The following is a 57253-nucleotide window of genomic DNA, read 5'->3' as shown; positions in this document are numbered from 1 at the left end:
TGTGCCGACCGCGGTGATCGAGGCGAGCGGGAGACCGGGGTCGGCGGCCGCGGTGAGCAGGCTGATCGTGCCACCGAAGGACCAGCCGATCACGTCGACCGGGGCGTGCGCGTGCTCCGCGCTGACCCGGTGCACCGCGGTGGGCACGATGTCGTCGACCCATTCCTCGAATCCCAGGTTCCGGTCGGCCCAGCCGATCTCGCCGTAGTCGATGACATAGACGTCGCGGCCCAGGTCCAGGAGATACTCGACCAGGCTCTGGCCGGGTCGCAGGTCGTAGCAGGAGATCGTCACCGCCAGCGGCGGCACCAGCAGGATCGGGTTGCCGGTGCCCGCGCCGGTGCGGCGGTAGCGTCGCAACAGCCGATGCGGCTGGTCGTAGACGACCTCGGACGGGGTCGGGACATACGGCTCGATTCCGGGGCCGAACAGCGCGCCCACATTACGCACCGCGTTGTCCCAGCTGACCATCACATACCTCCACGCCCGTGCCCACCGCACATTTTACCTGGACATCGTGTCCGACTTATCGCCGGCAGGCAAATCGCCGCCGACGGTCGGGCGCCGGGTTCCTCGCGCGGCCGCCCGCCTCCCGGTCTCCGTGTGGCCACCAGGTCAGCATGCGAAACTACTAGTTTCGTATGAAGCATCGGGCAATTCGGGGCGCGCCGGACAATGCCTCAATTCGGCGTGGCGATCAGGTGAAAGAACCTCGCCGTGTAGATGTAGGGCGCGCGGGAGGACATCGCGAGTTCCAGCTGTTCGAGTCGGGCGAAGAAGTGCGGGTCGGTCTTGCGCTCGTCGTCGACGATCAGGTCGCAGACGCTGCGAATTCCACGGTGCGCCAGCACCCGCAAACCGGCATCGGTGAGGCCCTGTGCGACGTCGTCCGCGTAGCAGGCGCGGGTGCTTTCGCTCGGCTCGGGTCGTTCCCGGCGCGCGGTACGCCGGTCCGTTCGACCCTAGCCGGGTCCGGGGTCGCCGCGGTTGTGGCTAGGGAGCCGGGGTGAGGAAATCGTGGAGGAGGGGTGATATCGGATTCGGCGGGAGGAGGTCGTCGAGATTCGTCAGGGCCGCCGCGGGCGGCAGGGTTCGATCCGGGGTGTGGGACGGGTTGTCGATGTCGGCGGCCGCGGCGGCGATGCCCTGGTCGATCGCGACGGACAGGTCCGCCGGGAGGGTGTCGGTTCTGCTGGGGTCGAGGGGTTGATCGACATGCAAGGGGGTGGGGGCCGCGTAATCGGTGCGGTCGTATCCGGTTTCGATCACTACGCGCAGGGCCGGTTCCAGGAGGGCGGCGACGGGTTCGGTGACGTCGGTCCGGTTCAGGTGGTGTCCGACCGCGCGCAGGGGATACAGCAGGGGCAGGGTGCCTTCGGGGCTGGGGATCGTCTTGTAGGTGGTGTCGCCGTGGACCTGGCAGTTCGCGGGATGGTCGTCGCAATTCTGCTGTGCGAGGTAGTCGGCCGGATCGGGGTAGCCGTAGATCGCCGCGCCCGGCTTGGGGTGGCTGCCCGCGCCGTCGCCTTTCGGCTGCAGATAGGAGGGGTGGATGAGCAGGGTGCCCAACAGGGCATTGGCGTCGGCGACGACATTGAGCGGATAGGCCGGGAAGTCGGAAATGCCGTCGTACTGCATGGCGATATCGGTTGTCGCGATGCCGGTGTCGGTCGGGGTGGGCGGTCCGAAACTGATGTCGGCGATCAGGATCTCCCCGAAACGTACCGGCCGCTCGATGATTCCGCCGTTGGGGCGATTCGGGTTCGCGATGAGGACGAAGGCCAGACGATCCTTGTCCGGGGGTGTCAGGCCGGCCAGGGCGGCCTTCTGCGCACTGGCGACCGTCGCGCCCTGCGAATAGCCGAAGACGACGATGCCGCCGTGCGCGGGAGCGTCGATCTGTCGGGCGGCGAGCGCGCCGAGAGTCGTCACACCGTCGGCCACCGAGGGATTCCACTTCGCCGAGGATGCCTCGGGACCCTTCGACGAGATGACCGGCCACAGGGACGCGTCGTACGGGACGGGAACGAAGGCGACACCGGGACAGGAGTTGTCCGTACAGCCATCCGCGCCGGGGGCGACGAAGTTCTGGTAGGCATTGCTTTCGAAGTTGTGGGCCACCGACGGGTCGCTGGTGTCGGTGCCGGGAACGACCAGCACCGTCGTCGCGGCGAGAGCGACCGCGCCGACACTCTGCACCTCGAGCCACACCACACCCAGTGCCGTCAGAATCGCGGCGGACACACTGCCGCGTGCGGCCGAACGCCGCCTCCGTTCTCCCGCCTTCATCGCCCGACCGATTCGTCGCGTCGTCGATGTCTGCGGCATGGACTGCCCCTTCAGCGGGAGGGAAGAGCGAGACCTCGGCAATTTCAGAGCAATTCTGCCAGCGGTTGTGCTGTGCGACAAGGACGCAACGCGGAGAGAATGGCAGCCCCTGCATCATTGCGCGCGCTGATCGAGGCAACGCCACCGTTGCGGCAGCGTTGCGCGGAGTCGGCGGAGAAGCGGAGATCGGTGGACGTGCGCGGACCGACGACGCGGATCGGGAGTGATCGAGACGTCATCAGGGAAAAGAAGGAGCGTGGTGGTCAGTGGGTGAGTTTGAGCCCGACCACGCCGGTCACGATCATGGTCAGGAAGACGAGCTCGGCCACCGTGACGGGTTCCTCGCCGGTGGCCATGGCGTAGGCGACGGTGAGGACCGCGCCGATACCGACCCAGACCGCGTACGCGGTGCCCACGGGAAGTTCGCGCATCGCGACGGCCAATCCCGCCATGCTCGCCAGGAGCGCGGCGAAGAACACCACCGAGGGCACGAGCCGGGTGAAGCCTTCCGATTTGCCCAGAGCCGTTGCCCAGACGGCCTCCAGAAATCCGGACACGACCAGCAGAATCCACGACATGAGAGCCCTCCTCGGGCCGTCTTGTCGCACTCCGGGTACGGCACCCCTCGTCCGGAAGCCCGAGGTCCGGGCTCACTTCCACCATGGCACGCCGGTTACCGGGCGGCAAGCGATGGTGGTTCGGCTCACCGCCCGACCTGTCGGTGAGTATCCGTAAACTCCTACCGGTGGGGAGGATTCGCGAATTCGCCGGTGGATTTCTGCTGACGCTGCCGAGCCTGACGCTCAATGGAGTGCTGGTGTATGTGGTCGGGGTCGGTATGGGTTACTGGGCGGCGATGATCGTGCTCGCGCTGTGGTTCGTGATCGGTTGCGGTGTGGCGAGTGCGTCGTGGTTCCACCCGAATCGGGCACAAGCGGCGGCGGCGTACGGATTTCGTCCACCGGTCGGCGCGGAGCCGGACCTGCTCGCGTCAGCCTGGTCCGAGGTCACCCGCGCGGCCGGCGTCGACGGTTGGCCCTATTCGCTGTGGGTGCAGCAATCGGCCGCCTTGAACGCCTTCGCCGCCCCCGCCCGGATGGTCGCGGTGACGAGCTGGGCGCTCGGGTCGCTGCGGCCACGGCAATTGGCCGCCGTGCTCGCCCATGAACTCGGCCATCACCTCCTGCTCGATCCGCGGCTGCGGCTGCTCGACGACTGGGCCTCGCTCCCGGCCCGCGTGGTCCGCGCGATCGGCAAGATCCCTGTCCGCGCGGCGCGGGGTCCCGGTGTCGTCCGCCTGCTGATCCGGTCGGCGATCTCGGCCGCGCTCCTGGTGGGTGCGGCGACGGTGCTGACGCCGCGCATCGGCGCACCGACCGTCGCGGTCCTGATCACCCTGCTCGTGCTGGAACCGCTCAGCGCGGCGGCGCGCTCGCGGCGAGGGGAGTTCGCCGCCGATCGGATGGCGGTCGACTTCGGGTACGGCCGCGATCTGCACGGCGCACTGCGCAGGTGGCTGCCGCACGAGTCGACTCCCGCATCGCCACTGCTCGCCGCGCGTGCCCGCTGGCTCGGCACCCATCCGCCGACAACCGAACGGCTGCGGGCGATTCGGCGAGCCGTCGCGGCCTGACCGCCCGCGCCGTGGGAAGGGGGCGCACCCGCCGGAGGAACAGTCGGCGGGTGCGCCGGATCAGGAGCGGTCGCGTCCACGGCGCGATCCGCACCGCGAGGGCAGCTCGGCGGTGCGGTTCCGCGGGGCGCGAGGAGCCGCCGCGGGTGTCGGGTGCGCTCGGTCGGCGAGACCGGACACGGCCGGAACCTGATCGCTGCCGATACTGCCGTCCGCAGCGTGAGGATTTCGTGAGCCGCCCACCCCCGCCAACCCTGCTCGTCGGAGGTGTCGGTGGGAATCGGTAGCGTCGTGTGCTGTGGAAACAGGGGAACGTATCCAAGAACTCGCCGATCGCATCGTGGCGCTGCGCGACGCCTACTATCAGGGCGAGCCGCTGGTCGCCGATGCCGAGTACGACACGATCGAAGACGAGTTGCGTGCGCTGATCGCGGCGCACCCCGAGCTCACGCCCGAGCCGAATCCGCTCGACCAGGTCGGCGCCCCCGCGGTGCTGCACGCGCCGGTGCGGCACTCGCGGCCGATGCTGTCGCTCGAGAAGGCCACCAAGCCAGAGCAGGTCGAAGCGTTCTTCCAGCGGTTTCCCGGCCAGCCGGTGGTGGTCATGCCGAAGCTCGACGGTTTGTCGCTGGCACTGGTCTTCGAGGACGGCCGGTTGGTGCGGGCCGTGACCCGGGGCGATGGCACGACCGGTGACGATGTGACCATGCTGGTCCGCGCGCTGGTCGATGGTGTACCCGACCGGATCGAGCTCCCCGGGCGGGTGGAGGTGCGCGGCGAGGCGGTGATGCTGCGCTCGACCTTCACCGCCTACAACGCGGCGCACCCGGACAAACCCCTGATCAATCCGCGCAATGCGGCGGCGGGCACACTGCGGGCCAAGGACCCGGCCACCGTCGCCGAGCGTCGCCTGCAGTTCTTCGGCTTCGACCTCGACACCTCCGATGACAACGCCGCGCACGACCTCGGCGCGGGCCTGCACGCGCTGGGCGTGGAAGGCGCGCGGATGCGGCTGTGCGCCGACGCGGCACAGGCGCAGGCCGCGATCACCGAAATCGAACAGGGCCGCAACGACCTGGACTACGACATCGATGGGGCCGTGCTGCGGCTGGCCGACCGGGATGCGTACGCGGCGGCCGGAACCCGCTCGAACTCGCCGCGCGGCGCGCTCGCGTTCAAGTTCGCCGCGGAGGAGAAGACCACGCTGCTGGCCGACGTCGTGTGGGACGTGGGCAAGACCGGCAAGATCGTGCCGGTCGCCTGGCTGGAGCCGGTGTTCGTCGGCGGTACCACCGTCACCAAGGCGACACTGGCCAACCAGGAGGTGATCCGCGCCCGCGACATCAAGATCGGGGACACCGTGCTGGTGCGCCGCGCGGGCGATGTGATCCCGTTCGTGGCGGGCGTGCTCGACGCGGCCGCGCGCACCGGCGAGGAGCGCGAGATCGTGCCGCCGACCGCGTGCCCGTCCTGCGGGCAGCCGGTCACCGAGCAGGGCAACAGCCGAGAGCTGTTCTGTACCAATGTGGCCTGTCCGGCCCAGACCGTGCGCCGGCTGATCCACTGGGCCTCGCGCGCGGCGGCCGACATCGACGCCATCGGGCAGGTGTGGATCGAACGCCTCGCCGAGGCGGGCATCCTGGAACGCCCGTCGGACTTCTACACCCTCACCCAGGAGCGCCTGCTCGAATTCGACCGCATCGGCGAGGTGTCGGCCGCGCGGATGATCGAGTCGATCGACGCGAGCCGCCAGGTCGGCCTGCGTCGCGCGCTGATCGGCCTGGCCATCCCGATGGCCTCCGACGGCACCGCCGCGCGACTGGCCCGCGCGGGTTTCGGCTCCCTGGAGGAGGTCGCCGACGCGGGCGAGGAACGCCTCGTCGCGGTGGAGGACATCGGCCCTAAGGTCGCCGCCTCCCTGGTCGCGCACCTGACCCGCCTACGTCCGGAGCTGGAGCGGTTGCGCGCGGCCGGTGTCAGCCTGGACGTGCGCGAGGAGGACCTCGCGCCGGTCGTCGCGGCGGGTGCGCCACTGGCGGGCAAGACGGTCGTCATCACCGGCGCCATCAGTGATCCGCGGTCGGGGGAGAAGGTTGCCCGACCGACCTTCCAGCGCCTGTGCGAGCAGGCGGGCGCGACGGCGGCCTCCTCGGTCTCGGCCAACACCGACCTGCTCATCACCGGCGCCGGCGTCGGTGACAGCAAGCTGGCCAAGGCGGAGAAGCTCGGTGTCGAGGTCGTCGATCAGGGCGCGATCTGGACCATGCTGATCAGCGCCAAGGTGGTCTAGACCGCCCGTTCCCGGCGGCCCGCCGCAGCGGGCCGTCGGGAAGGCCACGGCGTCGCCGTCATTCGTCCGGGGTCAGGATCTCCACGTAACCGTCGGCGCCGTTCACGCGGATGCGCTGCCCGTCCCGGATCAGCGAGGTGGCATGCTCCACCCCGACGACGGCGGGCAGTCCGTATTCGCGGGCGATCACCGCGCCATGGGTCATCAGGCCGCCGACTTCGGTCACCAGGCCCCTGATCGCGACGAACAGCGGAGTCCAGCTGGGGTCGGTGTAGGCGGTCACCAGGATGTCTCCCGGGTCGAGGTCGGCCTGCCCGATGTCGGACACGACGCGCGCGCGACCTTCGATGATCCCCGCGGAGACCGCCATGCCGGGCAGTGCGCCGGACGGTAGATCCTCGCGCCGGTACGCCCCGCTCAGCGCCTCGCCGTCGGAGGTGAGCACCCGAGGTGCGGACAGCGACTGATACGCGCGGAAGGCGTCCTTGCGCTCGTCGATGAGTTCGGCACTCACCCGGCGGGTGCGGACCACCTCGCCGAGTTCGTCGAACCGGAGGTAGAAGATGTCCTCCGGCGCGCGCAGGACGCCGTCGCGGACGAGCCGCCCGGCTTCGCCGAGCAGCGCCTGCTTGTAGACGAAATAGCGGCTCACCATGCCGTACTTCGGATACTCCCGATAGCCGGAGTAGGTGCGCAGGCGGTCGATCATCGCCGCGGTCTCCTCGGCCTTCGCGGCCCCGTCCGGCAGGGCGCGCACGCGGTCCAGGAGCTGATGCTCGGCCTGTTCGGCCGCACGCAGGCCCTCGTCGAAGCGCTGCGTGCCCGCACCGGGCCCGAAGTTCTCGATATTGCCCAGGATCGTGGGCACGAGCGTGGTGGGACTCTCGCTCCAGCGCGGGCGGGTGATGTCGATCTCGCCGACGCAGCGCATGCCGTAGCGGGCGAGAAAACCCTCGATCGCGGCGCGGGCCTCGGGACCCCCGGAACGGTCGGCCAGCTCGACCAGGAAGCCGTCCGGCCCCGGGCCCGTCTGCTCGACCTGCTCCAGGTAGGCGACGACATCCGGGTGCGGACGGATCGCGTCGGCGACGTCGAGCAGTGCCAGACCCATCTCCGAGGTCACATTGCCCGGAACCGACTGCAGGAGCACGTCGGCGGCGTTCTTCTCGCCGAGCCACTCCCACAGCCGGTCGTTGAGCCACTCGGTGGCCTCCATCGCCGACATGATCGCCTGCAGGCTGCGCGGCGCGAACACCGTCCGCTGCAATTCCTGGATATCGGCGCGGAGGAAATCGATCAGCGCCGGGCCCGTGTAGTTCGGGATCTCGCGCTGCAGCGTCGCGATGGAGGAGTCGATGTCGGCGACCAGCTCGGCGACGAGGTCGGGGTCGGCCTCGATCGGCGTGCGCGCCGCACCGGGCGTCGGGACACCGGCGGGTGCGCGGACCTCGGCGTCCTCGGTCGCCGGGCGGAGGAAGTCGCCGCGCTCGACCACCGACCGTAGCGCGTCCCCGATCAGCGGATCGGACTTGCCGAGCCCGTCGATCAGGCCGGTGCGGACCGCCGGCGCGGACAGCATCTCGGTGACGTCGACGAACAGGCGACCGCCCGCGTCCCGCATCGGCGCGCGACTCGTCAACTGCCACAGCGAGATTCCCAGTGGCTTCATCGCATCGGTCATCATCTGCTGGTGGCCCACCGACACGTAGACGCGGTTCTGCCCGTCGGCGGCCACCGGAATCGGGAACAGGGTGGTGATCGGTCTGCTCTGCACGATCCGCGGATCCGCGCCGTCCAGACACCACTCGATGTCCTGCGGACTGCCGAAATGCGCTTCGATCCGGCGGCCGAGCCGAGCCAGCCGCAGCACCTCCGCATCGGTGAGCACCGGGTCGTTGCGCTGCTCCTCGGTGATCTCGCGTACCCGTGTGCCGCCCGCGGGCGCCGGCTCGACGGCGAGTTTCTTGGTGGCGATCGTCCGGTCGACGACGGTGTCGTCGCGGACCCGGTAGATGTCGGCGTTCACGAGACCGGAGACGAGCGCCTCGCCGAGGCCGAAACCGGCATCGATGGAGACGATCCGCCGGTCGGAGGTGACCGGATCAGCGGTGACGAGAATGCCCGAGGCACGCGGGAACACCATCCGCTGCACGACCACCGCCATCCGAATCACTTTCTCGCCGAACCCGTTGCGCAGCCGGTAGGTGACGGCGCGCTCGGTGAACAGCGAAGCCCAGCACCGGCTGACGTGCTCGAGGATCGCCGGGGGTCCCACGATGTTGAGGAAGGTGTCCTGCTGGCCCGCGAACGACGCGGTCGGCAGGTCCTCGGCGGTGGCGCTGGACCGGACCGCGTAGGCGCCGTCCACGCCGAGCCGGGCGTGCGCGGCGAGGATCTCGGCCGCGACGTCCTCCGGGACGACCAGGTCCTCGATCGCGTGCCGCACCCGGGCGCTCACCGCGGCGATCGCCGCACGGTCCTCGGCCGCCAGGCGCGACAGTTCGTCGAGCAGGTCCTCGATCGCGGGTGCGCCCGCCAGCGCCCGGGCGAAGGCGTCGGTCGTCACACAGAAGCCGTCCGGCACGTCCACACCCTCGATGCGCGCCAGCTCACCGAGGTTCGCGCCCTTGCCGCCGACGATCGCGATCCGGGTGCGATCGATCTCCCCGAAATCCAGTACATAGGCCATCCCCGCTACTCCTCACCTGGTGGTTTCGGTATTTCGCGAGCGATTATGGACCACAATTCCGCGCCTCATGAGGGCCCGGATTCGTGTATACAGTAGAAGGGGGAGGCAAGCAGTCGGAACGTGCCGCGACCGGCAACGGCCCGTCGACGGCGAGGATTCAGCGACCACCCGGGCGATCGGTGCGTAACCGGGCATGCAGGTGCATGTCGTGGCAGCCGTCGCGGTGGCGCCCGGCGCCGCGCAGGGTGCCTTCCAGAACGAATCCGCACTTGGCCGCGACACGGCACGACGGCGCGTTGTGGACCGAGTGGGTGAGCTGGATGCGGTCGAAGCCGATGTCGTGGAACGCCCACCGGGTGAGGACCCGGGCGGCGCGGGGTGCGACAGCCTGGCCCCGCCGGGCGGGTAGCGTCCAGTAGGCGAGTTCGGTGTGGCCTTCGCCGAGGTCGGTGCGGCGCAAGCCGATTCGTCCGGCGACCTCGCCGTCCACGGTGACGGCCCACTGCCCGTTGCCGGTGGACCAGGTGCCACGCCAGCGCTCGATCCACTCGCGCACCTGGCCGACGGATTCGGCGCTGCGGACGTGCCAGCGGCTGATCGCCGGGTCCTGGAACGCCCGGTACACGACCGGTGCGTCGGCCGCGGTCCACGGGCGCAGGATCAGGCCGTCGATCCCGGGAAGCGTCGGTTGGGGTGTCGCGGTGAATCGGTCGGCATCCACCACGGGTGGCAGCAGTTCGGGCATGCCGATATTGTCCGCTCGCCCCGGTCCCGGTGGCGGACAGTCGGTCTCACTCGATCGGCGGTACCTGCTCGGCGGGCAGGGGCGGCGGCGGCGGGGTGCCGTCGCCGAACGGGCGCCCGCCCAGTTCCTCGCGGTGGTGCGGTGTCAGCCAGTTCGACAGGTCCGGGCCGGCCGGGATGATGCCGGTGGGGTTGATGTCGCGATGCACGACGTAGTAGTGCTCCTTGATCTGGCCGAAGTCGATGGTGTCACCGAAACCGGGGGTCTGGAACAGGTCGCGGGCGTAGGCCCACAGCACCGGCATCTCGGTGAGTTTGCTGCGGTTGCACTTGAAATGGCCGTGGTAGACGGGGTCGAAGCGGGCGAGGGTGGTGAACAGGCGCACGTCGGCTTCGGTGATGGTGTCGCCGACGAGGTAGCGCTGGGTGCGCAGCCGCTCGGTCAGCCGGTCCAAGGCGTCGAAGAGGCGGACGTAGGCGGCGTCGTAGGCGTCCTGAGCGCCCGCGAAACCGCAGCGGTAGACGCCGTTGTTGACGTTGCGGAAGACGTCGAGGTTGATCTCGTCGATCTGCTCACGCAGCGGTTCCGGATACAGCTGCGGTGCGCCGGGGCGGTGATAGGCGGTCCACTCGGTGGCGAAGTCGAGAGTGATCTGGGCGTAGTCGTTGGTGGCGACCTGACCGGTCGGGATGTCGACCACGGCGGGCACGGTGATGCCGCGCGGATAGTCCGGGAACCGGGCCAGGTACGCGTCGCGCAGATGATGGATGCCCAGCACGGGGTCGACCCCGCCAGGGTCCAGGTCGAAGGTCCAGCTGAGCTTGTCGTGGGTGGGGCCGCACAGGCCGAGCGAGAGCACCGGTTCCAGGCCGAGCAACCGGCGCACGATCAGCGTGCGGTTGGCCCACGGGCAGGCCCTGGCCGCGACGAGCCGGTAGCGGCCGGGCTCGACGGGGTAGCCGTCGCGGCCGTCGGCGGTGATCCGCGTCGTGATGTAGTTGGTGTCGCGACGGAATTCGCCCGGTTCGACATAGGTTCCCGCATCGGCATCGCTCACCGTCCCAGTCTCGCAGACTCCGCATCCGCCGGTTCCGGGACCGGATGCGGCGCGTCGGCGGCCGCGAGCGCCCGGCGCACGCCGACCGGACCCATCCCGCGCGACAACCCGAGAATCAGGGCGGCACAGCCGAGTCCGGACAGCACCAGGCTCGTCGCGAACAGGGCCGAATAGCCCGCCAGATCACCGACCACCCCGGCCGCCATGCCCGCCACACCCTGGACGACGACGACGGCGCAGGCGAGCAGCGTGTAGTCGCTGCCCGCGTGGTCGGTGTCGGCGGCGTCCATCATGAGCGCGAACACCGCGACCGTGGCGGCGCCACCGAAGACGTGCTCGGCCAGGCTCGCGGTGACGAGCAGCTCGAATCCGCCGATCCCGTGCGCGGCGAGCAGATACAGCACGATGCCGGCGGTCTGGGTGACACCGCCGATGAGCAGTGCGTGCCTGCGACCGAAGCGGTAGGCGAGCCAGCCGCCGAGGCCGGCTCCGGCGAGCGCGCCCGCCGAGGACAGCACTCCCTTGATCAGCGCGATCTGGCCGAGATCGAGCCCCGCGTCGGACAGGAACGGACCGGTCAGCGCGGACGCCATCGAGTCACCGAACTTGAACGCGCCGATGAGCGCGATGAAGGCGAGAATGCCCGGCCGACGCAGCCGGGTCCACCAGGTACCGAGCAGGCGCGCCGGATGCCGCGGCGGCGGGCGGTCGGCGACGGGTTCGCGTAGCAGCCATACCGGCACCGTGGTCAGCACGATCAGCACGGCCATGGCCAGGAACAGCATCCGCCACCCGGCCAGGGCGAACAGCCACAGCAGGGCGCCGCCGCCGACGATCATGCCGACGCGATACGCGCCGACCTGGATGCCGTTGCCCAGCCCGCGCTGGCGCGGACCCAGCAGACGCACGGCGAGCCCGTCGGTCGCCACGTCCTGCGTCGCCGAGAACAGATTCACCACCACGATGCCGACGAACAGCCACCGCAGCGACGACGACAGGTCCAGGCACGCGAGCAGCATGGCGACCGCCGCCGCGGACAGTTGCAGCACCAGCAGCCAGGTGCGCCGGGTGCCGTACCGGTCGACATAGGGCGCCCACAGGAACTTCAGCGCCCACGGCAGGAACAGCACGCCCGAGGCGCTGATCACCACCAGCGAATAGCCCGATTCGCGCAGCACTACCGGCAGCGCCTGGGTGAAGAAGCCGAACGGCAGACCCTGCGCGAAGTACAGCGCGGACAGCAGAACCAGCGTGCCGGTCGTGACAACACCCGGTCGGGTGGCGGTGCTCATGCCGACATCGTCGCAGAGACCCCGCCGGGCCACAGGCCCCCGGCTCGGCTTGATCGCAACACGCCGCCGCGGGCTTTGCGATCCCGCTGCGCGCAACCGGTGAGCATGCGGCCTTGCGGCGTCATGGTGGGGGAATGACTTCCACAGAGACGAAACGCGCGGCCGATTCCGAACTGGACGACGTCTTCCGTCCCCTCTTCGATCGCATCGCCGAGGGCGCTGTCGCCCGCGAAACCGACCGCGAACTGGCACACGCCGAGATCGCCGCCCTGCGCGCGGCCCGCTTCGGCGCGCTGCGGGTGCCGGTGGAGTTCGGCGGCTACGGCGCGAGCGTGCGCCAGCTGTTCCGGCTGCTCATCGACCTCGCCGCCGCCGAATCGAACCTGCCGCAGGCGTTGCGTGTGCACTTCTCCTTCGTCGAGGACCAGTTGCTGGCGGCCGCGGGGCCTGCACGCGAGCGGTGGCTGCGCGCGGTGACCGAGGGCACCCTGGTCGGCAACGCCATCACCGAGCCCGGGGTCGGCGCGGTCGACCGGTATCGGACCCGGCTCACTCGCGACGGCGAACACTGGCGGCTCGACGGCACCAAGTTCTACAGCACCGGCTCCCTCTACGCCGACCACATCCTCGTCGCCGCCGACCGGGACGGCGAACGGGTGGGTGTGCTGGTCGGCGCCCACGCCGACGGGGTGCGTCAGCACGACGACTGGGACGGTTTCGGGCAGCGGCTCACCGCCAGCGGCACCACGGAATTCACGGCGGTGCGGGTCACCGAGGAACAGATCCTCGGCCCCGGCTACGGCGTGCCCGGCCCCACCTACGCGACCTCCTACCTGCAGCTGGTCCAGCTCGCGGTGCTCGCAGGCATCGCCCAGCGCGCGGAAAGCGATGTGCGGGAATGGGTCTCGCGGCGAACGCGCGGCTACACCCATTCCGCCGCCGACCTGCCCCGCCACGATCCGCTGGTGCAGCAGGTGATCGGCCAGCTGTCGGCGGCCGCGTTCTCCGCGCGCGCGAACGTCCTCGCCGTGGCCGACCTGCTCGACGAGGTCCTCGCCGCGGGCGCGACCGATGAAAAGGCGCTCACCGCTGTCGAACTCGCCGCCGCGCAGGCCCAGCTCGCGGTGATCGACACCGTGCTGCCCGCGACCAGCCTGCTGTTCGAGGTGGGCGGCGCGTCCATCGTGTCCGAAGGGCTGCGCCTGGACCGGCACTGGCGCAACGCGCGCACCATCTCGGTGCACAACCCCGCCATCCAGAAGGCCAGAGCGGTAGGCGATCACCTGCTCAACGGCACCGACCTGCCGTTCGGCTGGAGTGCCGGGGAACGCGTCGCGGCCGACGGGCCCACCCGATGACCCGCCGGATCCGGTTCAACGCCTTCGACATGAACTGTGTGGCGCACCAGTCGCCCGGCCTGTGGCGCCACCCCGACGACCAGTCGCACCGCTACAAGGAACTGAGTTACTGGACCGAGCTCGCCCAGCTGCTCGAACGCGGCCGCTTCGACGGCATCTTCATCGCCGATGTCCTGGGCATCTACGACGTCTACGGCGGCAACGATCTCGCCGCCCTGCGGGAGGGCGCGCAGGTGCCGGTGGCCGATCCGCTGCTGCTGGTGACGGCGATGGCCGCCGTCACCGAGCACCTCGGCTTCGGCATCACCACGGGCACCGGCTTCGAGCACCCCTTCCCGTTCGCCCGGCGGCTGTCCACGCTGGATCATCTCACCGGCGGCCGGGTCGGCTGGAACGTCGTGACCGGCTACCTGCCCTCGGCGGCTCGCAATCTCGGCGCCGACGATCAGCTCGACCACGACGACCGCTACGACCAGGCCGATGAATACCTCGAGGTGCTCTACAAGCTCTGGGAGGGCTCCTGGGAAGACGACGCGGTGGTGCGCGATGTGGATCGTGGCATCTACGTCGACCCGGCGAAGGTGCACCACATCGGCCATCGGGGACGGCATTTCACCGTGCCGGGCATCCATCTGTCCGAGCCCTCGCCGCAGCGCACCCCGGTGATCTACCAGGCGGGCGCCTCCCCGCGCGGCGTGCGCTTCGCCGCGGAGAACGCCGAGGCCGTGTTCGTGGCAGCGCCGTCGAAACGCGTACTCACCCAGACGGTGTCGCGGGTCAGGGACGCGCTCGAGGCGGCGGGTCGTGACCGGTACGCGGCCCGGATCTACGCGCTGGCCACCATCGTCACCGATGCCACCGACGCGGCCGCCCACGCCAAGCACGAGGAGTACCTGTCCTACGCGAGCGTGGAGGGCGGGCTGGTGTTCATGTCCGGCTGGATGGGGATCGACCTGTCGCGCTACGACCTCGACGACCCCATCGGCGACGTGCAGAGCAATGCCATCCAGTCGGCGGTCGCCGCGTTCCAGGAGTTCGACGACGACGGCCGCGAATGGACCGTGCGCGACATCGGCCGCTGGGCCGGCATCGGCGGCATGGGCCCGGTGTTCGTCGGGTCGGGACAGACCGTCGCCGACCAGCTCCAGGACTGGGTCGCCGAGACCGATCTGGACGGGTTCAACCTGGCCTACGCGATCACCCCCGGCTCGTTCGAGGACATCGTGCGTTACGTGGTTCCGGTGCTGACCGCCCGCGGTGTCTATGCCGCCGAGTACGAGCCCGGCACCCTGCGGCACGCGCTGTTCGGCGCGGGCGACCGGCTCCCGGACGACCATCGCGGCGCGAGCTACCGGGTGGGCGGCCGGAATTCGACCGTCCTGCCGGACGCGGAGTCGAGGCCGGGCTCGATCGTCGCGGCCATCGATTCTCGCTGATCGCAACCCTGCTGCGGCGGAACGGAATCCAGCACCATAGCCGATATGACATCGCAGAATCCCGCTTCACGTTCCACGCGTTCGGCCGCGATCGTCGGCGCCGGACAGACCGGCGTCACCGCGGCGCTAGGTCTGCTCGACGCCGGCTTCGAGGTCACGCTCTACAGCGACCGAGACCAACAGGCCCTCCGCAACGACGTTCCCGCCACCGGCACCGCCCTGGAATTCGGGGTGACCCAACAGGCCGAGCTGGCCCTGGGTCTGGACACCTACACCGCCAGGGCGCCCCGCCACACCGGACTCAGCGTCCGCATCGCCGACCCCGACCGCAACGAGCTGATCGCCTTCGACGGCGAGTTCGACGGCTACGTCGGCGTCGCGGTCGACACCAGGCTCAAGGCCGACGAGCGACTCACCGCGTTCCGCGAGCGCGGTGGTCGGTTCGTCGTCGAGCAGGTCACCCCGGAATCCCTCGACGGGATCGCCGCCCAGCACGACCTGACCCTGGTCGCGACCGGTCGCGGTGGCCTGTCGGAGCTGTTCCCCGTCGACCCCGAGCGCACCGTCTACGACGCGCCCCAGCGCTCGCTGCTCACGGTCACCGTCACCGGTCTCGGCCACGACCCCGGTGTGTTCGCCCATCGCAGTCCGGCGGGCGGCGGCCACAGCGGGTTCTCCATCTTCGCCGATCAGGGCGAGGGCTGGTGGGGGCCCTATCTGCACAAGGACGCCGGTCCGAGCTGGGCGTTCCTGGGCTGGGCGCGGCCGGGCAGCGACTGGGCGGCGCGGTTCGGCGCGGCCGATTCGGCCGCGTCGGCGCACCGGATCGTCACCGAGCTCTACCGCGACTACATCGACTGGGATCTGCCGGAGGTCCTGGCCACCCAGGTGATCGAGGACGATCCGCACTCGTGGCTCGAGGGCGCCGTGCGACCGGTGGTTCGCGCCGGTGTCGGCCGGACCGCGAGCGGGCACCCGGTGGCCTCGCTGGGCGACACCTCCGTCGCCTACGACCCGATCGCCGGGCAGGGCGCGCAGAGCGGGCTGATCCAGGCGCAGCGCCTGGTCGCCGCGGCCGCCGTCCACGACGGCGCCTTCGACGAGGCCTGGATCGCCGCGCGCTACGGGGAGTTCCTCGCCGCGCGCAGCGATGCCGCCGCCAAGGTGACCCGGTTGTTCCTCAGCGATCCGGAGTTCGCCGACATCGGCGGGCAGTTCTTCGCCGCCGCCGCGGTGGAGCCGCGGTTCGCGAGCGCGCTGGTCGGCCTGCTGCACCATCCGCAGCCGTTCCTCGGGATCGACACCGTCGAACAGGCGGGCGCCTACATCGAGGAGATCACCGGCGTGCCCGCGACCGAGGTGCTCGCCCGGTTCCAGCCGGCGGGCAGATTCGCCCGGTCGGAGTACGCGGGCGCGCTCACCCGCGCCTGAGCTGCCACCACCCCCGTCCGCCGCGGCCGATCCTGCCGGCCGCGGCGGACTACTGCGCTGTGCGCACGAATTCGAAGGTGCCCGGCTTGTGCGGTGCGTTGGTGGTGAGCGTGCCGGTGATCCGCCCCGGTCCGGGATCGAACGAGATCTGGGTACCGCCGGTCCCGGCGACCAGTTGCCGCACGGTGCCGGTGGCCCCGGTGTCGAGATTGCGCCAGTCGACGGTGACCTCCACCGCGCACGGGCCGATCCCGTGCAGGGCGCTGATCAGGCCGAAGTAGGGCGTGTTCGGTCCGAAGACCGTCGCGAAATGGATGTGCCCGACGCACAGACCACCGCTGGTGAGGGTGATCGCGTCGTCGAGCAAGCCGCGATCGGCCGTGGCCACCGGCGCGAACGCGCACAGCGGTGCCGCGACGACGGCCGCCGCGATGAGGGCCCGAATGGTCGTACCGCCGAGATGCATGGCAAGCCTCTTCGTGTCGGTTGGCTGAGAACCCGGGCGAGGTCTGGGCGACCCCGCGATTCGACCCTAGCGCGACGAGGAAACTCCCATTATTCCGGAAGTTCGGAACAGTTCCGCTATGCGCACCGTAGATGCGTCGAATACACTCCCTTCGTGTCGAATCTGCGGATCAGTGAAGTAGCGGCGTTGATGGGTGTCAGTGATGACACCGTCCGCCGGCACATCGATCAGGGCAGGCTCACCGCGATCCAGCTCGACAGCGGCCGCAAGGGCATCGATGGGCGCGAGCTCGCCGAGTTCCTGCAGCAGAACAGCGAACCGGCCCCGCCGGGCACCACCGTCGCCACCTCGGCCCGCAACCGGATGCGCGGGATCGTCACCCGCATCGTCAAGGACACCGTGATGGCGCAGGTCGAGATCCAGGCGGGACCGTTCCGGCTGGTGTCGCTGATGAGCCGGGAGTCCGTCGACGAGCTCGGGCTCGACGTCGGCAGCATCACCGTCGCCTCGGTGAAGTCCACCCATGTCGTGGTAGAAATCCCGGAAAGTTGACGAGGTCGACGATGATGCGCAGTATCGGCGTGGCACTGACGGTCGGCGCGGTGGCCCTGACCGCGGTCGGCTGCGGCACCGACACCGACACCGCCGCCGACCAGGCGCAGGGCGGCACGGTCACCGTCTTCGCCGCGGCGTCGCTGACCGGGACGTTCACCGAGCTCGGCAAGCAGTTCGAGGCGGCCCATCCCGGGACGAAGGTGGTCTTCGGTTTCGGCGCCAGCTCCGCGCTGGCCGAGCAGATCAAACAGGGCGCCCCCGTCGACGTGTTCGCCTCGGCGGCGCCGAAGAACATGCAGCAGGTGGTGGACGCGGGCGAGATCACCGCGAAGCCGGTGACCTTCGTGCGCAACCGCCTCGAGATCGCCGTGCCGCAGGGCAACCCGGGCCGGGTCACCGGATTGGCCGACTTCGCGAAGCCGGAGGAGAAGATCGCCCTGTGCGCCGAGCAGGTGCCCTGCGGTGCGGCGGCCAAGACGGTGTTCGAGGCCGCCGGGATCACCCCGCAGCCCGATACCCGCGAAGCCGACGTCAAGGCGGTGCTGACCAAGGTCACGCTGGGCGAGGTCGACGCCGCGCTGGTGTACCGCACCGATGTGCTGGCCGCCGGCGACAAGGTGCAGGGGCTGGACTTCCCGGAGTCGACCACGGCGATCAACGACTATCCGATCGCCGCGCTGGCGAAGGCGCCCAACGCCGCGGCCGCGGCGGCGTTCGTCGAGTTCATCGGGTCCGACCAGGCGCAGGCCGTCTTCGCCGGAGCGGGGTTCGACACGCCGTGATCGGGGCGACGCGACGACGGGCGGTCCGGGGACGGCGACCGCTGATCCTGGTCGTGCCCGCCGTGTGCGCGCTGGCCTTCCTGGTACTGCCGATGATCGGGCTGCTCCTGCGCGCGCCCTGGCGCACCCTGCCCGAGCGGCTGACGAGTGCCGAGGTCGGCCAGGCGTTGCGGCTGTCGCTGGTGTGCGCCACCTCGGCGACCGTCGTGTGCGTGGTGTTCGGTATTCCGCTGGCCTGGCTGCTGGCCCGGGGTGAGGTGCGGGGGCTGGGCATCATCCGGGCCCTGGTGACCGTCCCGCTGGTGCTGCCGCCGGTCGTCGGCGGTGTCGCGCTGCTGCTGGTGCTCGGCCGGCGCGGGGTCCTCGGGCGCTATCTCTACGAGTGGTTCGGGTTCTCCCTGCCGTTCACCACCGCCGGTGTCATCGTCGCGGAGGCCTTCGTCGCCATGCCGTTCCTGGTGATCTCCGTCGAAGGCGCGCTGCGGGCGGCCGACCCGCGCTACGAGGAAGCCGCCGCGACGCTGGGCGCGTCGCGGTGGCTGACCTTCCGCCGGGTGACGCTGCCTTCGGTCATGCCCGGCGTGATCGCCGGTGCGGTGCTGTGCTGGGCCAGGGCACTGGGGGAGTTCGGTGCCACGATCACCTTCGCGGGCAGTTTCCCCGGCACCACCACGACGATGCCGCTGGCGGTCTACCTCGCGCTCGAAACCGACCCCGAGGACGCCATCGTGCTCAGCCTGGTACTGCTCGCCGTCTCGGTGGCCGTGCTGGCCGCCCTGCGCGATCGATGGACGCGAGGACCACTGTGACCCTGGATGTCGCGCTGCGGGTGCGCCGATCGCGCTTCACCCTCGACATCGCGTTCGAGGTCGCTGCCGGGGAGGTCGTGGCGCTGCTCGGACCCAACGGCGCGGGCAAGACCACGGCGCTGCGCGCGCTGGCCGGGCTGGCCCCGCTCGACGACGGTTTCATCCGGCTGGGCGATCACGTCTGGGATATCCCGCCGAGCCGATTCGTGCCCGCCGAACAGCGCGCGGTCGGTGTGGTGTTCCAGGACTACCTGCTGTTCGCGACCATGAGCGCGCTGGACAATGTCGCGTTCGGGCTGCGGGCGCGCGGCGCGCCGCGCCGGACCGCGAACGAGCGTGCCACGCGCTGGCTCGAGCGCGTCGGCCTGGGCGAGCAGCTGGCGGCCAAACCCCGCTCGCTCTCGGGCGGCCAGGCCCAACGCGTCGCGCTGGCCCGCGCGCTGGCCACCGAGCCCGCGCTGCTGCTGCTCGACGAACCCCTGGCCGCGCTCGACGCCGCCACCCGGCTCCAGGTGCGCGCCGAACTCGCCCGTCATCTCGGCGAATTCACCGGCCACACCGTCCTGGTGACCCACGACCCGCTGGACGCGATGATCCTGGCCGACCGCCTGGTCATCATCGAGAACGGCCGCGTCGTGCAGGAAGGCGTGCCGCGCGAGGTCGCCCAGCGACCACGCACCGACTACGTCGCCCAGCTGGTGGGGCTGAACCTCTATCGCGGCACCGCCGACGGCACGACGGTCCGGCTCGACGGCGGCGGTGCGCTCACGATCGCCGAACCCGCTTCGGGCGCAGTCCATCTCGCGTTCGCCCCGCACGCGGTGAGCCTGTACCCCGAGCCGCCCGTCGGCAGTCCGCGCAACACCTGGCAGACCACGGTGACCGGGATCGAACAGCACGCGCACCTCACCAGGGTGCGGCTCGACGGCGCGCCCCCGGTGCTGGCCGAGGTCACCCCCGCGACGGTCGCCGAATTGCGCCTGCACGGCGGGACGACGCTGTGGGCCTCGGTCAAGGCGACCGAGATCCGCACCTACCCGGCCTAGCCGATCCCGCCGGGCCCGCGTCGGCCTGCCGATAGCATCGGGCTGGCCGTCACGTTCCGCGTCCTCAGGAGGTCACCGTGCCCGACTACGATTCCCACGCGGGTCAGCGGCCCGCGGCATGGTACGAGAACTGGACCGAGGGCCCCGATTCCCCGTGGCGAGACCGGCCCGACCCCGGTGCCGAGCGGGAGTACCGCACGCTGACCTACGAGCGGGACGGCCGCATCGCGCGCATCACCTTCGACCGGCCGGACAAGGGCAACGCGATCACCCCGGATACGCCGGTGGATCTCGCGCACGCCGTCGAGCGGGCCGATCTCGATCCCCGCGTGCACGTCATCCTGGTCTCCGGCCGCGGCAAGGGTTTCTGCGGCGGATACGACCTGGATATGTTCGCCGAACAGGGTTTCGCGAGTGCCGGCGGTTCCGACGAGGTCACCGGCACCGCGATCGATCCGGTCGCGCAGGCGGTCAACCACAATCCGTGGGGCACCTGGGACCCGATGCTCGACTACGCCATGATGAGCCGGTTCAATCGCGGCTTCGCCAGCCTGCTGCACGCGAACAAACCCACGGTGGCCAAGCTGCACGGCTTCGCCGTGGCAGGCGGAACCGATATCGCCCTCTACAGTGACCAGATCATCTGCGCCGACGACACCAAGATCGGCTACCCGCCCACCCGGGTCTGGGGCATCCCGGCCGCGGGCATGTGGGCGCACCGCCTCGGCGACCAGCGCGCCAAGCGCCTGCTGTTCACCGGCGACTGCCTGACCGGCAAGCAGGCCGCCGAATGGGGCCTGGCGGTGGAGTCCTGGCCCGCCGACCAACTCGACGCGCGCACCGAGGAACTGGTGGAGCGGATCGCGCGAATGCCGGTCAACCAGTTGATGATGGCCAAGCTGGCCCTCAACTCCAGTCTGCTGGCCCAGGGCGTCGCCACCTCCGGCATGGTCAGCACCGTCTTCGACGGCATCTCCCGGCACACCCGCGAGGGCTACGCCTTCCAACTCCGTTCGGCCACTGTCGGATTCCGAGAGGCCGTGCGGGAACGCGACGAGCCCTTCGGCGACCACAAACGAGGCACGCCCGGGCATCAGGACTGAGCCGCGGACCGGGGATCACACAGGGCGCGCAACGCCGGGCCCGCGGTGTGGCGAACGAAGTCGCAGTCCGCCAGGTGCTCGGCGTTGCCCAGCTCGACGGTCAGCTCGACGGATTCGGTGAATCGGTAGGGGCGACTGGTCAGCACGGCGCCGAGCACCCGCCGCAACCGGGAGACCTCCGCCCGGACCGCGACCGCGTGGTCCGGATCGCCGAACAGGGCGTTGCTCAGCTGGAGCACCGTCATCCCGTGTCGGCCGGACAGGTGCAGGAGTAGCAGGATCTCGGCGTGGCGGGCCGAGAGCGCACTGCGCCACCCGGATTCGCCGCCGTGCACGCTGATCGTCGGCGGCCCGGACAGATCGAGTTCGAGCCGGGTGCTGCGGGAGCCGGAGTCCGGCCGGATCAGCCAGCCGTCGGCGAGCTGTTCGGCGACGCACGGGCCGAGCCCAGGGACGGTGATCGCGCGCTCGGCGTGCGGTGCCGCGACCCGGCGGGTGGCGGTGACGCCGATCGCCTGGGCGACCCAGCCGTGCTCGTCGACCAACACGGCGGGCCCGGTGAGGGCGACCAGGGCGGGCGCGGCGGCGGCGCGCAGCCGGGCGAGCCGGTCCTCGTGATGACGCCACAGCTGTGCCTCCGCGAGCCGCACGCCGGTGGCGACCAGGGCGGTGACGGCCGGATGCAGGGTCAGGGCGGGGCCGCTGATGTCGACGATGCCGAGGAGTTCACCGGTGCGCGGGTCGTGGATCGGTGCCGCGGTGCAGTACCAGGGGTGCTGGAACTGCTCGAAGTGTTCGCCCGAGAACAGTTGCACCGGAGCGGCTTCGGTGAGCGCCGTGCCGATCGCGTTGGTGCCGACCGCCTCCTCGGTCCAGCGTGCGCCCTCGCGGAACCCCAGCGAATCCGCGCGATGGCGGACCTTCGCCGAACCGTGCCGCCACAGCACCACGCCCTCGGCGTCGGTGACGACGAGCATCAGCTGCGAGCTGGCCTCGGCCAGGCACGACACCGTCTGCGTCAGCTCCGAGATCACCGTGGTGAGCGAGGATGCGCGGCGCCGCCGTTCGACGTCGTCCACGCCGAGCATCGTGCGGGCCCGGGGCCGATCGGGCACGAGACCGGCCGCCAGTACCCGCGACCACGAGCGCGCGACCAGTGGCCGCGGCCGCAACGGCGAGCGGCCGCCGCCGATGACGGCCTCGTGCATCCGGATGAGATCGCGCGCGTAGCCCGACAGATCGGTGCCGGGTTCGACCGCGCCGAAATCGCTCACGATTCTCACCCCTTCATCCGGTCGAGCGGCGGTGCAACGCACTGCAACGATTGTGCCACCAGCCCCCGGTGGCGTGTGCTCTAGGTCACAGAATGTGGAGGAGGATTCGATGACCCAGACACTCGATCCCGCGGTGTGCGGATCGGACGCGGCAGATCCGCGGCAGCGGGTGGACGCCTGGCTGACGGCGTTCGAGGCGGCGCTGGCCGCACGCGATATCGATACGGCGGCAAGCATGTTCGCCATCGACAGCTTCTGGCGCGACCTGGTCGCGTTCACCTGGAACATCAAGACCGTCGAGGGCCGCGCCGGCGTGGCCGACCTGCTGCGGGCCCAGCTCGCCGATACCGATCCGTCCGGATTCCACACCACCGAACCGCCCACCGAGGCCGACGGGGTGATCAGCGCGTGGATCGGTTTCGAGACCGGCGCTGGCCGCGGCGTCGGTCATCTGCGACTCACCGACGCGGGCGCGTGGACGATGCTGACCGCGTTGCAGGAGCTGAAGGGCCACGAGGAGGGCAAGGGGACCCGCAGGCCCAAGGGCGTGCGCCACGGCGCCGACCGGGAGCGGGTGACCTGGTCCGAGCAGCGCGAACGCGAAGAGCGGGAACTCGGCTACACCCGGCAGCCGTATGTCCTGATCGTCGGCGGTGGACAGGGCGGCATCGCGCTCGGCGCGCGGATGTGCCAGCTCGGCGTTCCCGCGCTCGTCGTCGACAAGCACGACCGGCCCGGTGACCAGTGGCGCAAGCGCTACAAGTCGCTGTGCTTGCACGATCCGGTCTGGTACGACCATCTGCCGTATCTGCCGTTCCCCGACAACTGGCCGGTGTTCGCGCCCAAGGACAAGGTCGGCGACTGGCTCGAGATGTACACGAAGGTGATGGAGGTGCCCTACTGGACCAAGACCACCTGCACCTCGGCGCGCTACGACGACGCCTCGGGCGCCTGGACGGTCGAGCTCGAGCGTGACGGCGAACCGGTGGTGCTGCGCCCGCGGCACCTGGTGCTGGCCACGGGCATGTCGGGCAAGCCGAACATCCCGGATTTCCCCGGCAGGGAACGCTTCCGCGGCGACCAGCACCACTCGAGCGGGCATCCCGGACCGGACCGGTACGCGGGCAAGCGCGCGGTGGTGATCGGCGCCAACAATTCGGCGCACGACATCTGCGCGGCGCTGTGGGAGGCCGGCGCCGAGGTCACCATGGTGCAACGATCGTCCACCCACATCGTGAAGTCGGATTCGCTGATGGAACTCGGATTGGGCGACCTGTACTCCGAGCGGGCGCTGGCGGCCGGGATGACGACGCACAAGGCCGATCTCACCTTCGCCTCGCTGCCGTACCGGATCATGCCCGAGTTCCAGATTCCGGTCTACGACGCCATCCGCGAACGCGACGCCGACTTCTACGCGCGGCTGGAACGCGCGGGGTTCGACCTCGACTGGGGCGACGACGGCTCCGGGCTGTTCATGAAGTACCTGCGGCGCGGCTCCGGCTACTACATCGACGTCGGCGCCGCCGAACTCGTCGCCGACGGCGAGATCGGCTTGGCCCACGGCCAGGTCAGGGAACTCACCGAGGACGCGGTGATCCTCGACGACGGCACCGAACTGCCCGCCGACCTGGTCGTCTACGCCACGGGCTACGGCTCGATGAACGGCTGGGCCGCCGATCTGATCGGCCAGGATGTCGCCGACGCCGTCGGCAAATGCTGGGGATACGGTTCCGGTACGGCCAAGGATCCCGGACCATGGGAAGGGGAGCTGCGCAATATGTGGAAGCCGACCCAGCAGCAGGGCCTGTGGTTCCACGGCGGCAACCTGCACCAGTCCCGGCACTACTCGCTGTATCTGGCGCTCCAGTTGAAGGCCCGCTTCGAGCAGATCCCGACACCGGTGTACGGAAAGCAGGAGGTTCACCATCTGAGCTGATCGACCCCGCCGGGACTGCTCGGCCGACACCGGCCGGGCAGCCTCCGGCTCCGCCGAACGTTCTCGCGGTACACCGGAACAGTTCAAGTTCCGGCCACCGCGGACCGACGCCCCAGCGGTACGGTTCCCGGCTCGGACGTCGTCGTGCGGAAGGAGAGTCCGAGCGGATGGTTCGCCGGAACGAGGGCATCAGCCGGCGCGGTGCGCTGATCGCGGCGGGCGCCGCGATCGGTGTCGGGGTGCTGGGTCAACCGCCGCGGGCGGGCACGATCCGGCGTCCCGCGACCGTCGGTGCGGTCGGGGCCGGGCAGCGGGCGGAGCTGGCGGAACGGGCGATCGTGGCACGGCACGTGCGCTCGCTGTGGGGGGTGCCGCGGCGGAGCCTGGGCGCGCTGGTGTGGCCCGCGTCGCCGGTGGAACAGTCGTTCGGACGCTGGTGCTACTGGTGGCAGGCGCACCTGGTCGACTGCGCGATCGACGCCGCCCACCGTGATCCGACGCCGGCCCGCAAGGACCGGGTCGCGGCCCTCGCGCTCGGGATCCGCACCCGCAATGTCACCGGCTGGACCAACCGGTACTACGACGACATGGCGTGGCTGGCGCTGGCACTCGAGCGCGCCGACCGGCTGCTCGACATCCGGTTCGGCCACGCGGTCGACGACCTGCGATCCGCCCTGCTCGACGGCTGGAACGCCGAGCTCGGCGCGATCCCGTGGCGAGCGGGCGACGGCTACTACAACACCCCGGCGGTCGGCCCCGCCGGGATCGCGCTGGCCCGGCTGGGCGATCTCACCCGCGCGCGCCGGCTCGCCGACTTCCTGCACACCCGCCTGCGCGATCCTGTCAGCGGCGTGACCCTCGACGGCGTCCACGAGCCCGACGGACGGGTCGACCGGACCGTCCACACCTACTGCCAGGGCGTGGCGATCGGGCTGGAAACCGAATTGGCGGTGCGCACCGGCGACGCCGCGCACCGGGACCGCGCGGCGGCACTGGTCGCGGCCACCGGCACCGAGCTGACGGACGGAGGCGTGATCCTCGCGGCCGCCGCGAACGATTCCGGGTTGTTCATGGGTGTCCTCGCGCGCTACCTCGCCGAAACCGCGCTCGCCCTGGGCGATACCACCGCCGCGGCCATCGTGCACGCGTCGGCGCGGGCGGCCTGGGAACACCGCGCCGAGGTCGACGGGCTGCCGCTGTTCGGCATGGACTGGACCCGCCCGATCGCCGAGGTGCGGTATCCGAGCTCGCTGCTGCATCTCGAAGGGCCCGAGACCGCGTCGGCGGCGAACCTGAGCCGCGATCTGTCGGTGCAGCTGAGCGCGTGGATGCTGCTCGAGGCCGACCACCAGCTCACCGCCGCCGGACGGTGACCGCGCTGTGTCGGACCCCGATGCGAGACTCGGCACGTGCGATGGGCAGTGGCGGAGACGGGTGAGGGTGGCGCGCGTCTGTGTCCGCTGGACGCCGACGGCAGACCCGCGGGACCGATCGTCGACGAACCCTCGTTGATCGAGGCCGTGCGCTCGCGCCCGGACGTCGAGCGGTGGGTGTGGCGATCGACCGCCGAGATCTACCGGCCCCTGCTCGCCGCCGGGGTGCGGGTCGAGCGCTGTTACGACGTGGAGGCCGCCGAGGCGCTGCTGATCGGGCACGAGGAGGGGCAGGTCGGGCAGGCCCGGTCGCTGGCGGCGGCGTGGGCCCGTCTGCACGGGCTGGCCGTCCCGCCGGACGCTCCCGTGCGGGCCGCCGAAACCCAGCCGTCGCTGTTCGATTCGGGCCCGGTGCCGCTGCCGCCCGGCACCGACGAGTTCGCGGCGCTGGTGGCGGTCTACGAGCGACAGGTCGCCCGGACCGCGCGCACCGAGCACCCGGATCGGATGCGGCTGCTGCTGGCGGCCGAGTCGGCGGGCATGCTCGTCGCCGCGGAGATGGGCCGGTCCGGGATTCCGTGGCGGGCCGACATCCATCGGGCGCTGCTGGACACGATGCTGGGCGAACGGTTTCCGGGCACGCTCGAACCCCGCCGGATGGCGGAACTGGCCGACGAGGTCTCGCGAGCCTTCGGCGGCGGAGTCCGGGTGCGGCCCGATCTGCCCAACGACATCATCAAGGCGTTTTCCCGGGCCGGCATTCTGGTGTCCTCCACCCGGAAGTGGGAACTGCAGCAGATCGACCATCCCGCCGTCGCGCCGCTGCTGGCCTACAAGTCGCTGTACCGCGTGCACACCGCGCACGGCTGGTCCTGGCTCGAGCAGTGGGTGCACGGTGGCCGCTTCCGGCCCGAGTATCTGCCCGGCGGCACGGTCTCGGGCCGCTGGACGACCAATGGTGGTGGCGCCCTGCAGATCCCGAAGGTGATCCGGCAGGCGATCCGCGCCGACCCGGGCTGGTCGCTGGTCGTCGCCGACGCCGATCAGATGGAACCGCGCATCCTGGCCGCGATCTCGCGCGACCCGGCCCTGATGGAGGTGGCCGGTCGCGGCGAGGACCTGTACGCCGATCTGGCGGCCCGCGGCTTCGGCGGTGACCGCGCCCAGGCCAAACTCGCGCTGTTGGGCGCCATCTACGGTCAGACCTCCGGCGATGCCCTCACACACATGGCGGCGCTGCGCCGGCAGTATCCCGCCGCGGTCGCCTACGTCGACGACGCGGCGCACGCCGGGGAGGAAGGTCGTCTGGTGCGCACCTGGCTGGGCCGCACCTGCCCGCCGGTCGAGGCCACCGCCCCGGATTTCGCCGAGAACGGCGCGGGCTTCGCGGGGACACCCGCGGCGCGAGCACGCGGCCGGTTCACCCGCAACTTCGTGGTCCAGGGCAGCGCCGCCGACTGGGCCCTGCTGGTCCTGGCCGCCATCCGCCAGACGATCGCGCAGGCCGGGCTGCGCGCCGAGATGGTCTTCTTCCAGCACGACGAGGTGATCGTGCACTGTCCGGAGGAGGAGTCCGCGACGATCGTCGCCGCGATCGCCGCGGCCGCCGACACCGCGGGCCGACTGGCCTTCGGCCCGACGCCGGTGCGCTTCCCCTTCACCACAGCGGTGGTGCAGTGCTATGGCGACGCCAAGTAGGACATCGCGCGCTCACCCCGCCGAGAACCACCCGCCGACCGCCGGTGCGGTGTTGTGCCAGAGGTGTTTGGTCTCCTGGTATTCGGCCAGGCCGGTGGGTCCGAGTTCGCGGCCGATGCCGGAGCGGCCGAAGCCGCCCCATTCCGCGGCCGGGGTGTAGACACCGAAATCGTTGAGCCACACCGTGCCGTGCCGCAGGGCACGGACCACCCGTTCGCCACGGGCCGGATCGGCGGTGCGGACACCGGCGGCCAATCCGTAGGCGGTGTCGTTGCCGAGGGCGACGGCCTGGGCCTCGGTGGTGAAGCGCTCCACGGTGAGAATGGGCCCGAAGGTTTCCTCGCGGACGATGCGCATCGACCGATCGCAGTCGTCGAAAATGGTGGGCGGGTAGTAACTGCCCGCGGCCAGCGCGGGATCGTCCGGGCGCCGGCCACCGGCGATCAGCCGCGCGCCCTCCGAGAGGCCCAGCGCGACATACGCTTCCACCTTCGCACGATGCTCGGGGGAGACCAGCGGGCCGATCTGTGACGACGGATCCCTGCCGGGACCCACCCGGATCGCGGACGCGCGCCGGGCGAGCTCGGCCACGAACTCGTCGGCGATCGACGCGTGCACGATGAGCCGCGTGCCCGCCGAACACACCTGACCGGAGTGCAGGAAGGCACCGGTGAGTACCGCGTCGACGGCGCTGTCGAATTCGGCGTCGGCGAAGACGAGGTGCGGGTTCTTGCCACCGAGCTCCAGCGCGACGCGCGTGATGTGCCGGGCCGCCCGGCTCGCGATCCCCGCCCCCGTGCTCGCGCCGCCGGTGAACGAGATCAGGTCGACGTCCGGGCTGTCGGTGAGCGTGGCGCCCACCACATCGCCGCTGCCCAGCACGAGATTCACCACGCCGGCGGGTACCCCGGCCCGGTCGAGCAAGCGCACCAGCGCGATCGTCGACAGCGGGGTGACCTCGCTGGGCTTGACCACCACGGTGCAGCCGGCCGCCAGCGCGGGCGCGATCTTCCACGACAGCTGCAGCAGCGGATAGTTCCATGGCGCGATGAGCGCGCACACCCCGACCGGCTCGTGCACGACGCGGCTGATCACCGCCGGGTTCCCGGTGTCGACGAGACGGTCGGTGTCGGTGGTGACCAGGTGCGCGTAGTAGCGGAACACCGCGATCACGTCGTCGATGTCGAGGTAGCTCTCGCGCAGGGTCTTGCCGGTGTCGGCCGTCTCGATCCGGGCCAGGTCGTCGCGATGGGCGTCGAGCAGTTCGGCGACGCGCACCAGCAGCGCGGAGCGCTCGGCTTTCGGGGTCGCGGGCCACTCGCCGGTCGCGAAGGCGGCGCGGGCCGCCGCGATCGCCGCCGCCACGTCCTCGGGGCCCGCTTCGTCGACGATGGTGAGCACGCCGCCGTCGGCCGGATCGTGGACGGCCCTCGTGCCGCCGTGGACCGGCCGCGCCCAGCGCCCGTCCAGGTAGAGGCCGGGGGAGCGCAGGAGCGGCTCGTCGGTGAGGACCATTCGGGAGTCTTGCCTCTCGCTCGAGCCGGGGTGCGCGGACCAAGGTACGCGACGCCGGAAAGAGCCACGTCCACGGGCTGTGGGCGAGCGATACGGGTTCTGCTCGCGCTGAGTTCAATCCTGGTCGCGCCGGTGCGCGGATGGTTTCGTGTGATCCGGAACGTCCCGGTTCGAGCGAAAGGCCTCCGTATGTCCGTCGATGACGCAGCCGTCCCCGCGACCGGGGTGCGGGTGGTCAAGCTCGGTGCGCACCTGGGGGCACGGATCGAGGGCGTGCGGCTCGGTGGCGAGCTCGACGCCAGGACCGTCGCGACCGTGGTTGCCGCGCTGCACGAGCACAAGGTGATCTTCTTCCGCGGTCAGCACCACCTCACCGAAGACGGGCAGTACGAGTTCGCGCAGCTGCTCGGCACCCCGACCACGCCGCACCCCACCGTCACCTCGGCGGGCGCGAAGAGCCTGGCCATCGACTCACATCAGACCCGTTCCAACGTCTGGCACACCGATGTCACCTTCGTCGACCGGGTGCCCAGCGCCTCGATCCTGCGTGCCGTCGCGCTGCCCAGCTACGGCGGCTCGACCACCTGGGCCTCGACCGTCGCCGCCTACGACGCGCTGCCCGCGCCACTCAAGCTGCTGGCCGAGAACCTGCGCGCGCGGCACACCAATCGGTACGACTACGCCGCCGACATCGAGGACCGGCCCGACGACCGGGATCGCACCTACCGCAGCGAGTTCGAGTCGACCTACTTCGAGACCGAGCATCCGGTCGTGGAGGTCCACCCCGAGACCGGCGAACGCGCTCTGCTGCTCGGCTGCTTCGTGAAGGAGATCGCCGGGCTGTCGAGCTCCGAATCGCGGGCGCTGTTGCGGATGTTCCAGGATCGGGTCACCCGCCTCGAACACACCACCCGCTGGGACTGGTCGCTCGGCGACGTCGCCATCTGGGACAACCGCGCCACCCAGCACTACGCGGTCGACGACTACGACGGCAGCGAGCATCGCAGGCTCACCCGCATCACCCTGGCCGGCGCGGTCCCGGTGGGTGTCGACGGCACGACCAGCACGGTGATCGCGGGCGACGCCGCCGACTACGCGAGTGCCCCGCCGAAGCGCGCGGCCTAGGAATTGGCCGCCACCGCAACACCTCCAGAGCTGCGGGTCCCCGGCCGAACGCAGGTCATGGATTACCCTTCGACGGCACGTACGTCCGGTGATCACGCGCGCACAGGCCCTGACCGGCCCGGCCCGACGATGGGATTCCCGTGAACCTGTGGAGTTATGTCCGGGGGCGGGGGGAGGTGCTGACCTTCCTCACCTACCAGCACGCCTCACTGGCCTTCCAGACCGTGCTGGTGGGTACCGTCGTCGCCGTCCTCGTGGCGGTGGCCGTCTATCGCCTTCCGCTGGCCTCGGCGCTCACCCTCACCTCGAGCCGGGTCGCGCTGACGATTCCCTCGCTGGCCCTGCTGGCGCTGCTGCTGGTGCCGTTCGGGCTCGGGGTCGTGCCGTCGTTCATCATGCTGGCGTTCTTCGCGGCGCTGCCGGTGATCGGCAACGCCATCGTCGGCCTGCGGTCGGTACCCCCCTCGGTGATCGAATCCGCGCGCGGAATCGGGTTGTCGCGCTGGCGGATCCTGCTGACCGTCGAATTCCCGATCGCCTGGCCGGTGATCCTCACCGGCATCCGGGTCTCGACCCAGATGATCGTCGGCGTCGCGGCCATCGTCGCCTACGTGCTCGGCCCGGGGCTCGGCTCGCTCATCTTCAACGGCCTGTCGCGGCTCGGCGGGGCCAATGCCCTGGAGATGGCACTGACCGGCACTCTGCTCATCGTCGCGATCGCGTTGGTGTTCGACGCGCTCCTCGTCCTGCTCGGACGGCTCACGATCGCCAAAGGACTGACATGACCGATGTGACCAGCCAGCCCGCCCCGGTGACGCCGGAGCGCAATGTGACCGGGGCGTCGATCACGCTCGACGGGGTCGTCAAGCGATACAAGGGGCAGGACAAGGCCGCGGTGCAGCGGCTCGATCTGGAGATCGACGCCGGCGAGATCGTGGCGTTCGTCGGGCCCTCGGGCTGCGGCAAGACCACGACGCTGAAGATGATCAACCGGCTGATCGAGCCGACCGAGGGCCGGATCTTCATCGGCGGCCGCGACGTCACCAGGGAAGACCCCGACAAGCTGCGCCAGTCGATCGGCTACGTGATCCAGTCCGGTGGCCTGTTCCCGCACTGGTCGGTGGCCAAGAACATCGGCGCCATTCCCCGGGTGCTCGGCTGGGATAAGAAGCGCATCGCCGAACGCACCGAGTACCTGCTGGATCTGGTCGGTCTCGACCCCGCCACCTTCGCCGACCGGCTGCCCAAGGACATGTCCGGCGGTCAGCAGCAGCGCGTCGGTGTGGCCCGTGCCCTGGCCGCCGATCCGCCGGTGCTGCTGATGGACGAACCGTTCGGCGCGGTCGACCCGATCACCCGGGTTCGCTTGCAGGACAGCCTGATCGCGATCCAGCACGAACTCGGCAAGACCATCGTGATCGTCACCCACGATTTCGAGGAAGCCACCAAACTCGGCGACAAGGTGCTCATCCTGTCCGAGGGCGGGCACGTCGAGCAGTACGCGCGCCCGGAGGAGATCCTCACCGATCCGGCGACACCGTTCGTGGAGGAGTTCGTCGGATCCGGCGCGAAGCTGGCGTATCTGACGGTCTCGCGGGTGCGTGATGTCGACTACGACCCGGTCACCACGGCACGGATCGGCGAACCGGCGCAGACGGTGATCGAGCGGGCGAAGGCGGCCGGGCACACCTGGGTCGTGGTCGTCGACGCGGCGGGCCGCCCGCGCTCGTGGCCCTCGCTCACCGAGGTGGCCAGCAAGCCCGAGGTCTCCGACTATCTGGATCGCAGACTGCCGGTGGTCGCGCAGTCCTCCACCCTCAACGACGCGCTCGACGCGATGCTGGCCGCCAGTCAGGGCGCCACGCTCGTCACCGACGGTCGTGGCGCGGTCGTCGGGTCGCTGAGCATCGGGTCGGTGACCGACGTGATCCAGACCAAGCTGGCCGAGAACCACGCCGCGGAGGCCGCGCCGTCCTACGAGACCTATGTCGACGGGTCCGACCCGACACCGACGCCGGTCGTTGCCGCCGCCGACGACACCGCGACGGCCGAACCGTCATGAGCCGGCTGCGCCGCGTGCCGATCGACGTGTGGTTCGAACCGATCATCATCGTGGTGATCGGCGTCGGCTATCTGCTCTGGTACCGGTCGACGACCTTCACCGCCACCGAGCAGGCCTCGCTCGGCTGGTCCAATCTGCAGAGCACCATCGGTGCACACATCCGGCTGACCGTGGTCGCCACGGTGATCGTGGTGGTGGTGGCGATACCGCTCGGCATCGCGCTGACCAGGCCGGCGCTGATGCGCTTCGAGCCGATCGCGGTCAATATCGCCAATATCGGTCAGGCCGCGCCCGCCGTCGGCCTGCTCGTGCTGTTCACGTTCTGGCTCGGCACCGGGTTCCGCACGGCGATCGTGGGTTTGGTGGTGTACGCGGTGCTGCCGATTCTGCAGAACACGATCGTTGGTCTGCGGCAGGTGGACCAACGCACGATCGAAGCGGCGCGCGGCATCGGCTTGTCCGCGGCGCGCACGCTGGTCCAGGTCGAGCTGCCGCTCGCGGTGCCGGTGATCCTCAACGGCGTGCGCACCGCGCTGGTCATCCTGGTCGGCACCGCGACGCTGTCGACGTTCATCGGCGCGACCAGCCTGGGCACCCTGATCACCACCGGTGTCACCCTGTTCCTGCCCAAGCTGCTGATCTCCGGCGCGATCCTGGTCGGGCTGCTGGCGCTGATCATCGATTGGCTCGGCCGGCTCGTCGAACTGGCCGCGACCCCGCGAGGTATCTCATGAGGCGACGGCTGGTCCCGATGGTGTCCGCGCTCGTCGCGACGCTGGCCCTGCTCGGCGGATGTGGGCTGGTGAGCTCCTCGGGCACCTTCCACGACGCCAGTCTGCCCGGCGGCGAACGCCCGCTCGACGGCGCCGCCATCGTGGTGACGTCGAAGAGCTTCACCGAAGGGGTCCTGCTCGGCAAGATCACCGCGACCTACCTGGCCGCGGCGGGCGCCTCGGTCACCGACCTGACCGGCGCGCCGGGGTCGGCCTCGTCGCGTCAGGCCCAGCTCAACGGTGACGCCGATGTGCTCTGGGAGTACACGGGCACCGGCTGGGTGAACTACCACAACCAGACCGAGACGATCGCCGACCCGCAGGAGCTGTGGCAGCGCGTCCACGACATCGAGAAGCGCGACTACGACCTCGAATGGCTGGCCCCGGCCAACTTCAACGACACCTACGCCTTCGCCGCGTCCGCGCCGACCGCCCAGCGCTTGGGTGTGCGGTCGCTGAGCGACGTCGCCGCCCTGCCCGTGGCCGAGCGCACCTTCTGTGTCGACGACGAATTCTTCAGCCGCTCCGACGGTTTCCTGCCGATGCTGCAGAAATACGGGATCCCCTACAACGATCCGAACGGCGTGCCCTCGGGCAATGTCACCAGGATGGACGCCGGCGTCGTCTACACCGCGACCGCCAAGAGTCAGCCCTGCAATTTCGGGATGGTCTACACAACCGACGGCCGCGTCAAGAACCTGAACCTGACCGTCCTCGACGACGACAAGAAGTTCTTCCTGCCCTACAGCGGCACGGCCGTGGTCCGGGGCGTGGTCATCGAGAACCATCCCGAACTCCGCGCCCTGCTCGGCACCGTCTCCGAGCGCCTCACCGACGAGCTGATGCAGGAGCTCAACGGTCGCGTCGACATCGACGGCGAGGACCCGGCCGATGTGGCCTACGACTGGTTGAAGAGCGAGCGCCTGATCGAGTAGCGCAGTCGCCGAGACCGGCGGGTGGACTCTCGCGCGAGCGGCAGGTCGACGCCCTGTCGTGTGTCCTGGTGCGCGCACCGGCATTCGATGCGACAAGAACGATTCCGTACGGCGGCACGCTGATGCGCCCGAGGCCGCGGGGCGGTCGATCGGCCCGGTGTCCTGCCCGGCGACGCGGCGATCGGTGGGCGCTGGGTGACATTCGACGAGGTACTGATAACTGTACCTAATGGTATGGTCGCCCGGCGGTGCGTGCGACGGTGCAGCCCGGAAAGGGCTCGGCCATGGGATATCCGATCGAACGTCGTGGGTTCCTGCGTGCCGCCGGGGCGGGACTGCTCGGCGCGGCGCTGTTCGAGACCTCCGCCGCCGCGACCCCGGCGCCGGCGCGTGGTCCGCTGCTCTTCGCGTCCCCGGCGGTCGAGCCGTTCGTGGACGAGCTGCCCCGGTTGCCGGTGGTGCGTGGTGACCGGCTCGACGTCGTCGCCTCGACCACCATCCATCGCTTCCATCGCGATCTGCCGCCGTCACCGGCGCTGGGCTACAACGGGATGACCTATCTGGGGCCGACTGTCGAACACCGGGCGGGCACGCCGCTGCGCCTGCGGTTCGCGAACCGGATGACGACCCATCCGCTGGCCGCCGACATGGACACCACCCTGCACGGCGTCGACGAGAGCTTCCGGACCTCGCCGCCGTCCTCGCTGCACCTACACGGTGGGGTGACCCCGCCCGACAGCGACGGGCATCCGGAGCAGCTGGTCCATCCCGGTGGCGACCTCGACCACGATTTCCCGCTGGCGCAGGACGCCGGACACCTCTGGTATCACGACCACGCGATGGGCATCACCCGTATCAACGTCTACGCCGGACTGGCCGGATTGCTGCTGCTCCGAGATGAATTCGACACCGGTGCGCCCGGGAACCCGCTGGGCCTGCCCGCCGGGGAGTTCGAGGTGCCGCTGGTATTGCAGGAGAAGCTGTTCACCGCCGAGGGGCGCCAGTCGGTCCGGTCGACGCCGGTCGTCCCGCAGGGGGCCTGGGAAGGTGGGGCGGTCGGGGACGTCGGGGTGGTCAACGGCAAGATCTGGCCCCACCTGCCGGTCGCCCGCGGTCTCTACCGCTTCCGGCTGCTCAACGCGGCGTCGTTCAGTGTGTGGAATCTGTTCTTCGGCAACCGGATGCGGTTCTGGGTGATCGGGAACGATCACGGACTGCTGGACGCGCCGGTCACGGTGCACGAGCTGCGCCTGGCACCCGGTGAACGGGTGGACGTGCTGGTCGACTTCGCCGGGCTCGCGCCGGGGGAGACCGTCGAACTGCGCAACGACGAGGCGCCGGTCTTCCAGGCGGCGATCCTCGGCGAGGTCGCGATGCCGGTGTTCTGTCAGTTCCGCGTGCAGGATCGGCCCGGCTTCACGGGCGGCGTGCCGGAACGGTTGCGCGGCGGCCCCGTTCGGCCACCGGTGCTGCCGCCGCTCGCCACACCGACCGTGCGCCGCGATGTCACGGTGAGTCAGCCCTACGAGCTGCGGGTGCCGCCCGCGATCATGTCGCTCAACAACCTCACCTTCGCCAGCCCGGAGATCGAGCGTCCGCGGCAGGGCACCGTCGAGCAGTGGAACATCATCAACATCACGCCCGACCCGCACCCGATCCACCTGCACCTGGTGACCTTCCGGATTCTCGGACGCGCACCCCTGCGCACGGTCGACTATCAGCTGGCGCATCCCCAGCCGCCGATCGGGCAGCGGTGGGCGCCGGCGGCCGACGGGTTCCTGGCGGGTCCGATGGTGCCGCCCCAGCCGTGGGAGGCGGGCTGGAAGGACATCGTGCGGGTCGACGGCGGCACCGTGACCAGCATCATCGTCCGATTCCCGACCGCGGCGGAACTCGGCTTCGATCCCGACGCGACCTTCCCCCGCCGGATCGCGACCGAGTTGCGCGGCGCGGATTCCCACGGCGGGCACCGCACCGGTGACCACGCGGGCCGCTCGTCCGCGGAGTTGCAGGGCTACGTGTGGCACTGCCACCTGCTCGATCACGAGGACCACGACATGATGCTCAAATACCGCATCGTGCCGTGACGCCCCGCTTTCCATACTTTCGGGTACGGAATAATGTTCTTCGTAGTATGGTCGGCCTGTCACGACACACGGTGAGCGAGTTTCACGTCAGGAGACCGGCATTGGCCGAATTCGTCGAAAGTCGGGTCCGGCCCGACGCGTCCCGGTCGGCCGAGCAGCCACCGGTGCGGTGCCCCACCGCCTTCCGCTACTGGGAGGCGCGCGGCACCGCGACGGTGCGCCGGATCGAGCGTCTGTTCACCACGGTGACCCGACAGTCGCTGTTTCCCAGTGACGAACAGGCCGCGGCGCTGTGCGCGGACCTGTTCGCCGGAGACCCGGTGGCCGAACGGTTCGTCGCCGAGGTGATGCACGGCGAGATCGGGGCGAAGGCCGGGCGCCGCATGCTGGAGCAGGCGCTGGCCGAGGGTATCGACGCGGTGCCCGATGCCCCGGACTCCATGCGCGCGCTGTTCGCCGAGTTCGAGACGGTGCCCGACTGGGTGGTACCCGAGCTGGTGGAACAGGGCGCGGCGATCTGGCGGCGCTGGGGCACCATGCTGTTCAGCTTCGCCGGCGCCGAGACGCTCGAGATGTACACCGAGGCGGCGGTCGCGACCCCGCTGTCGCTCGCGGGCGGCTACGCCGGCGACAGCGCCCTGCGCCGGTTCCTGGAGACCACCCGCTTCTGGATGGATGTCTCGGCCCGCGACGCGCTGCTGACCCCGGGCTCGGCGGGCCGCGCGACCGCGCTGAAGGTGCGGGTCATGCACGTCTCGGTGCGGGCGAAGGTCGCCGCGCACCCCGAATGGGACACCGAGCGGTGGGGTCTGCCGATCAGTCAGACCTACCAGCTGCTGACCCTGCTGGCCGGCAGCGTGACTCCCGGCCTGGGACTGTGGGCGCTGGGCTACCAGACGACTCCGTCGGAAATCCGTGCGCTGCTGCACTTCCAGAAGTACATGGGCCACCTGCTGGGCGTGCGATTGCGCTGGTACCCGGAGACCGTGCGGGACGCGCTGCGGGTGCTGGCCATGACGATCGCCTCGCGGTCCTACGACGCGGGGCAGCACGGAACGGAATTGATCGAGTCCTATCCGGCGGCCTTCGCCCCGCGCGATGGTCATCGCGGTCTGACCCGGCTGCGCGAAAGGTACAACTACCGGATCAATTCCGTGTACTCCGCGATGTACATGGCGCCCGGCACCCGCCGTCGTTACACGATGCCGCCGGCGTTCCCGTGGATCGCCATTCCGATCGTCCGGTTCCCGCTGATCACCGTCATGGAACTCGCGCGCCGCCTCTGCCCCCCGTTCGCGCGGGCGCACGAGAAGCTGATGTTGTGGCATCGCGAGAACTGGTATCGCGCCCAGATGCAGGGCCGGGAAGCGGCCTTCGACGCCAGCGGCGCTCTGCGCCGATGAACCGACCGAGAGCAGCCATGAGTACCGACATCGTCGAAGTGTGGAACGGACCGGGACGCCGCGACGGTGTCCTGACACCGGTCGAACCGCGGCACAACGGATTACATCCCTCGCCCAGCAGGCTCGCCTTCGAACACTGGTACTTCGACGCCCACCTCGACACCGGGCACGTGGTGATCGGCTTCCTCACCAAACGCAGGCCCGAGGACCTGCCGACCGCACGCCCGTGGGTGGAGATGATGGTCTACGCCCCCGACGGCACCCGCCGCCAGGTGTCGCGGCGCTATCCGCGCTCCGCGACGTCGTTCTCGGCCGACGCCTGCGACGTGCGTGTCGGCCACAACACCGCGCGCACCGAAGCCGGTGCCGACGGCCTGCCGATCCATCACCTCTGGATGGCCGAGGACGGCATCGTCTTCGACCTGCGGTTCCACAACGAAGTGCCCAGCTGGATGCCGGGCAAGGGCGAAACCCGCTTCGGTGCCCGGGATTCCTTCGGCTGGATGGTCGGCGCCCCACGCGCACGGGTGAGCGGGGCGATCGAGCTCGACGGCGTGCGTCACGAGGTCACCGGACGTGGCTACCACGACCACAACTGGGGCGTCGGCGACATGAAGAAGATCATCGAGCGCTGGCACTGGGGACGGCTCTACGTCGAGGACTACTCCCTGCTGTTCGCCTCGGTCCTGACCCAGCAGCGCCGGGGCGGCCACGAGATCAGCCCGCTGATGCTCGCCCACCACGACCAGATCGTGCTGTCCACCGGCGAAACCGTCCTCACCGAGGGACCTGCGCGCTTCGACGCCACCGCGGGCCGGACCTACCCCGAGTGGGTGGAGCTGACCGTGCCGGGCAGCCTCGACCTGCGCCTGGACGTCGTGCGCGTCATCCACGCCCACGACCTGCTCGACGATGTGCCGGTGGCGCGCTCACGGCTGATCAAACCGCTCGTGCACCGGCTGGTCGGGCACCCGGGCTACTTCCGGTTCGAGTCCACCTTCGCGCTGACCGTGCGTACCCCGTCGGGAACGCAGCGCCGCAGCGGGACGACCCTGCACGAACTGGTCGCCTTGGCCTGACCCGGCCTCAGTCGCCGGACTCCTTGCTGGTGACGAATCGGAAGAACTCCCGGCGCTGATCCTCGGTCGGCACCGGGAGATTCTGGTTGCCGTGCACGAAGCCGATGCCGGCGAAACACATCAGGCCCGCGCGCATCTCGGCCTGATCGGCGGAGAATCCCATGTCGACGAGGGTGTCGGACAGCGCGTGAAAGATCCGCTGATCCAGCGCCTTGACCGCCTCGGCCACCTTGGCGTTGGTGCGCGCCCAGTCCCGCACCGCGAGCTCGATCTGCCACACCCGCTCCGCGGTGAGCAGCTCGCCCATCCGCGCCAGCCGCTCCCGGGGCGGCAATTCCTCGAGGCCCTGGAACCCGCGTGCCGCGTCGTTCTGATCGGCGCACCAGAATTGCGCCGTCGTCTCCAGCAGCTGATCGATGCCGTCGAAATGCCAGTAGAAGCTGCCCTTGGTGACCCCGAGTTCCTCGCACAGCTTGGCGATCGTGATGCCGGCGACCCCGTCGCGCAAGAGCACGCCGAGCGCCGCGTTCGTCCAGTCCTCGACCCCGAGCCTGCGTGCCGCGCGCCCGGCCGCCGCCGCTTTGCGCTTGGACACCGGCGCGGTCGGTCGCGGGTCCTCGGCCCTGGGGGTCATGGTCGCCTTCCTGTCGCCTGCACGCGTCAGCTTATCGTCTCGTCGACCGCGGATCGGGCGTCGTCCCTGGTTGTGCCCGCGGCGCGCGCGTAGGGTCGCAGGCATGGCCTGCCGGATCACCGAACTCGTCCTCGACTGCGCCGATCCGCAACTGCTGGCGGACTTCTGGTGCGAGGTGCTCGGCTTCGTCGAACTCGACCGAGACGAGGGCGATATCCAGATCGGCGCTCCCGGAACAGTATTCGGCGGACCCCAGCCCACCCTGTTGTTGAGCCGCAGCACGGAACCGAAACGCGAGAAGTTGCGCCTGCACCTGGACGTCAATCCGACCGACCGCGATCAGGACGCGGAACTGCGCAGGCTGCTCGCCGCGGGAGCGCGTCCGGTCGAGATCGGGCAGACCGGCGAGGAGTCCTGGCATGTCCTGGCCGATCCCGAAGGGAACGAATTCTGCCTGCTGCGCCGCCGCATCGAGGCCGCGCGGAGCTGACGCGCGCTCAGGCGGTCCCGGCCACGCCCTCCGGCGCGGTGGCGAAGATCGCGCCGAAGTAGCGGGCGAGATCGTGCGACGACGCCGGAGACGCGGCATACCCGAGATAGCCGTCGGGCCGCACGACATACACCGCGCCGGGGCCGGGACGGTACTGCCGGGCGAAGTCGCCGTCGCGGTCGTGGATCACCGGCAGCACGGTCGGTCCGATCGCGGCGCCGGGCGCGGCGACGAGGTAGGCGTCGAGCCGGTCGTCGCTGAGTTCCCGGAGCAGGTCGACGCGGCTCTCGATCTCGTCGAGCGTCGCGGCGTCGCAGGTGCTGTCCGCGTAGCACAGCAGCGTGTGGTCCGGGCCCGCGAGCAGCGGGAACAGTCGGAAGGGTGAGGCCACCGCGTCGCGGGTCAGGCCGGTCGCGTCCGGAGCGCGACTGCCCGCGGTCGGCGCGGGGGAACCGGCGGGAGAAGCGAACACCAGGGGACTGTCCCGATAGTCGATGAGCAACTGGGCTTCGCGCAGCAGTGCCCGTTCGGGGTCGGGGTCACCGGCGCCGATCCCGTCTCGGGCATGACGCACGGTGCGGCCGACGACCTCTTCGCCGACGGGTCGGCGCTCGGCGTCGTAGCTGGCCAGCAGTGGCGAGGCGGCCAGCCCGGCGACCGCCAGGGCCAGTTTCCAGGCCAGGTTGTGGGCGTCCTGGATGCCGGTGTTCATGCCTTGCGCGCCGGTGGGCGGGTGGATATGGGCCGCATCGCCGGCGACGAAGACCCGCCCGCGCCCATAGGCGTCGACGATGCGGTGGCTGATCCGGAACACCGAGGACCAGCGCAGGTGCGAGGCCGTCGTCGGCTCCGGCGACAACCGGTCCAGCACCGCCTGGAGGTGCGCCAATTCGGGGGCCGGACCACTGCCGAAGCCGTGTGCCACGCCGTCGCCGCCCGTGCCTATCTCGAGCTCCGGCGGCACCCGCATGGAGACGCGGTACCGATGACGGCCGGGCAGCGGGATGCACGCCAGCGTGTCGTCGGTGACGCCGTCGGTCTGGTGCATCGCCCGGATGGCGTACCCGCGCGGCTGTGACCAATCCAGTTCGACATCGCCGAGCATGTACTGGTCGGTGAAGGCCGCGCCCTCGAAGGTCAGCCCGAGGGTCTTACGGACGATGCTGTGCGCGCCGTCGCAGCCGACGAGATATCGCGCCCGCACGGTGTCTTCCCCGTCCGGTCCGGCGAGCACCGCGTCGACCCCGTCGTCGTCCTGGGTGAACCCGGTCACCGTGACCCCGCGTTCGACGTGCGTGCCCAGCGATGCCAGGCGGTTCCACAGGATGCGCTCGGTCTCGTACTGGGGGAGCCCGACGAACCCGAACGGCACCTCGGGGGGCAGCGTGAGATCGAGCCGGCCCGACTCGACACCGTTGACGAAGACGAGCTGGCCGCGCATCAGGATCGAGGCGTCGAGAACGTCGCGGAGAATGCCCATCTGCTCGAACAGCTCCAGCGTGCGAGGCTGGATGCCGACCGCTTTCGCATAGCGCGGCGGGTGGGCCTGCGAATCGACGATCCGGCAGCGGACCCCGCGCCGGACCAGTTCGACCGCGGCCGCCGTGCCCACCGGACCGGCGCCCACGACCAGGACATCCGTCTCGACCATGCGACATCACCTCGTTGGACTACCCCGCCTCAGTGTGTTTGCTGATCGTACGCCCGGGCGTCGAAAAGCTGAATCGCCGGCGGCTGGAACCCGGCGTGCCTACCCGATGCCGCGGATGACAGCCCGGCAGCGCCATTCCAAGAGCCGGACGGCCAGGCCGAAGGAGCGGAAGGCCGGGTTGGTGGTCTGGCGGTGAGAATAGCGGTAGTAGATCTGCTGGCAGATCACCGCCAGACGGAACAGGCCGAAGACTTCGTAGAACGCCCATTCGCGGCCGGTGAGACCGATTCCGGCATGGCGGCAATAGTATTCGACCACGTCGTCGCGGGTCAGCATGCCTGGGGCGTGCGTCGGCTGGCGCCGGAAGAACTTGACGGCGAGGTTGTCGTCGGCCTGGACTCAGTAGGCGAGGGCGGCGCCGAGATCCATGAGTGGGTCGCCGATGGTGGCCATCTCCCAGTCGAGCAAACCGATCGGCCGGGTGGGGTCGGTGGGGTCGAGCACGATGTTGTCGAAGCGGAAATCGTTGTGGATCAGTACCGCTGGGCGATCGGGCGGCTGGTGGGCGGCCGGCCAGGACATGATGGGCGCGCACGCGCGGTGGTGTCCAGCAGGATTCGGGTGGGAGTTCCCTGCGGGGGATTGTTCCGTCGAGCCGTTCCATCAGATAGAACGGCGAACCGAGGACCGTCTAGTCCTCGCACAACGCCACCGTCGACGGCGCGTAGTCGAATACCGGGCCGAGGGCGGATTGCACGCGGTACTCGCGGGCCATGTCGTGTGCGCCGTCGGCCCGATGGCCGCCGCGCGTGCCTTCGCACGCAGCTCACCGAGCACGGGCAGGGGATCCCACGGATCGCCGCCGGTCTCGCGCAGCGTGGCCACGCTGCGGTGGTAGTCGGCCTCGATCGGGGCGATCTCCTCGGCGACGAAGGCGCGCACTCGGGCGACGAGATCGGTGGCGCGGGCGCTGGGAGCGAAGTCCATGGCTGTGCTTTCGGTGGAAGGGTGACGGCGGCAGGCGATAGCCGGGTTCAGGACGGGAGGTGGGTGAGTGCGATCGCGGATTCGTCGAGGCTGCCCAGCACCAGGGTGCCGTGCGCCTCGGCGACGCCGGTGACCATCGCGTAGTCCGCGCCGTCGCGCTGTAGATCGTGGACGACGGTCCCGTGGTCGTCGACGGCGAGCACCCAGGCGGTGCGGACGGGGCGCGGCTTGAGCCGATCGGGTATCCGCCACAACAGCTTTCGCGCGAGAGTCGGCATGGGGAGCAGCAGATCGAGCAGGGGATTGCGGGGCGAGGCCAGCGTGACCCAGATCAGTCCGTCGGAGCCGAGGGCGAGGTTGTCGGGGAAGCCGGGCAGATTGTCGATCAGCACCTCGCACGTGCCGGCCTTCGGGCCATGCAACCAGTAGCGGCTGAGCCGATACGCGGCCGTCTCGGCGACGATCAGTGATGCCTGATCGGGCGCGAACGCGACACCGTTGGCGTACTGGAGGCCATCCAGCAGGGACTCGGTTCGGCCGTCATGGGAGTACCGGAACAGCCGACCGGTACCGGAGTGCTCGAGCAGATCGCCCATCCACAGGTCCAGGGGCCAGCGACGCGACGAGGCCGTGAAGTAGACGGTGCCGTCGCGCGGATCCTCGACGACATTGCTGGCCATGTTCAGGGGTCCGTCGTCGACGGCATCCACCAGGACCTCGACGTCGGTTCCGGACCAGCGCAGCAGGCCGCGATGGGCGTCGCAGACGAGCAGCGAACCGTCGGCGCCCGCGCACAGACCCAGTGGGCGGCCGCCGGTATTCGCGACCGTTTCGACGGCCCCGGTGGCGATGTCGACCCGCAGGATCCGGCCATCGGCGATTCCGGTGTAGACGAGGCCGTCGGCGCCGATAACCACGTCCTCGGGACCGACGCCGGGCAGTTCGATCCGCCGTACCGCGGGCATCGGCGGGGTGCTGCGGCGTTGCCCGGCGCGCGGTGTCGCTGTCGGCGGTGACCAGCGAACCGGCGTCATCCGGGGACCGGACCGACCACCGACGACCATGCGTACCTCCCAGCGATCGAGCGCCGCTCACTGCAGCGCTTCCTGTGCACATGCCATTCTGCTGCCCGGTCGGCGGCGTTTAAATGGGAGCGCCAACCGAGTTGACTGTGCGCATGCACACCAGCAGGCCGGTGCCCGCGCTCGAGCTGATCCGCCGCCGCGCCGCCGCGCACGGGGTCAGCGCCGGCGAGATCGACGAGATGCAGGACCTCACCTGGGAATGGGCGACCGCGTCCGCTACCGCGGTCCACCGAGTGCTGCAGGAGCGGGCGATGGCGGGGGCCGCGCACCGCGCCGATTTCCTGCGCAGTCTCGTCGACGGCACAGTCGCGCCCGCCGTCCTGCGCGCAGAGGCCCGCAACCACGGGCTCGACCCCGAGCATCGCTACCGGATCGCCTGCGCCGCGTGGAACGGCACCGCCGCCGCGACCGACCTGCTCGCCGCGCTGCGCGCCCGGGGATCGACAGCAAGGCTGCCGGTCGTCGACACGGTCGTTGACCAGCATCTGGTCGCCCTGCTGCCACGCACCCCGGACGCGCTGCCCACGGGCAGCGTGGTCGCCGTGGGATCGGCGATGCTGCTCGGTGACGCCGCGGCGTCGTATCGGCAGGCGCGTTCGATCTCGCGATTCGCCACGGCAGATCGGGCCTGGTCGATCTCGGGTCGCTGGGTCCGCTGCCGCTGCTCGCGGAGGCCGAGGACATTGCGCGACTGCTCGCCGACAGGCACCTGGCGCCGCTGGGCAACCGCAGCGGCGCCGAGGAGATCCTCGGCACCGTCGCGACCTACCGCGATTGCGACCAGCGCATCGACGACACGGCGGCCACGCTGGTTCTGCACCGCAATACCGTCCGCAATCGGCTCACGCGCTTCGCCGAGCTCACCGGCCTCGATCTCGGCCGAACCGACGATCTCATCGTCGCGTGGTGGCTCCTGCACCGCGACTCGCCGCCGTCACGCTGACCTGCCAAGCGGCGACGGTCCGGTGCCGACGGGCGCATCATGGACAGATGGACGACGCAGACCAGCGGGCCCGGCGCGCGGCGGCGCAGGCCGAAGTCGGCAGACACGGTCGGCTGATCCGCCGCCGGCGCGACGGCAAGTGGCTCAGCGCGGCGATGCTGCCGTGGTTCCGGCTGCGTGTTCCGCGCGGCTACGGCATCCTCACCACCACCGGGCGCAAGACCGGTCTGCCGCGCCCGAAGTGCGTGCGGGTGATGCGGGCGGGTGACCGGGCCTATCTGGTGCAGTTGATGCCGCCGCAGATCGCCCTCGACCAGCCGCAGGCGGTCAACGCGTGGCTGCGCAATATCCGGGCCGATCCGCGCGTCACCCTGGAACTGCGCGACGGGGCGTTGCACGGGACGGCCAGGGAGATCACCGATCCGGCGGAACTCGCCGTCGCCCGCGCGCTGCTGTGCGACACCGTCGTCCCGGTCGATTTCGGTGAGTGCGCGATCCACCTGCGCGGGGTGCCCTCCCGCGCGAAGATCCGTGCCCTGCACGACTACTGGTTCCGCACGGGGCGGGCCGTCGCGATCGACTTGGACATCTGAGCAGCTCGGCCGAGGCGCGCGGTGCCGCATACGCTGAGGGGCACCGACTCCCGACCGAAGGTAGCGATGGCCGACTCCCCGACTCCGATCATCCGCTGCGGCGAACGGGTGCGCGCCCACACCGATGCGCACGACCGCGCGGGCCGCCTCGCCTCGGCCCTGCTCGCCGCCGGCGTCGGGCGCGGCGACCGCGTCGCGGTCCTGGCCCGCAACGACATCGAATTCCTCGAGGTCTCACTGGCCATCGCCTCGGCAGGGGCGAACCCGGTACCGATCAACACCCGCTGGCGCGCGGGGGAGATCGCCCATGTGCTCGCCGATTGCGCGCCGCGCGTGATCTTCGCGCACACCGAGTTCGTCGCCACCGTCGAGGATGCCCGCGACCGCGCGGGCAGCTCAGCCCGGATCGTCGAGATCGCCATGCCCGCGCCGACACTCGTCGAGGCCGGGCTCGACCAGGCCCTGTCCGTGCCCACGGGGCGGCATCCGCTCCTCGAGGAATGGATCGCCGACCAAGACGAGCCGGTCGGCTATCTCGAAGGCGCGGTGGCCGATTCGATGGGACTGATCTACACCTCCGGCACCACCGGGACTCCCAAAGGCGTACTGCGGGAACGGATGACGCCACATCAACTGCTGTCCATCGCGGGCGGCATCGCGCGGCGGATGGGGTTGGCGCCCGGTGGGCGGATGCTGGTGGCCGGGCCGATGTATCACACCTCGCCGAACGCGGTGGCGGTGCTGGCGCTGCGGATGGGCACCGACATCACCATCATGCCGCGCTGGGACAGTGAACGGTTCCTGCGACTGGTGCATCAGCACCGGATCCAGCAGGCCAAGATCGTGCCGACGATGCTGTCGCGGCTGCTGTCGCTGCCCGCCGAGGTGCGCGAGCGCTACGACACCGGCAGCCTGACCCATTTGATCCATTCGGCGGCGCCGTGCCCGCCCGCGATCAAACGAGCGGCGATCGACTGGTTCGGCGACGCGGTGATCGAGTACTTCGGCAGTACCGAGACCGGCACCATCACCTGGATCGGCGCCACGGAATGGCTGGCGCGGCCCGGCAGCGTCGGGCGCCCGGCCGACGGGTCCGCGGTCGCGATCCTGGACGAGGACGGCGCGGAATTGCCCGCCGGGCAGCCCGGGCGGGTGTTCGTCCGGGGAGCCGACTACTGGCCGCGCTTCGAGTACCTGCACCGGGCGGGCTCGGCGGTCACCCGCGGCGATCTGCTGTGGGTCGGCGACACCGGCTACCTCGATGCCGACGGGTACCTGTTCCTGACCGGGCGATCGAGCGAGGTGGTGATCCGCGGCGGAGTGAACATCTACCCGGCCGAGATCGAGAACGCGGCGATGGCGCTGCCCGGGGTGGAGGACGCCGCCGCGATCGGCGTGCCCTCCGGCGACGACCTCGGCGAGGCACTCGAGCTCTATCTCGTCGCCCGGCCCCGCCACGAGCTCGCTCCCGATCAGGTCGCGGCCGCGCTGGCCGAGCAACTCGCCGCCTACAAACTGCCCTCGCGGATCAGCATCGTGGCCGAGCTTCCGCGCGACGACTCCGGCAAGCTGTACAGGCGGGAACTGCGCGCCGCGCCGTGATCGACCGGATCAGCCCGCCTGGGCGGCGCCCACCCGCGCCAGGGTCCCGATGACACTCAGATCGGCGGCGCCTCGCGCATTGGCCAGCGAACTGACCGTCGTGGTGCCGAACACCCCCTTGCGGTCGTAGACGGCGGCCGTGCCGATCGCGATGCCGTCCTCGGCCAGCCGATCCAGACAGATCAGCCCGGCCTCGTTGCCCTCCGGCAGGCGGGTCAGCGTGAGGGTGGCGTCGGCGTTGATGTACTCGAGGCCGTTGCTGCCGAGATGGGCGATCACATTGGTCACGTCGGCCAGTCCAGCGACGAACTGGAACGGCGTCGGTTCCTCGTCGGCGACGACCGCGATCGGATGATGCCAGATCCCCGTGCGGCCCACGTTGTGGTGAGTGCGCGGGTCCGGCCCCCAGCCCGCGTCTTCACTGAAGTACACCCGATCGCGACCGGGTTCCGGGAGCCGGTCGATCGGCGGGGGATCGGCGGTGGTGCCGGGCGACCAGCAGACGCCCGCCGGATCGGCGCCGGGACGGAGGTACAGCGCGCCTGCGCGGGCGACCGGTCGATCGTCCTGGATCAGGACGGCGTCGAAGAGCGCGAGCCTGCGCCCGTCGCGCACCACGGTGACGCGAATCCGGCAGGGGCGCAGAAAGACCGGGCGGAACATGTCGAGGGTCCACCGGACCGGGCGCAGGTCGGCCCGGCCGGCGGCGGCGACCTCGCGTTCCACCGCGCGTGCCAGCGCCGCGCCGACGGCCATCCCGCGCAATTGGCCGCCCTCCCAACCGGCGACCGCCTCGGGCTGCGGCAGCAGGATCTCGGTCTGCGTTCGTGGATCGACTGTCGTGTGAAAGAATGCTCGGCTCACCGGCGAACTCCCTTGCGGCATAAGCGATCTCGCTCCAGCGCGGCGTCGGTGGCGCTCGACTCCCGGACCGTCCCGGTGGGCGAGTCGGCGGTCTCCTCATCTTTGCGTCCGGCACGCGGCGTTCGCTACCGCGGCTCTCGGATGTCACGTGAATGTTTCTGTGCCGAAACACTATTCGGTCGGGATGCGGGTGAGCAGCGGCAGGACGACGTCGTCGACGATCTCGGTGATCATGATGTCGGCGACCGGGCTGCCCTCGGTCAGGAAGCGGAACATCACCAGTTCCGGGCCGCGGGTGGCGGCCGGGGTCGCGACGGCCTCGGCCCGGATCTCGCCCGCGGCCGCGGCGCGCACCAGTGTGCGCAGTTCGGCGGCGCGGGGATCGAAGAGCGACTCGCGCAGGGCCGCCAGGAGGGCGGGACGGCGGTGGGTCTCGCTCAGCACGGCGCGCAGGACGCCGCCGCCGGGGGACCGGCTGTGTGGCATCCATCCGGTCGAGACTATCCCCGTCCCGACCGGCAGAGTGGCTGGTGCGGCGTGTCGCTCTGCCGGTGCGGCGGGGGAGTGATCAGGGTTTGCGCGCTACGGCGCCGTAGGCCGAGATCGGCAGCACCTCGCCCACCTCGACGGTGTCGGGGCGCCACTGGGTGATCGACACGAAGCCGGGGTCGACCAGTTCCAGGCCGTCGAACACGGCGCGGATCTGCGCCTGCGGGCGCGGGATGTACGGGGTGCCGCCGGTACCGGTGTAGTTCTCGCACAGCGTGACGTAGGCCTGGCTGTCGTCGGTGCCGTCCCACATGATCAGGTAGCTGCCCGAGGGCACCTCGCCGACCACGGTGCGCACGATCCGGAGCAGGTCCTCGTAGGTACGGGCATGGCCGAGCACGCCCATGAACATCACCGCGATCGGCTCGTTGAAGTTGAGGACATTGCGCGCGTCGGCGACGATCTGCTCGGGGTTGTGGAAGTCGGCGTCGATGTAGGTGGTGACGCCTTCCGGGGTGGTGCTGCGCAGCAGGGCGCGAGCGTGGGTGAGCACCAGCGGGTCGTTGTCGACGTAGACGATGCGCGCGTCGGCGGTGATGCTCTGGGCGACCTCGTGGGTGTTCTGCATGGTCGGCAGGCCGGTGCCGATGTCGAGGAACTGCCGGATGCCGCGTTCGCGGGCGAGGAAGCCCACGGCGCGGATCAGGAACTGGCGCGATTGCACGGCCATCGTGGAGATGTCGGGGTCGACGGCCAGCCCGGCGTCACCGGCGATCTGGTCGATTTCGTAGTTGTCCTGGCCACCCATCCAGTAGTTCCAGATCCGGGCCGAGTGGGGGATATCGGTCCGGATCACCGGGGTGTCGGTTTCGGTCATGAACCTGGCTCCTCAGCAGAGTTCTACGGCGTCAGCTACCCGGGGCGAGCGGTGCTGGCAGTGGGCAGCTGCTGATCTGTTGTGACAGTACAAGATTCACTCCGGTCGGTGGCCTCCTACGGCCGAGATCAGGCATCGACCACCAGGAGTGGGTCGCGGGAACGCGACACGCACGGGTGGAAGATCCCCGCGACGTTCGCCGGGACGTCGGTGCGGTGGTCGGGGCACCCGGCCTCGACGCGGAGAACACAGCTGCCACACAGCCCGTTCTCGAACGATCCGGGGGCCGAGGGAACTGCCGTGCGCGGGGCGTCGAGGGCGCTCGTCGTGGCGGGGACGTGGACCAGGCGACGGGTGCGCGTCAGGTACAGGTCGAACTCGGTGGCGGGTGTGTCGTGACGTTTGGGCGGGGTGAAACGTTCGAGATGCAGTGCGGGTCCGGCCTGTTCGGCCATGGCCTCGGCCAGGCTCGCCGGACCGCAGCAGTAGACGGCGGTGCCGTCGGGTTGATCGGCGACGAGCCGGGCGAGGCCGGGACGCGGGGTCGTGTCCGCGGGCAGCACGCTCACGCGGGCGCCGTAGCGGTGGAGCAACTCCTCGGCGAAGGGCATGGTGGCGCGGGAGCGGCCGCGGTAGATCAACTGCCAGGGCAGGCCGAGCTCGTCGAGGTGGGCGATCATGGGCAGGAACGGGGTGATCCCGATGCCGCCCGCGACGAACAGATACGCGGGCGCGTCGACGAGGGGGAAGTTGTCGCGTGGGGCGCTCACGCGCACCGGGTCGCCCGCCACGAGCGCGCGTGGATCTCCCGGGAGGCGCCGCGTCCGTCGTCGTCGCGCAGAACCGCGATCTCGTACCCGGTCCGGTCGGTGGGGTCGCCGCACAGGGAGTACTGCCGGGTCTTGCCGGAGGGCAGTACCAGATCGATGTGGGCGCCCGGTGCCCACGGCTCGGCCGCGCAGGCGATGCGCACCCGGACGACCGCCGGCGTGAGTGTGGTGACCCGCTCGATGGTGCAGGCGCGCGTGTGCTGCCGCGCAGCCGCGGGCCGACCTGTCCGCCGGGAGCGGACGCTCCGGGTGATCAGGGCGATCACCAGGACCGACAGCGACACGATCGGCGTGGGACGACCCAGTGCGACACCGGTTCCCACGTCGGCGAGCGGCGCGAGGACTCCGAGTGCGTACATCGGGATGTCCCTGAGAACGGCCCTACTCGGTGTCCTCGTCGGCGGTCGGCGCCGGCGCCTTCGGCGCCCGTTTCCGGCGCGAGGCCGTCTGCTCGATGCGCGGATCCTCGGTCACCGCATAGTGTTTGACGTATTCGGACAGGAAAGCCTGTACCGTCGCGGTGGCCGGGATCGCCAGCAGCGCCCCCACCGCGCCGAGCAGCGCACCACCGGCCAGGACCGCCAGCAGCGCGATCGCGGCGTTCACATCGACGGTGCGCGCGGTGATCCGGGGCTGGAGCAGATAGTCCTGGAACCACTGGTACAGCACCGCGAACACGATGATCCAGACCGCGTCGAGCGGGTCCACCGTCAGGGCGACGAGCACCGGGAGGATCGCGGCGATGTAGGTGCCGATGGTCGGGATGAACGCGGAGATCACGCCGAACCACACGCCGAGGGCGATCGGATTCGGGATACCGAGGACGGCCAGGAAGACCCCGTGCGCGATCGCCGAGACGATGGCCAGCAGCACCCGCGAATACAGGTAGCCGCCGGTCTTGTCGATGGCGAGATCCCAGGCGTGCAGGAAGGTCTGCTGGCGCGACGGTGGCAGCAGCGAGCACACGGTCCGCCGGACCCGCGGTCCGCCCGCGGTGAGGTAGATGCTGAACAGCGCGATGGTGAGGAGCTGGACGAGCCCGCCCAGCACGGTGGTCGACACGCCCCAGACATTGTCGGCGGCGGTGCGGGCGTAGCCCTCGATCAGGTCGGACTCGCGCAGGAGCCGCTGGCTCAGATCGTGCATCGTGAAGTGCTGGCCGAAGGCCCGGTTGACCCGATCGATGCCCTCGTCGAGCAGCCGGGGGGTTTCGTGGGCCAGGTTGGTCGTGGTTTCCACGAGCAGGGTCACCAGCGCCGCGAGGAAGGCCAGCACGCACGCGAAGGTGCCGAGGAAGACCAGCGCGGTGGCCAGGCCTCGTGGCACACCCCGCCGGGCCAGCGCGCCGACGGCCGGTTCCATCGCCAGCGAGACGAAGAACGCGACCAGCAGGACGATCAGCAGTCCGAGCAGCCGGCGAAACGCCCAGTCGGCGAGCAGGAACAACCCGAACAGGACGAAGGCCAGCACCATCGCCCGCGGTAGCCACTCGGGCATTCTGGCCCGTGCGGTCGACGGCGCGGCAGTTCCCGGGGAGTCGGTGTCCACGGATCCCAGTGTCGCCCCGCGGGTGCCCACAGTTCGGCACCGACGCGGCCCGACTCGTGTCCGGCTCCGGCCGCCCACTGCACCGGGGTGATACCGGCATCGGCGTTCTAGCGGCTGTCGGGGTGGCCTGTTACGTTGCGCGCCATGAGAGTAGAGGTCGAACACGGTGTCGGTCTGACGCGACGGGTCCTCGACGTGGTGCGGTCGGATCCGGGCCGGTCGATGTTCGAGCCGGTCGCGTGGGTCGGTCACACGCCGTGGGTCGACGGTGCGCCTCGACCGATGTCGGCGGACGCGGTGGCGGCCACGGTGTTCCCGTCGGGACGTCCGCTGTCACCGAGCCTGCGGGCCTGGCTGGCCTTCGACCGCGGCCTGTTCGAGCGGCACGGGTGGTTCGCGGCCGACGGCGGCTTCGCCCCGCGCGGTCTGGACCAGCTGGTCGACGACGAACTGGGACCACCGTGGGGAGAGCTCTACGAGCCGCTGGCCGGGCAGTTCCCGGAGTGTTTCCTGCTGCCCGGCGGCTCGGATTCCCGGCGCGTGCTGGCGGTGGGTGAGCCGGATTCGGTGGGCGAATACCCGGTGCTGGCCCTTGACGTGGACGACATGCCCTACGCCGGGCTGATGTTCCCGGGATTCGACGTCTACGCGGCCGAGGCGGCGGGCCTGGTGCGATGTGCGTTCGAGACCTACACCGACCTGGCCGCCGACCCGGTCTACGGGCGGCGCATGCGCGAGCACGCCACGCGCAGGTTCGCGGGCGAACTGTGCGTGGAGTATCCCTTCTGATCGACCTCGGTTATCCGTGTGGCGCGGCGGCGGAGGCGGAGGACAGTGCGCCGCGAGGCTAGGTAGTGCTGCGCGAAGCGAGCGGCGCGGCGTCGGGCGGGCGGTCACGATGTTCCGGCGGACGGACCCGCGAATTCGACCGTGCCCGAGGCGCCGACGGTCAGGGTGCCCGCGGTGTCGGCCCTGGCGATCAACTGGTCGAGCAGGGCGCGGGCGACCGTGTCGGCCCGGGACTCCTGCGCGGTGCTCCAGACGGTGCGCGACAGCGCGCGCCCGGCGGTCGGGGAGCCGCGGAACGAGCGCACGACGACCGCGTACTGTTCCCGGCCGACCCGGCCACCCACCACGCGGCCGGTCTTCACGACCGCGATCTCGGACACCTCGTCGGCGCGAATCGCACCCGATCCGAGCAGAATCCACAACGATCCCATGACCTCCAGTGTGCGCGCCGGACAGCGAACTCCCGGCTACGACGCGCCACACCCGGCTCTCCGCGCCGTCGGCGACCCGGATCGGGACCGGATCACGATTCGGAGCAGCGTCGCAGCGGATCCGGCGGCGGCATCGTCGCCGGTCGTACAGTTTCAGGTGTCCGTGCGGGGACCTGCTGGTCCTGCGTTCCGGTGAACGTGTAGCACCTGCGCTAGCCGGTGGTCGCTGATCGAACCGTAGGGGACACAGATGAATTCCACGCCACGAGGACACGGTTTCGGTGGGCTGACCGGTGCGCTGATCCTGGTGTGGCTGTCGTTGACCCCGTCGTTGTTGCCGCGCGGGCCGCTGTTCCAAGGCGTCGTGTCCGGCGCGGCGGCCGCGCTCGGTTACGGGCTCGGCGTCGCGCTCGCCGCGCTGCTGTGGTGGGTGCTCGAACGCGAACCGGCACCGATGCCGGGCCCGCTGCGCTGGGGTCTGGGGATCGTGGCGCTCGCGGGCACCGTGGTGGCACTGATCTGGTACGCGGACTGGCAGCGGGAGCTGCGCGACCTGATGGGTGTGGCGGGGTTGTCGTGGTCGGCCTATCCCATCATGGCGGTGATCGGGGTGCTCGTCTTCGGGGTGCTGCTGGGGGTCGTGCGTGGGGGCCGGGCGCTGGTGGGCTGGGCCGGTGGTCTGCTCGGCCGGGTCCTGCCGGCACGGGTGGCCGCGCTGCTGGGCGGAATCGTCGTCGTGGCGGTGGTGATCGCGCTGCTCAACGGTGTGGTGGCGAGCGCGTCGATGTCGATGCTGAACGCGACGTTCGAGGCGGTCAACGACGAGACGTCCGCGGACACACCCGAGCCCGCGTCGCCGGAGCGGTCCGGCGGACCCGGCTCACTGGTGAGCTGGGATTCGCTCGGCAGGCAGGGCCGGATCTTCGTGTCCAACGGCCCGACCGAGGCCGACCTGACCGCGTTCAACGGCCGGCCCGCGCGGCCACCGATCCGGGTCTACACGGGGCTCGATTCCGCTGAAACCGTCGAGGCCGAAGCCGAACTCGCGGTCGCCGAGCTGCGGCGGGCCGGCGGCTTCGAGCGGGCCGTGCTCGGGGTCGCGACCACGACGGGCACCGGGTGGATCAACGAATCCACCGCCTCGGCCCTGGAGTACCTCGCCAACGGCGACAGCGCGCTGGTCAGCATGCAGTACTCGTTCCTGCCCAGCTGGCTGTCGTTCATCGTCGACCAGGAACGGGCCCGCCATGCCGGACAAGCCCTGTTCGAAGCGGTGCACGCGGTGTGGGACACGCTGCCGCCGCAGCGGCGGCCGAAGCTGGTGGTCTTCGGCGAGAGCCTCGGATCCTTCGGCGGTGAAGCGGCGTTCTCCAGCGTGCAGGACATGGCCGCCCGCACCGACGGCGTGCTGTTCGTCGGACCGACCGCCACCAACCCGGTCTGGCGTGACGCCACGATGCGCCGTGACCCCGGCTCGCCGGAATGGCTGCCGGTCTACCGTGACGGCCACACCGCGCGCTTCGTCGCGAGCGCGCCCGATCTGACCCGCCCCGACGCGCCGTGGCCGTCCGCGCGGGTGGTCTACCTGCAGCACGCCTCCGACCCGATCACCTGGTGGACGCCGACACTGCTGTTCCGGCAACCGGATTGGCTGCGCGAGCCGCGCGGACCCGATGTCCTGCCCAGCACCCGGTGGCTCCCGGTGGTGACATTCCTACAGATCTCGGCCGACATGGCGGTCTCGACCGACGTGCCCGACGGGCACGGGCACACCTTCCAGGCCGACATCGCCAACGCCTGGGCGGCGATCCTCGCACCGCCCGGCTGGACCGCGGCCGACACCGAGCGGCTGCGGTCCGTTCTGCGCGACGGGAAGTGAGGTGCGGGCGGGCAGCCGCCCGCACCGGGTCACAGCGGCAGCAGGTGGTGCTTGCGCGGGTAGCGCACGACCTTCTTGTCCCGCAGCAGGTGCAGGGCGCGACGGATCTCGAGGCGGGTGGTCGACGGCTCGATCACGCGGTCGATGTAGCCACGCTCGGCCGCGATCCACGGCGTCGCGATCGTCGCGTTGTAGAAGTCGATCATCTGCTGACGGATCGCGCCGCGCTGCTCCTCGGGCGTCGCCTCGAGCACCTTGCGCTGGGTCAGGCCGACAGCGCTCTCCGCGCCCATCACCGCGATCCGCGCGGTCGGCCACGCCAGGTAGGCGTCACAGCCCAGGGCCTTGGCGCCCATCACGGCCCAGCCGCCGCCGTAGGCCTTGCGGATCACCACGGTCACCTTGGGCACGGTGGCCTCGACGTAGGCGAACAGGAACCGGCCACCGCGCTTGATCACGCCCGCCTTCTCCTGCTCCACGCCGGGCAGGAAGCCGGGGGTGTCGACGACGAGCACCAGCGGGATCTCGAAGGCGTTGCAGATGTGGATGAAGTGCGAGGCCTTGTCACTGGCCTTGGCGTCGAGCGCGCCGGCCAGCACGGTCGGCTGGTTGGCGACCACACCGACGGGCCTGCCGTCGACGCGGGCGAAGCCGGTGATGATGTTCTCGGTGGCGGCCGCGCCGATCTCGTGGAACTCGCCGTCGTCGAAGATCCGCAGCAGCACATCGTGCATGTCGTAGACCATGTTGTCGGAGTCGGGGACCAGCTTGTCCAGCATGAGGTCGGACTCGGTGATGTCCGGCTCGAGGCCGGGATTGACGATCGGCGGGAGCTCGGTGGAGCTCGACGGCAGGTAGCTCAGGTAGTTGCGCACCCACTCGAACGCGGCGGGTTCGTCCTTGGCGATGTGGTGGATATTGCCGTAGGCGGCCTGGTTGTAGACACCGCCCAGCTCCTCCATGTCGACCTTCTCGCCGATGGCGTCCTCGATGATCTTGGGACCGGTGACGAACATGTGCGCGCTCTCGGTCGCGACCACGACATCGGTGCAGATCGGCTGATACACCGCGCCCGCGGCACAGTTGCCCAGGATGAGCGAGACCATCGGCACCGCGCCCGACAGCGGTTCCATCATGGTCGCCAGCTCGCCGTACCAGCGCAGCGAGGACACCGCCTCCTGCACGCGCGCGCCGCCGGAGTCGTTGATGCCGACGAGGGGACAGCCCATCTTGCCCGCGAGGCCCATGATGGCGGCGACCTTGCGGCCGAACATCTCGCCGATGGTGCCGCCGTAGACGGTCTGGTCGTGCGAGAACACCGCCACCGGCCTGCCGTCGACCAGACCGTGTCCGGTCACCACGCCATCACCGTAGAGAGCGTTCTTGTCGGTAGGGTTGCGCACGAGGGCGCCGATCTCGACGAAGGTGCCCGGGTCCATGAGCATGTTGATGCGGTCGCGGGCCGAAGGTATGCCCTTGCGCGCTCTCTTGGCGGCTCCCGCCTCTCCGGCCGGTTCCTGCGCGAGCTCCAGCTTCTCTCGCAGGTCGGCAAGCTTTTCGGCAGTAGCACTCATCGATTACATCCAGGTTGTCGCAGTGGAACGCCGGCACCGCGTCCGGTGGGCGCTAGTCACAGTACCGGTGCCCACCACGCACCGGTGGTGTCCGGGTTTGTGATCGACCACGAAATGCCCTCCGACCGTTGGGTACGCGAGCCGCCGAGACCTTCGTGGCAGTGTCTGCACTCATGCACTCCGTGCAAGGACATTGCGCCGTCGAGACGGGTAGCGTGCCGGAGATGGAAACGGTGGGGGAGTTCGTCGTCGGGGTGGATGTCGCCGCTGTCCAGCGGTCGCGCGCATCGATGCTGACGCTGTCCGCGGTGTCGGCCTGGGTGGAGGTGGCGGTCGCGGTGTTCGTCGCGGGCATGACCGCACTGCTGGTTTGGCTGGCGGGGCCGATCGGTCTGATGGAGTTGCCCGTCGTGCTGATCTTCGGTGTCGACGGGGTGCGCAGACTGCGTCGCCTGCGCGAGATGCGGACGACTTGGCAGGCCCAGGGGGTGCCATCGACATCGATGCGGCTCTCACCCGCCGGACTGCGATTGAGCATCGACGCCGCGGCGGATTCGGTCTTCTTGCCGTGGGACACCGTCCAGGGATTGCGCCTGCACCGTCGGATGGGTCACGACCTGCTCGTGGTCGATCTGTTCCCGGGAGTGGGGCCGCAGACCGTGGGAGTGCGCGGGCTCGACCACCCCGATGTGCAGCGCATGCTGCGCAAGAAGGTCGCCGGCACGCGGGGATTGCGGACCGCCGTGCGCATTCTCGATCAGCCGGTGGCGGCGATCGACCATGTCGCCGCGCGACTGACCGGCGGGCGGGTGCGCGTCCACGGATAGGTGCGGGGAACCCACCCGGCCAGATTTCTAGAACACGTTATAGTTGGGTCGGACGGTGACGACGGGGTCGGCGTCGGCTCGGAAGGTGGACTGGTGCGGGCTTGGGACTGTGCGGCCGATGTCGTGGTCGTCGGGTACGGCGGGGCGGGGGTGGCCGCGGCGCTGACCGCGCGGGAAGCGGGCGCCGACGTACTGGCGATCGACCGGTATCTCGGCGGTGGGGCGACGGCGCTGTCCGGCGGCATCGTCTACGCCGGTGGCGGGACCTGGGTGCAACGCGACGCCGGCATCGATGACGACGTCGACACCATGCTCGCCTACCTGGAAGCCGAGGTCGGGGACGCGGTGAGCGCCGCGACCCTGCGCCGCTTCTGCGAGCAATCGCCGGCGATGATCGACTGGCTGACCGGGCACGGCGTGCCCTTCCAGGCGTCGCTGTGTCCCTTCAAGACCTCCTACCCGTCCGACGACTACTACCTGTACTACTCCGGCAGCGAGAACTCCGGCGGATACCGGGATCTCGCGAAACCACGTCAGCGTGGTCACCGCGCTCACGGTCCCGGTGTGTCGGGCAAGGCGTTGTTCGGGCCGCTGGCCGCCTCGGCGGCCAGGCACGGTGTGCGCGTCCGGACCGGAACCCGGGCGACCCGGCTCGTCGTCGAGGACGGCCAGGTGACCGGCATCGAGGCGGTCACCCTCGACGGTGCGCCCGCGGCCGTGCGCCGCCGCTTCGCCGCCCTGGCCCGGATCTCGGCGAAACCCGGCGTGTACCACCCGGGTCTGCGCAACGCGATGGAAGCGCTGCTGGCCCGGATCGAACGCAAACACGGCACGCCGGTGCGGATCCAGGCGAAGTCCGGCGTCGTGCTCACCACGGGCG

54 protein-coding genes and 1 riboswitch (2 of these 55 cut by a window edge) are annotated in these 57253 nt (G+C 70.3%); of the genes, 29 read left to right on the top strand and 25 right to left on the bottom strand.

Translation table 11 applies throughout. From position 1 onward, the window contains the following. From ATM97_RS24285 to ATM97_RS24270, 4 genes are all read right to left on the bottom strand, one after another. A protein-coding gene (locus ATM97_RS24285; RefSeq protein WP_218720442.1) for an alpha/beta fold hydrolase crosses the window boundary here: on the bottom strand, positions 1-471 show its start. The gene continues 576 nt to the left of window position 1, outside the view; only the first 471 of its 1047 coding nucleotides appear in the window; its start codon is at positions 469-471; its stop codon lies off the left edge, out of view. Between the two features lie 209 nt (positions 472-680). After that, complete coding sequence (locus tag ATM97_RS24280) at positions 681-851, bottom strand: hypothetical protein (RefSeq protein WP_218720440.1); 171 nt, start codon at positions 849-851, stop codon at positions 681-683. Positions 852-993: 142 nt separating this feature from the next. Further along, entirely contained in the window at positions 994-2244 is a 1251-nt protein-coding gene (locus ATM97_RS24275) for a PE-PPE domain-containing protein (RefSeq protein ID WP_218720438.1), read from the bottom strand. Positions 2245-2591: 347 nt separating this feature from the next. Continuing rightward, a complete protein-coding gene (locus ATM97_RS24270; protein ID WP_218720436.1) occupies positions 2592-2906 on the bottom strand; it encodes a multidrug efflux SMR transporter in 315 nt (104 codons plus the stop codon). Positions 2907-2916: 10 nt separating this feature from the next. Then, positions 2917-2983: riboswitch (guanidine-III (ykkC-III) riboswitch) on the bottom strand. Positions 2984-3073: 90 nt separating this feature from the next. Between ATM97_RS24270 and ATM97_RS24265 the strand changes: the two genes are divergently transcribed. Together ATM97_RS24265 and ligA are read left to right on the top strand one after the other, a co-directional pair. Next, positions 3074-3961, top strand: coding sequence for a M48 family metalloprotease (locus tag ATM97_RS24265; RefSeq protein ID WP_218720435.1), 888 nt, complete (start codon positions 3074-3076; stop codon positions 3959-3961). A 298-nt stretch (positions 3962-4259) separates the two neighbouring features. Beyond that, positions 4260-6251 carry an NAD-dependent DNA ligase LigA gene (gene ligA / locus ATM97_RS24260; protein ID WP_218720433.1) on the top strand — a complete coding sequence of 664 codons (1992 nt, stop codon included), beginning with the start codon at positions 4260-4262 and terminating at the stop codon, positions 6249-6251. 58 nt (positions 6252-6309) lie between these two features. On the opposite strand, the gene rph is transcribed toward ligA, so the two are convergent. From rph to ATM97_RS24240, 4 genes are all read right to left on the bottom strand, one after another. Then, a complete protein-coding gene (rph, locus tag ATM97_RS24255; protein ID WP_218720431.1) occupies positions 6310-8940 on the bottom strand; it encodes a rifamycin-inactivating phosphotransferase in 2631 nt (876 codons plus the stop codon). Between the two features lie 157 nt (positions 8941-9097). Next, positions 9098-9685, bottom strand: coding sequence for a GNAT family N-acetyltransferase (locus ATM97_RS24250; protein WP_218720430.1), 588 nt, complete (start codon positions 9683-9685; stop codon positions 9098-9100). Between the two features lie 46 nt (positions 9686-9731). Further along, positions 9732-10742 carry a glutathione S-transferase family protein gene (locus ATM97_RS24245; protein ID WP_218720428.1) on the bottom strand — a complete coding sequence of 337 codons (1011 nt, stop codon included), beginning with the start codon at positions 10740-10742 and terminating at the stop codon, positions 9732-9734. Further along, entirely contained in the window at positions 10739-12034 is a 1296-nt protein-coding gene (locus ATM97_RS24240; RefSeq protein ID WP_218720427.1) for an MFS transporter, read from the bottom strand. The genes ATM97_RS24245 and ATM97_RS24240 overlap by 4 nt, the downstream gene beginning before the upstream one ends. Positions 12035-12168: 134 nt before the next feature. On the opposite strand from ATM97_RS24240, the gene ATM97_RS24235 reads away from it, so the two are divergent. Genes ATM97_RS24235 through ATM97_RS24225 form a run of 3 tightly spaced genes read left to right on the top strand, consistent with a single transcriptional unit; the run spans position 12169 to position 16259 of the window. Continuing rightward, complete coding sequence (locus tag ATM97_RS24235; RefSeq protein ID WP_218720426.1) at positions 12169-13392, top strand: acyl-CoA dehydrogenase family protein; 1224 nt, start codon at positions 12169-12171, stop codon at positions 13390-13392. Beyond that, positions 13389-14828, top strand: a complete 1440-nt coding sequence (locus ATM97_RS24230) for an LLM class flavin-dependent oxidoreductase (RefSeq protein ID WP_218720424.1) — start codon at positions 13389-13391, stop codon at positions 14826-14828. The genes ATM97_RS24235 and ATM97_RS24230 overlap by 4 nt, the downstream gene beginning before the upstream one ends. 45 nt (positions 14829-14873) lie before the next feature. After that, complete coding sequence (locus tag ATM97_RS24225; RefSeq protein ID WP_218720422.1) at positions 14874-16259, top strand: styrene monooxygenase/indole monooxygenase family protein; 1386 nt, start codon at positions 14874-14876, stop codon at positions 16257-16259. A gap of 49 nt (positions 16260-16308) precedes the next feature. Here the strand turns inward: ATM97_RS24225 and ATM97_RS24220 are convergent, their stop codons facing one another. Beyond that, the gene (locus ATM97_RS24220; protein ID WP_218720420.1) at positions 16309-16725 is read right to left on the bottom strand and encodes a hypothetical protein; all 417 of its coding nucleotides are present in this window, start codon (positions 16723-16725) and stop codon (positions 16309-16311) included. A 153-nt stretch (positions 16726-16878) separates the two neighbouring features. Here ATM97_RS24220 and ATM97_RS24215 point away from each other — a divergent pair, with 153 nt between their 5' ends. The 5 genes from ATM97_RS24215 (at position 16879) to ATM97_RS24195 (ending at position 21020) form a co-directional block, all read left to right on the top strand. Further along, positions 16879-17277 carry a molybdopterin-binding protein gene (locus ATM97_RS24215; protein ID WP_218720419.1) on the top strand — a complete coding sequence of 133 codons (399 nt, stop codon included), beginning with the start codon at positions 16879-16881 and terminating at the stop codon, positions 17275-17277. 11 nt (positions 17278-17288) lie between these two features. Beyond that, positions 17289-18062 carry a molybdate ABC transporter substrate-binding protein gene (gene modA, locus ATM97_RS24210; RefSeq protein WP_218720417.1) on the top strand — a complete coding sequence of 258 codons (774 nt, stop codon included), beginning with the start codon at positions 17289-17291 and terminating at the stop codon, positions 18060-18062. Next, positions 18062-18871: a molybdate ABC transporter permease subunit gene (gene modB / locus ATM97_RS24205; protein ID WP_218720562.1), complete on the top strand. Its 810-nt coding sequence runs from the start codon at positions 18062-18064 to the stop codon at positions 18869-18871. Before modA ends, modB begins: the two co-directional genes overlap by 1 nt. Then, on the top strand, positions 18868-19917 hold the full coding sequence (locus ATM97_RS24200; RefSeq protein ID WP_218720416.1) for an ABC transporter ATP-binding protein: 1050 nt from the start codon (positions 18868-18870) through the stop codon (positions 19915-19917). Before modB ends, ATM97_RS24200 begins: the two co-directional genes overlap by 4 nt. A gap of 77 nt (positions 19918-19994) precedes the next feature. Then, positions 19995-21020: a crotonase/enoyl-CoA hydratase family protein gene (locus ATM97_RS24195; RefSeq protein WP_218720414.1), complete on the top strand. Its 1026-nt coding sequence runs from the start codon at positions 19995-19997 to the stop codon at positions 21018-21020. On the opposite strand, the gene ATM97_RS24190 is transcribed toward ATM97_RS24195, so the two are convergent. Then, positions 21011-22294 carry a GAF domain-containing protein gene (locus ATM97_RS24190; protein ID WP_218720413.1) on the bottom strand — a complete coding sequence of 428 codons (1284 nt, stop codon included), beginning with the start codon at positions 22292-22294 and terminating at the stop codon, positions 21011-21013. The two genes, ATM97_RS24195 and ATM97_RS24190, sit on opposite strands and share 10 nt — an antisense overlap. A 109-nt stretch (positions 22295-22403) precedes the next feature. Here ATM97_RS24190 and ATM97_RS24185 point away from each other — a divergent pair, with 109 nt between their 5' ends. From ATM97_RS24185 to ATM97_RS24175, 3 genes are all read left to right on the top strand, one after another. After that, complete coding sequence (locus tag ATM97_RS24185) at positions 22404-24230, top strand: NAD(P)/FAD-dependent oxidoreductase (RefSeq protein ID WP_218720412.1); 1827 nt, start codon at positions 22404-22406, stop codon at positions 24228-24230. A 167-nt stretch (positions 24231-24397) separates the two neighbouring features. Next, positions 24398-25603, top strand: coding sequence for a glycoside hydrolase family 76 protein (locus ATM97_RS24180; protein WP_218720410.1), 1206 nt, complete (start codon positions 24398-24400; stop codon positions 25601-25603). A 36-nt stretch (positions 25604-25639) separates the two neighbouring features. Continuing rightward, positions 25640-27301, top strand: coding sequence for a bifunctional 3'-5' exonuclease/DNA polymerase (locus ATM97_RS24175; protein ID WP_218720408.1), 1662 nt, complete (start codon positions 25640-25642; stop codon positions 27299-27301). Positions 27302-27313: 12 nt separating this feature from the next. Here ATM97_RS24175 and ATM97_RS24170 read toward each other — a convergent pair whose 3' ends face one another. Beyond that, positions 27314-28816, bottom strand: coding sequence for an aldehyde dehydrogenase family protein (locus ATM97_RS24170; protein WP_218720406.1), 1503 nt, complete (start codon positions 28814-28816; stop codon positions 27314-27316). 189 nt (positions 28817-29005) lie between these two features. On the opposite strand from ATM97_RS24170, the gene ATM97_RS24165 reads away from it, so the two are divergent. From ATM97_RS24165 to ATM97_RS24130, 8 genes are all read left to right on the top strand, one after another. Continuing rightward, entirely contained in the window at positions 29006-29941 is a 936-nt protein-coding gene (locus tag ATM97_RS24165) for a TauD/TfdA family dioxygenase (protein ID WP_218720404.1), read from the top strand. A gap of 140 nt (positions 29942-30081) precedes the next feature. Beyond that, positions 30082-30726, top strand: coding sequence for an ABC transporter permease (locus tag ATM97_RS24160; protein ID WP_218720403.1), 645 nt, complete (start codon positions 30082-30084; stop codon positions 30724-30726). Next, positions 30723-32003 carry an ABC transporter ATP-binding protein gene (locus tag ATM97_RS24155; protein ID WP_218720401.1) on the top strand — a complete coding sequence of 427 codons (1281 nt, stop codon included), beginning with the start codon at positions 30723-30725 and terminating at the stop codon, positions 32001-32003. The genes ATM97_RS24160 and ATM97_RS24155 overlap by 4 nt, the downstream gene beginning before the upstream one ends. Continuing rightward, the gene (locus ATM97_RS24150) at positions 32000-32737 is read left to right on the top strand and encodes an ABC transporter permease (protein ID WP_218720400.1); all 738 of its coding nucleotides are present in this window, start codon (positions 32000-32002) and stop codon (positions 32735-32737) included. The genes ATM97_RS24155 and ATM97_RS24150 overlap by 4 nt, the downstream gene beginning before the upstream one ends. Beyond that, positions 32734-33711 (top strand): glycine betaine ABC transporter substrate-binding protein, encoded by a 978-nt coding sequence (locus ATM97_RS24145; RefSeq protein ID WP_218720399.1) that lies wholly within the window; start codon positions 32734-32736, stop codon positions 33709-33711. Before ATM97_RS24150 ends, ATM97_RS24145 begins: the two co-directional genes overlap by 4 nt. 284 nt (positions 33712-33995) lie before the next feature. Continuing rightward, complete coding sequence (locus tag ATM97_RS24140; protein ID WP_218720397.1) at positions 33996-35798, top strand: multicopper oxidase family protein; 1803 nt, start codon at positions 33996-33998, stop codon at positions 35796-35798. 164 nt (positions 35799-35962) lie between these two features. Continuing rightward, on the top strand, positions 35963-37201 hold the full coding sequence (locus ATM97_RS24135) for an oxygenase MpaB family protein (RefSeq protein WP_218720561.1): 1239 nt from the start codon (positions 35963-35965) through the stop codon (positions 37199-37201). A gap of 17 nt (positions 37202-37218) precedes the next feature. Continuing rightward, the gene (locus tag ATM97_RS24130) at positions 37219-38280 is read left to right on the top strand and encodes a lipocalin-like domain-containing protein (RefSeq protein ID WP_218720395.1); all 1062 of its coding nucleotides are present in this window, start codon (positions 37219-37221) and stop codon (positions 38278-38280) included. A gap of 7 nt (positions 38281-38287) precedes the next feature. Here ATM97_RS24130 and ATM97_RS24125 read toward each other — a convergent pair whose 3' ends face one another. Beyond that, a complete protein-coding gene (locus ATM97_RS24125) occupies positions 38288-38914 on the bottom strand; it encodes a TetR/AcrR family transcriptional regulator (protein WP_218720394.1) in 627 nt (208 codons plus the stop codon). A gap of 103 nt (positions 38915-39017) precedes the next feature. Between ATM97_RS24125 and ATM97_RS24120 the strand changes: the two genes are divergently transcribed. Further along, positions 39018-39404 carry a VOC family protein gene (locus tag ATM97_RS24120; protein WP_218720392.1) on the top strand — a complete coding sequence of 129 codons (387 nt, stop codon included), beginning with the start codon at positions 39018-39020 and terminating at the stop codon, positions 39402-39404. Positions 39405-39411: 7 nt separating this feature from the next. Here ATM97_RS24120 and ATM97_RS24115 read toward each other — a convergent pair whose 3' ends face one another. The 5 genes from ATM97_RS24115 to ATM97_RS24100 form a co-directional block, all read right to left on the bottom strand. Next, positions 39412-41055 carry an FAD-dependent monooxygenase gene (locus ATM97_RS24115; protein ID WP_218720390.1) on the bottom strand — a complete coding sequence of 548 codons (1644 nt, stop codon included), beginning with the start codon at positions 41053-41055 and terminating at the stop codon, positions 39412-39414. A gap of 99 nt (positions 41056-41154) precedes the next feature. Continuing rightward, entirely contained in the window at positions 41155-41391 is a 237-nt protein-coding gene (locus ATM97_RS34575) for a hypothetical protein (RefSeq protein ID WP_255588275.1), read from the bottom strand. Positions 41392-41454: 63 nt separating this feature from the next. Next, the gene (locus ATM97_RS34570) at positions 41455-41637 is read right to left on the bottom strand and encodes a phosphotransferase (protein WP_255588274.1); all 183 of its coding nucleotides are present in this window, start codon (positions 41635-41637) and stop codon (positions 41455-41457) included. 81 nt (positions 41638-41718) lie between these two features. Continuing rightward, on the bottom strand, positions 41719-42042 hold the full coding sequence (locus ATM97_RS24105) for an acyl-CoA dehydrogenase family protein (protein ID WP_218720571.1): 324 nt from the start codon (positions 42040-42042) through the stop codon (positions 41719-41721). 47 nt (positions 42043-42089) lie between these two features. Then, complete coding sequence (locus ATM97_RS24100) at positions 42090-43076, bottom strand: SMP-30/gluconolactonase/LRE family protein (RefSeq protein ID WP_255588273.1); 987 nt, start codon at positions 43074-43076, stop codon at positions 42090-42092. 658 nt (positions 43077-43734) lie between these two features. Here ATM97_RS24100 and ATM97_RS35080 point away from each other — a divergent pair. The 3 genes from ATM97_RS35080 (at position 43735) to ATM97_RS24085 (ending at position 46265) form a co-directional block, all read left to right on the top strand. After that, positions 43735-44070: a helix-turn-helix domain-containing protein gene (locus ATM97_RS35080; protein WP_218720559.1), complete on the top strand. Its 336-nt coding sequence runs from the start codon at positions 43735-43737 to the stop codon at positions 44068-44070. Between the two features lie 47 nt (positions 44071-44117). Continuing rightward, positions 44118-44663: a nitroreductase/quinone reductase family protein gene (locus ATM97_RS24090; protein ID WP_218720389.1), complete on the top strand. Its 546-nt coding sequence runs from the start codon at positions 44118-44120 to the stop codon at positions 44661-44663. Positions 44664-44729: 66 nt separating this feature from the next. Next, positions 44730-46265: an AMP-binding protein gene (locus tag ATM97_RS24085; protein WP_218720388.1), complete on the top strand. Its 1536-nt coding sequence runs from the start codon at positions 44730-44732 to the stop codon at positions 46263-46265. A 9-nt stretch (positions 46266-46274) separates the two neighbouring features. Here ATM97_RS24085 and ATM97_RS24080 read toward each other — a convergent pair whose 3' ends face one another. The 6 genes from ATM97_RS24080 to ATM97_RS24055 form a co-directional block, all read right to left on the bottom strand. Beyond that, on the bottom strand, positions 46275-47129 hold the full coding sequence (locus tag ATM97_RS24080) for an acyl-CoA thioesterase domain-containing protein (protein ID WP_218720386.1): 855 nt from the start codon (positions 47127-47129) through the stop codon (positions 46275-46277). A 171-nt stretch (positions 47130-47300) separates the two neighbouring features. Beyond that, the gene (locus ATM97_RS24075) at positions 47301-47615 is read right to left on the bottom strand and encodes a TetR-like C-terminal domain-containing protein (protein ID WP_218720384.1); all 315 of its coding nucleotides are present in this window, start codon (positions 47613-47615) and stop codon (positions 47301-47303) included. Positions 47616-47697: 82 nt separating this feature from the next. After that, positions 47698-48495: an SAM-dependent methyltransferase gene (locus tag ATM97_RS24070; protein ID WP_218720382.1), complete on the bottom strand. Its 798-nt coding sequence runs from the start codon at positions 48493-48495 to the stop codon at positions 47698-47700. 128 nt (positions 48496-48623) lie between these two features. Continuing rightward, the gene (locus ATM97_RS24065; protein WP_218720381.1) at positions 48624-49265 is read right to left on the bottom strand and encodes a flavin reductase family protein; all 642 of its coding nucleotides are present in this window, start codon (positions 49263-49265) and stop codon (positions 48624-48626) included. Next, positions 49262-49684: a hypothetical protein gene (locus tag ATM97_RS24060; RefSeq protein WP_218720380.1), complete on the bottom strand. Its 423-nt coding sequence runs from the start codon at positions 49682-49684 to the stop codon at positions 49262-49264. The genes ATM97_RS24065 and ATM97_RS24060 overlap by 4 nt, the downstream gene beginning before the upstream one ends. Before the next feature lie 22 nt (positions 49685-49706). Further along, positions 49707-50873, bottom strand: a complete 1167-nt coding sequence (locus ATM97_RS24055; protein WP_308248599.1) for an AI-2E family transporter — start codon at positions 50871-50873, stop codon at positions 49707-49709. Positions 50874-51017: 144 nt separating this feature from the next. On the opposite strand from ATM97_RS24055, the gene ATM97_RS24050 reads away from it, so the two are divergent. Continuing rightward, positions 51018-51662 carry a hypothetical protein gene (locus ATM97_RS24050; protein WP_218720378.1) on the top strand — a complete coding sequence of 215 codons (645 nt, stop codon included), beginning with the start codon at positions 51018-51020 and terminating at the stop codon, positions 51660-51662. A gap of 104 nt (positions 51663-51766) precedes the next feature. On the opposite strand, the gene ATM97_RS24045 is transcribed toward ATM97_RS24050, so the two are convergent. Then, positions 51767-52093 (bottom strand): hypothetical protein, encoded by a 327-nt coding sequence (locus ATM97_RS24045; protein WP_218720377.1) that lies wholly within the window; start codon positions 52091-52093, stop codon positions 51767-51769. Positions 52094-52343: 250 nt separating this feature from the next. On the opposite strand from ATM97_RS24045, the gene ATM97_RS24040 reads away from it, so the two are divergent. Then, the gene (locus ATM97_RS24040) at positions 52344-53972 is read left to right on the top strand and encodes an alpha/beta-hydrolase family protein (RefSeq protein ID WP_218720375.1); all 1629 of its coding nucleotides are present in this window, start codon (positions 52344-52346) and stop codon (positions 53970-53972) included. Between the two features lie 29 nt (positions 53973-54001). On the opposite strand, the gene ATM97_RS24035 is transcribed toward ATM97_RS24040, so the two are convergent. Next, positions 54002-55546 carry an acyl-CoA carboxylase subunit beta gene (locus ATM97_RS24035; protein ID WP_218720374.1) on the bottom strand — a complete coding sequence of 515 codons (1545 nt, stop codon included), beginning with the start codon at positions 55544-55546 and terminating at the stop codon, positions 54002-54004. Between the two features lie 224 nt (positions 55547-55770). Between ATM97_RS24035 and ATM97_RS24030 the strand changes: the two genes are divergently transcribed. Together ATM97_RS24030 and ATM97_RS24025 are read left to right on the top strand one after the other, a co-directional pair. Next, entirely contained in the window at positions 55771-56373 is a 603-nt protein-coding gene (locus tag ATM97_RS24030; protein WP_218720372.1) for a hypothetical protein, read from the top strand. 93 nt (positions 56374-56466) lie between these two features. Then, a protein-coding gene (locus ATM97_RS24025) for an FAD-binding protein (RefSeq protein ID WP_308248598.1) crosses the window boundary here: on the top strand, positions 56467-57253 show its 5' portion. 815 nt of this gene lie beyond the right edge of the window; only the first 787 of its 1602 coding nucleotides appear in the window; the start codon lies at positions 56467-56469; its stop codon lies beyond the right edge, outside the window.

This window comes from Nocardia sp. MH4, from assembly GCF_019266065.1.
In the GTDB taxonomy this organism is placed as follows: Bacteria; Actinomycetota; Actinomycetes; order Mycobacteriales; family Mycobacteriaceae; genus Nocardia; species Nocardia canadensis.
The sequence above is the reverse complement of the archived record's forward strand: the minus strand, read 5'-3'. Positions and strand labels throughout refer to the sequence as shown.

Coding starts and splice junctions, on each gene's coding strand:
- ATM97_RS24140 (WP_218720397.1), top strand. CDS start 33,996: ATGGGATATCCGATCGAACGTCGTGGGTTCCTGCGTGCCGCCGGGGCG.
- ATM97_RS24090 (WP_218720389.1), top strand. CDS start 44,118: ATGGACGACGCAGACCAGCGGGCCCGGCGCGCGGCGGCGCAGGCCGAA.
- rph (WP_218720431.1), bottom strand. CDS start 8,940: ATGGCCTATGTACTGGATTTCGGGGAGATCGATCGCACCCGGATCGCG.
- ATM97_RS24250 (WP_218720430.1), bottom strand. CDS start 9,685: ATGCCCGAACTGCTGCCACCCGTGGTGGATGCCGACCGATTCACCGCG.
- ATM97_RS34575 (WP_255588275.1), bottom strand. CDS start 41,391: ATGCTGACCCGCGACGACGTGGTCGAATACTATTGCCGCCATGCCGGA.
- ATM97_RS24120 (WP_218720392.1), top strand. CDS start 39,018: ATGGCCTGCCGGATCACCGAACTCGTCCTCGACTGCGCCGATCCGCAA.
- ATM97_RS24220 (WP_218720420.1), bottom strand. CDS start 16,725: ATGCATCTCGGCGGTACGACCATTCGGGCCCTCATCGCGGCGGCCGTC.
- ATM97_RS24145 (WP_218720399.1), top strand. CDS start 32,734: ATGAGGCGACGGCTGGTCCCGATGGTGTCCGCGCTCGTCGCGACGCTG.
- ATM97_RS24165 (WP_218720404.1), top strand. CDS start 29,006: ATGTCCGTCGATGACGCAGCCGTCCCCGCGACCGGGGTGCGGGTGGTC.
- ATM97_RS24185 (WP_218720412.1), top strand. CDS start 22,404: ATGACCCAGACACTCGATCCCGCGGTGTGCGGATCGGACGCGGCAGAT.
- ATM97_RS24105 (WP_218720571.1), bottom strand. CDS start 42,042: ATGGACTTCGCTCCCAGCGCCCGCGCCACCGATCTCGTCGCCCGAGTG.
- ATM97_RS24235 (WP_218720426.1), top strand. CDS start 12,169: ATGACTTCCACAGAGACGAAACGCGCGGCCGATTCCGAACTGGACGAC.
- ATM97_RS24040 (WP_218720375.1), top strand. CDS start 52,344: ATGAATTCCACGCCACGAGGACACGGTTTCGGTGGGCTGACCGGTGCG.
- ATM97_RS24150 (WP_218720400.1), top strand. CDS start 32,000: ATGAGCCGGCTGCGCCGCGTGCCGATCGACGTGTGGTTCGAACCGATC.
- ATM97_RS24035 (WP_218720374.1), bottom strand. CDS start 55,546: ATGAGTGCTACTGCCGAAAAGCTTGCCGACCTGCGAGAGAAGCTGGAG.
- ATM97_RS24085 (WP_218720388.1), top strand. CDS start 44,730: ATGGCCGACTCCCCGACTCCGATCATCCGCTGCGGCGAACGGGTGCGC.
- ATM97_RS24155 (WP_218720401.1), top strand. CDS start 30,723: ATGACCGATGTGACCAGCCAGCCCGCCCCGGTGACGCCGGAGCGCAAT.
- ATM97_RS24045 (WP_218720377.1), bottom strand. CDS start 52,093: ATGGGATCGTTGTGGATTCTGCTCGGATCGGGTGCGATTCGCGCCGAC.
- modA (WP_218720417.1), top strand. CDS start 17,289: ATGATGCGCAGTATCGGCGTGGCACTGACGGTCGGCGCGGTGGCCCTG.
- ATM97_RS24170 (WP_218720406.1), bottom strand. CDS start 28,816: ATGGTCCTCACCGACGAGCCGCTCCTGCGCTCCCCCGGCCTCTACCTG.
- ATM97_RS24270 (WP_218720436.1), bottom strand. CDS start 2,906: ATGTCGTGGATTCTGCTGGTCGTGTCCGGATTTCTGGAGGCCGTCTGG.
- ATM97_RS34570 (WP_255588274.1), bottom strand. CDS start 41,637: ATGTCCTGGCCGGCCGCCCACCAGCCGCCCGATCGCCCAGCGGTACTG.
- ATM97_RS24050 (WP_218720378.1), top strand. CDS start 51,018: ATGAGAGTAGAGGTCGAACACGGTGTCGGTCTGACGCGACGGGTCCTC.
- ATM97_RS24115 (WP_218720390.1), bottom strand. CDS start 41,055: ATGGTCGAGACGGATGTCCTGGTCGTGGGCGCCGGTCCGGTGGGCACG.
- ATM97_RS24230 (WP_218720424.1), top strand. CDS start 13,389: ATGACCCGCCGGATCCGGTTCAACGCCTTCGACATGAACTGTGTGGCG.
- ATM97_RS24125 (WP_218720394.1), bottom strand. CDS start 38,914: ATGACCCCCAGGGCCGAGGACCCGCGACCGACCGCGCCGGTGTCCAAG.
- ATM97_RS24100 (WP_255588273.1), bottom strand. CDS start 43,076: ATGACGCCGGTTCGCTGGTCACCGCCGACAGCGACACCGCGCGCCGGG.
- ATM97_RS24075 (WP_218720384.1), bottom strand. CDS start 47,615: ATGCCACACAGCCGGTCCCCCGGCGGCGGCGTCCTGCGCGCCGTGCTG.
- ATM97_RS24070 (WP_218720382.1), bottom strand. CDS start 48,495: ATGACCGAAACCGACACCCCGGTGATCCGGACCGATATCCCCCACTCG.
- ATM97_RS24060 (WP_218720380.1), bottom strand. CDS start 49,684: ATGTACGCACTCGGAGTCCTCGCGCCGCTCGCCGACGTGGGAACCGGT.
- ATM97_RS24030 (WP_218720372.1), top strand. CDS start 55,771: ATGGAAACGGTGGGGGAGTTCGTCGTCGGGGTGGATGTCGCCGCTGTC.
- ATM97_RS24225 (WP_218720422.1), top strand. CDS start 14,874: ATGACATCGCAGAATCCCGCTTCACGTTCCACGCGTTCGGCCGCGATC.
- ATM97_RS24130 (WP_218720395.1), top strand. CDS start 37,219: ATGAGTACCGACATCGTCGAAGTGTGGAACGGACCGGGACGCCGCGAC.
- ATM97_RS24240 (WP_218720427.1), bottom strand. CDS start 12,034: ATGAGCACCGCCACCCGACCGGGTGTTGTCACGACCGGCACGCTGGTT.
- ATM97_RS24180 (WP_218720410.1), top strand. CDS start 24,398: ATGGTTCGCCGGAACGAGGGCATCAGCCGGCGCGGTGCGCTGATCGCG.